This window comes from Vibrio sp. 03_296 (genome assembly GCF_002265885.1).
Genome location: NZ_NPKW01000157.1, coordinates 1 through 57,671 on the forward strand (window position 1 = coordinate 1; position 57,671 = coordinate 57,671).

Sequence of the window (57,671 nt, forward strand, 5' to 3'; positions counted from 1 at the left end):
TCCAACAATAAGCCAAAGAACCATATCACTAGGTAAACGACGTCGACGAATTGTCGCTTTATCGGAAAGTGTTGCCGCTTTAGCAACCCACTCATCAGGAATATGCTCGGAGAAGGTGGTTAGCTGAGCGACATCAACAGGACTCTCTTCAAGAAAGTCAGCAAAATAGTTTTGGATAGACATAAAAAATCGGAAACCTATAAACAGGTTTCCGATTGTCTCTCATCAGAAGGATCGGTCAACCGATCCTTATCTGATCTACATTGCGGGTATTACGGTGTTTGAGCAAGTGCAAACCTATGGTGAAAACAAAGGTTGGCAGGTGGAAAGCATCGATATGGTCAAACACATGAATGCCGATCAAGCCACCTGTGGTTATGGTTGCTCTGGTAATCCTTACGATGCCTATTGGGCATTTAGCCCAGTGGGGCACGGCGATTTGCATGAGCTTGGCCATGGGTTAGAAAAAGGCCGTTTTCGTTTTGCTGGTTGGGAAGGGCATTCCACCACCAACTATTACTCTTATTACAGCAAGTCTCAGTATTTTATAGACACAGGCAAGGAGTCTCAGTGTCAATCTCTAGACTTCAAAGAACAATATGAGTTGTTGCAGCAGAGCCGTCAGCAGGCGGATCCCAATGCGTTTATGGCTGCTCAGAATAAAACCGGCTGGAGTTGGGGGGCGCGCATTTATATTCAGATGATGATGGCAGCGCAGCAACAAGGTATCTTGCAAGATGGCTGGCATCTATTGGGTCGCTTGCACTTGATAGAGCGTGAGTTCAATCGCTTGAAAGGAAGTGCCGAGTTATGGGGCACGAGAAATGAGTCGATTGGCTTTGGGCAATATTCGTTGGAGGAGGCGAATAGTATGACCAATAACGATTGGCTACTGGTCGCGCTGAGTTACATTACCGAGCGAGACATGCGGGCGTATCTTGATATGTGGGGGTTTACCTTCAGTGATAAAGCGAAGCAGCAAGTGATTACTCACAATCATCCCGCGATGCCACTGAACTATTTCGTTTCATCCAAGACGGGTTACTGCACGACGGACTTTGCTAAGCAATTTGTGCCAGTCGATGGCGTAACCGGTTGGCCGTCGAATTAGCCAGTAGTGAAACTCAGAGAGGAGCCTAGGCTCCTCTCTGGTTTTAAATCGATGAACGAATACGGGCTACTCAAAAGTTGCCCAAATAGGCGCGTGATCTGAGGGTTTTTCAATGCCGCGCAGCTCGTAATCGATGTCGGATTCTCGGCACTTGGCGGCCAAAGATGGCGTAGCAAGAATCACGTCAATGCGCAGGCCACGATTATCGTCAAAGCCTTTTGAGCGGTAATCAAACCACGAAAACTTATCATCCACACTTGGATGCAATTTGCGGAACGTATCTTCTAAACCCCAGTTCAGCAACGTTTGTAACCACTCACGTTCTTCGGGCTGGAAAGAACATTTGCCCGTTTTCAACCAGCGTTTACGATTCACTTCTCCAATGCCGATGTCGGCATCGATCGGGCTGATATTGATGTCACCCATCACAACCACTTGCTCACCATTGTCTCTGTGAGTGGTTAGGTACCCCATCAGATCTTGGTAAAACTGGCGTTTATAAGGGAACTTGGTTTCGTGCGCTAAGTTGTCCCCTTGCGGGAAATAGCCGTTCAACACCGTCACTTTTTCACCCTTCTCATCAAGAAAGGTTCCGATGATCATGCGCTTTTGATGTTCTTCATTATCGGTTGGGAATCCTTTTTGGATTTCGATAGGCTCTTGTTTGCACAGCAGAGCAACACCGTAATGTGCCTTCTGACCGTGGAAATAGACTTTATAGCCCATTGCTTCGACGTCTTCGACGGGGAAGGCTTCGTCGTGGACTTTGATTTCTTGCAGACCAATAACATCAGGTTGATGTTTGTCGATCAATGCTTGAAGTTGATGAAGGCGAGCTCGTAACCCATTGATGTTGAAGCTGACTATTTTCATTCTTGATCCTGATTCGTGTTGTTTGACTTGATGTTACCACTCAACTCAATGACTTCAAGAAGAGATAAGTAATCACAGCGATTGATCACATTGATGACTCGATAGTGCGCTACAACTTTGTAACATTTCTAATTGATATCGAGGTGAATTATGCTTTAATGGAAAGCAAATAAAACGAAAGTTTAGCTCTATTTGTTTGCGAATAAGGATGTACTATGCGAACTCTTTCTGTTCAGTGGAAGATTACCCTGCTGTCGGGTTTTTGCTTGCTAATCACTTCTCTCTCTTTAATTGGCTTTTCTGTCTATAACGCGATTGCAAATCAACAGACGTTGAAGCAACAAAGCACTGCGTCTGTCACCTCCAAATCAGAGCAATTAGTGAAAACTCGTGCATTACTCAATGCTACTGAGGTCTCTGAGTTTCTGAATGAGTCGCTATATCGTGCTGAAATGTTAGCGGCGAGTGCTTTGTTTTATAAGACCAATAGTGAAGAGAATTTTGGTGAGAGCGAAGTATTGCGCACAGCACTGGATGAAATGGTTCGTAAATCGGTCGTGAATTTCAAAACCATGCAAGGGGCTTATTTGGTTTTTAAACCCAATATGCTCGATGGTGAAGACGCCAATTATGTGAATGCAGAATATGTGGGGTCTAATGAACGTGGCCAGTTTGCTCCTTACTGGACCACGGCCAATAATGGCGAGAATGTCGTTGCCAGTGTCCTTTCGGAAGCGACTTTGAAATCGGATGAAAACGGCGAGCGTTTTTTGTGTCCTCTGAACTCAGGGCAAGCGTGTATTACTTCCCCTCGCAAAATGACACAAGATGGTGGCAGCTTTTTGACCACCTCTTTGTCGGTTCCTATCCTCGTTGATGGTGACCCAATCGGTTTTATGGGAATTGATGTGCGACTCGATTCTTTACTGCAAATCGCAAACGATTCCGATAGCAGCCTTTTTAATGGGCAGGGACACATTAGCATTGTGAGTTTAGACGGCACTTTGATCGCCAGTGACGATCGCTCCAAAAGTATTGGTAGTGCTTTTGCCAGCTCCTACGTTTCCGCGAACACATTAACGGATTGGCTTTACAGTGGGGGAGAGCAAGTTTCATGGAGTGACGATGGAGAATGGCTACTTGTCTTTGCACCGGTCGTCGTTGCCAACCAAACTTGGGGCGTGATCTTCGAAATGCCAAAATCGGCCGTACTCAAAGATGTCGAGACATTGGATCAAATCATCAGTGACAAGGTTTCATCGGGCATTCAATTTGAGTTGCTGGTGGGGCTTGTCTTGGTGGTGCTAGGGCTATTTACCATCGCCTTTTCCGCCGCCAAGCTAGTGAAGCCAATCAAGGTCGTGGTGGACAGTTTACGCGACATAGAATCTGGCGAAGGGGATCTCACTCAGCGTCTAGTGGTGGGCAGCAAAGATGAGATTGGCCAACTGGCAGAAAGTTTTAATGCTTTTTTAGATAAACTTCAGCGAACCATTGGCAATGTGGCAAAAACGTCTCAACAGCTTGCCGAACAAACAGTGGGGGCCAAACGAGCAGCAGTGGAAACCCGAACTAGCAGTGAATCGCAATTTAAAGAAGTCGATATGGTGGCTACGGCGGCTGAAGAGATGACACAAACCGCAAGTTTGGTTGTGCAAAATGCGGAAGTGGCGGTTGAGGCAGCGAATCGAGCCAGTCAATTCGCGAATAGTGGCCGTGAAGTCATTGAGCGCTCTGAACACGAGATGCTGAAGCTGGTGGAACAAATGACCCAAGCCGTCCCTGTTGTGGAAGAATTGGCCCGTAATAATGGCAATATTACAGAGATCCTGACGGTCATTGAGGGCATTTCAGAGCAAACCAATCTTTTGGCGCTTAATGCGGCGATAGAAGCGGCGCGCGCTGGCGAACAAGGCCGTGGCTTTGCAGTGGTTGCAGATGAAGTTAGAAAATTGGCGAGCAGCACTCAGGATTCTGTAGCAGAAATTCGTACTGTGATTGCTCAAGTACAAAATGGCACCACAGCAGTGGTGGATGCCATCAAGCAAGGTAACGTGTTCGCTCAGCATACCGCGACAGAAGTACAAAATGCAGTTGAGCAATTGCAAAGTGTCTTTGAGTCTATCTCGGCAATCAATGATATGAACAGCCAGATTGTAAAAGCGGCTGAAGAACAGATGGCGGTGTCTGCGGAAGTGAATCAGAGCGTGGTCAACATTCGCGATCTCAGCGGCCAGATTTTATCGCAAGCGCAAGAGTCACAATCGGCTGGCGAAACGATAGAAGCACTCTCAGCAGAGCAGCAACAATTGATGGGGCAGTTTAAAGTTTGATGAAGGGAAGAAGGCTTCTAATTCGCCAGTGCCAGTCATCTCGTGACTGGCACTGGCGTGGTTTAAGCTTGACGATTGAGCTTCGACTCCAAATCTTGCTGGACAATCTTCAGTGCCGCTAGGGCCGTTGCAGCATCAACGTCATTGCTTTCCAATAGATAGATCAAATCGACCGCCAGTTTAATTTCATCCGGTGCTTGTTCCAGTGGTGGAGGGGAAAGGTCATTCATTACTGATTTTTCTCTCTGTATGTGATCTGATTTTCTATCTTTAGCATTGCAGCTTGGCAACGCTCTAATCGCTGTTCTGTTGCTAATAACGCCTGTTGAGCTTGCGTACGAAGAAATGCAGGTGCGGTATCGAGTTCTTTCTGCTTTTCCAACACCATCTCTTTTAGTCTACGCGTCCACTCTTGATGCTGTGCCAACTCTTGATACAACACATTGATTGGTTTGCGATAATGACTAGCATGTTTGATTTCATTCTTGCGAATGGTGGTTGTGGAGAGCTCACGTTGAATCGCAGAGAACTGAGCAACCAACTGTTCTGTGAGATATTCAGCACGTTGGGTTGTGAGTCTCTGATCTTTTTGTTCTCTTAGCAACGCATCCAAAGTCGCTTTGGTCTCTTTAACGCAGGGCACTAAGAGGCGCGCTCGGCAAGCAAACAATCGCTCATCAAACAAAGGGGTGTGATGTTCGCCTCTTTGTCTGTCTAACTGCGCGGCCTGAATAGCAAGCTCATCAAGCCGCAGCGCAATATCTTGTAGTTTCATAGCGTGACAAACCAAGCTTCATAGGCCAGTTTCATGGCAAGAATACTGACGACAGTAACAAAAACCGGACGAATAAACTTTGCGCCAAATCGAATCGCAGAGTGAGCACCCACAAATGCCCCCGCCATCAGGCAAACGCCCATGATTAATCCTAGCCCCCAGTTGATGTGCCCTAAGAAGGCGAACATGACCAACGACGTTATGTTACTGGTAAAGTTCATGGCTTTTGCGAGGCCAGAAGCCAGCAGGATATTGAGTTTATAGAGTGCCATTGAGCTTACGGTCCAGAAAGCACCAGTGCCTGGTCCCGCGACACCATCATAAAATCCTAGTGTGGCACCTTGCACAAATTGCTTTTTGTTCAGCATTGGGCACGGTTCGGGAGTAGTGCTGTCGTGCTCTGTTTCGGGCGTTTTATGCCAAATGGTATAGATGGCAGCGGCTAAAATGATCAGTGGCAGTATTTTCTCTAACCATTCGGTACTGATGGCATCGACAAAGAGTGTGCCCAATGTGGCACCTACCAAAGTGGCTGCAAATGCGCGGAGCCAGCACTGAGGCTTAAACAGGCGTTTGCGATAGTAAGTAAATGCGGCAGTAGAAGAAGCAAACGTCGCGGCAAGTTTGTTTGTTCCTAGTGCAATATGTGGCGGTAAGCCCAGTGAAAGAAGGGCTGGAACGGTGAGCATTCCCCCTCCGCCTGCAACGGCATCGATAAATCCAGCGATGAAAGCAACCAAAGCAAGGACAACAAGCATGGTTGGTTCTAATAATTCCATAGGGTTAACGTTCTTCTAGTTATTAATTGTGTAATGCAGCAAGTTCTATTTTTCAATGATTCGTTTAAAAGGAGGCAGGGAGTCCAGAATCGCTTTGCCATACCGCTTCGAAATCAACCTCTTGTCGAGGATGGTGACTGTACCAGAATCTCGCTCTTTGCGCAGTAATCGTCCTACCGATTGAATCATCTTCTTACTCGCTTCTGGGACAGTGATCTGCATAAATGGATTACCTCCACGAGACTCAATATATTCTGAATGCGCTTGTTCAACTGGTGAGGTTGGGACAGCAAAAGGTATTTTTGTGATCACCAAGTTTTCCAGAAGCTCTCCAGGTAAATCCAGCCCCTCTGAAAAGCTACCTGTACCAAAAAGAATGCTCGTTTTGCCTTTTTCTACTAGTTCTTTATGTTTTTTTAGAATTTCAGTGCGTGATGTTTCGCCTTGCTTTTGCAAAGCCCATCCTCTTTTTACCAATTCTGTTGCTAAACCTTCCGCAACTTGGTTCATTTGCCAATAAGAAGAGAATAAAACCAAGTTTGCCTGTTTGTCTTTTAAATACTTAGGCAAAATCTCGATAAGATATTCCGTAAACTGCGGTGCTTGTGGTTCGTATTTGAGGGCAGGCAGATGCAACTCTGCTTGGTTTTGATAATCGAAAGGTGAGGCCAAAGCAAGAAATTGGACTCCCGATTCCTCACGCATATCAATGCCTGCTTGATGACAGAAATATTGAAATGAGTTCAGTGCTCTCATGGTTGCAGAAACCAACAATGCGCCGACGCAGCGACTCCAGATTTGTTGGTCCAGCTGCCAGCCTACCTCTAAAGGAGAGACACTGACGATAACGTCACCTTCGCGATCCGGATGTTTTTCAAGCCAGCGAGCAAGAGGCGCACCTTTCTCACGGGTCGGCTCTGCCATCAATCGCCACACTTGTGAAAGATTTTCAGTTCGTTGAATATAGAAACCCAGTTCCGCCAAAGCGGGCTCGGCAGTTTTTGCTGAAAGTTCACCATCTTTAACACGTTCGGCGACGAGATCGGCAATTTTAGCGACCGCCTGATGGGCTTTCTGGCTGAAAATTTTGAGCTCTTTTGCCTGCTCTTCTAGCCAAGAAGGGAGTTGGCCATGCTCAAATCGATAGGTGCCTTCCTCAAAACTCGCTGGGTCGAACTGTTTTGCGAGCTGTAGTAAAGAGGGAATCACCACTTGCACGGATTCTTGAAGTTCATTGCGAAAGCGACTAACGCGTTTTTTATCCGCCAAGGCTGCAAACTTGCTGCTGTTTTGGTTTAAGCGTTCGAGCCATGCAGCTGCACCTTTTAGGCTTGAAGCAGCAGAGGCATGATCTCGTGCAACGTGGGGAAGATGATGCGCTTCATCAAAAACGTAAATGGTGTTTTCCGGTTCAGACAGAATAACACCGCCGCCTAAGTCTGCATCAGCCATGACCAAACTGTGATTGGCAATAATGACATCGTGCTTGTCGAGCTCTGAGCGTGCTTTTTGAAAAGGGCAGTGGCGATGGATAGGTAAATTGTTATTGCAGCTATGTTTGTCGCTGACAATCAATTGCCAGAGGCTGTCGTCAATAGGCTTAGGCCAACTGTCTCTATCACCATCCCATTTCCCCTTGGCTAAGCTTTGATACATCGTGGTTAACAGCTCAATGTCTTTCTTTTTGGGTTTTGTTTCAAACATCGCTAGCTGTCCACCGTCGACGCCACTGGCGCTAGCGAGTTTTTCGGCACAGCAATAGCGTTGTCTGCCTTTAGCTAAAACAAAAGAAAAGTTTAAGTCTGAAATTCTTCTGTACAAAGGCAGGTCTTTATTCAGCAATTGCTCTTGTAGAGTAACTGTTGCAGTTGAAATCACCACTTTACGGTTGTTAAGTACTGCCACTGGAATTGCGGCCATAAGGTAGGAAAGTGATTTCCCGATTCCCGTCCCTGCTTCTGCAACAAGAATGCGATTTTTTTTGTGATAGGAACCGCAAAGTGTTTTTGCCATCTCCGCAACGAGATAGTTTTGCGCTCGGCGAGGAATAAAGTTTTCAAGCAGGTTTTGCAGGTTTTGATAGCTGGTGCGAATAGAACTTTGAATTTTACTGGTTATCATACTGTGACCCATGTTCAGACCCACGGATTCTAGCACACATCTCTAAGCGAGGCGTATCTCACGAAATTGGATCCTTTTAATTTAAACCTAGATCTCCTTCACAAAAAAAAACTGAACCTTCATAAGGTTAGATTTAATTCATCAAATAAAAAATATAAACCGCCACTCTAGGGTGTTGTTAAGAGTTTTATTCTTAAATGGCTATTTTTTTGTTCCTTTTTAGGTGTTTTATTCCGAATATTTGCTTGTAACGATTTGTGTAATTTAGGCCTGTTTTGCTTAGAAGTTACTCGAAAAAAAAGCATGCAAACAATGCAAGTTATTGTTTTTGATGAAATTTATGTTTTTTTATATTTGTTTTTTAGGAAATTTGACAGTCAGAATAATCTTTTGCAATCTAACAATCGAAATTTACAGGTGCTGGTTAGCTTTCTCAGGATAGGTAAATCAGTATCAAAAAAACAAAAGGGAACCGGGCAAGGAACTCCCAAACTAAGAAAAGGCAGTGGATTATTATGAAAAAGACTCTAGTAGCTCTTTCTGTATTGATGGCAGCAACATCTGTACAGGCAATCGAACTATACAACAATGCAGGCGTTACGGTTGACCTGAAAGGTGACGTAGAAGTTCGTTACAAAAAAAGCACGGAAAAAGACGCTGAATTGAAGCAAGAGATCGATGATGCTGACTTTGGCTTTGACACTCGTTACGCTATCAACGACGACCTACAAATCGGTGCTTACCTAGAATTCTCTGGTGATAACAATGACCGCGCTACAGATAAAACTAGCGTTGGTAATGTTTACATGGGTTTCTACTCTAAAGAGCTAGGTTCAATCAAGTTTGGTAAACTTGATACACAAATGGATGACGCTGGCGTTGGTTCTGACTTCCTATTTGGCATTCGCTCTTTCGTCGACGATGCTGATTTTGGTGGTGAAGAAGCTATCCGTTACGATCTAGACAAAGGCAATTTCTACGGTGGTCTAGGTCTAATCCAAGACAAACACAACGCACAAAGCTTCGGCGAGAATGGTAACTACTTTGACCTTAAACTAGGTTACCGCGTAGCAGATTTTGATTTTACTCTTTTCTACGCACAAGCAGAGCTTCGCAAAGCGATGGATAAAGATGTAAGTCTTCTAGGTCTAGAAGGCCGTTACACTGGTGTTGAAAACCTAAAACTTGAGCTAGGTTACTACGACAACACAGCAGACGATAACACTGCAAAAACGTCTAACGAAGAAGACACAATCGCTCTAGCAGCAGATTACACTATGGACAAAACAACATTTGCTGCTGGTTACAGCATGACAAATGTTAAAGGCGGTACTGACTTCAACAACTGGTTCTTGAACGCAGGTTACGCTATTGCTCCTAACACAACTGCTTATGTTGAAATTGGTGGAACAGATAAAGACAACACCGAGCTTGGTTACGGCTTCGGTCTAAAAGCATCTTTCTAATCAGTTAGATAATCGTATAATAAAGCCACCGTTTGGTGGCTTTATTTTTTCTTTGGGGATGGAGTTGAATTATGTACATTAGAATGGCCAGTGTGGCTTTTGGTTTGATGCTTAGCTTTACCAGTAATGCAGCTGTGTTAACTTCTGAGCAAGGTGTTTCAGTTCTATTTATCAATGGACAACAAGCAGAGTCTAAAATCGGTGAAAATCAAATAGCACCTGGAAAAAATCAAATTCTAGTTCGCATGGACAAAAAAGTAGGTCGAGGAAGTAGTGCTGAAGTTTTTACTTCCGATCCATATGTTCTCGAGTTCAGTATTGAGTCTGAAGCCAACGTAAAGTTATATCACCCTAAAGCGAGAAGTCATCAAGAAGCCGAAGCTGCTTTCTCTAAGCGCGAGCCTGAGTGGCTGATAAAGCAAAGCGGCGAGTCAATTCCTTATACAATCGAAAAACTACAAGGTCGAGAAGGTTTCCTCCCCTATGGCGACTTGGAAGGATTACTAGCAAAGCATAATGAACAGGCTGGAATGACCGTCATTGATAAAACTCAACAAAGCGAAGTTGCCTCTAATACTAATACGTCAGCCAACGTAAAACATGGTTCAGCACTAACACAACTCCAACACTGGTACAAACAAGCATCGACTGAAGAGCGCAAAGCTTTCCGTAAGTGGATGGTCGATCAAGAGTAATTGTGTTTACGTTACGGCTTAAGTTAGGGCATTAGCCCTAACTTGGTAAGGAAATTTCCTTCCACTCGCCGGGTTGAAGATTTTGCAATGTCATTCCTCCCATTGAGTAACGTACTAGCCTCAACGTCGGGAAGCCAATATGGGCTGTCATGCGTCGCACTTGACGATTTCTTCCTTCAATAATCGTAATGGCTAGCCAAGTGGTGGGGATTGCAGCACGAAATCGGACTGGGGGGGTTCTTTCCCATAGCTGAGGATCTTGGATGATCTCTACTTTAGCGGGCAACGTCAGCCCATCTTTCAGCTCAACACCACGGCGAAGATGTTCGAGCTGTTCCTCGGTTGGAGCGCCTTCTACTTGTACCCAGTAGGTTTTAGGCGATTTGGATTTTGGCTGAGTGAGTTTGGCTTGCAGTATGCCATCATTGGTTAACACCATCAGGCCTTCACTGTCACGATCTAATCTTCCCGCTGCGTATACTCCTTTGACAGGAATAAAGTCTGCTAACGTTTTTCTACCTTCACCATCGGTAAATTGGCTGAGCGTGTCATATGGCTTATTGAAGATAATGATTTTACGTTCTGCCAACGACAAAGATTTTTTGCTCTGTTCATTGTTCTTCCGTTTTACACCATGTCTTTTGGGCGAGCCAACAGATTGAGCTTGTCCGCTTTGTTTAAATCGCTTGGTCGCTGTTTGCTTGTTCGAGCGTGGAGAAGTGCTGCTAGAACGGAATGACATGTTAAGTACCTTGCAAAAATGTAAATGAAGTGTGTGTATAAGTTTTAACTTTCGACGGAATCGGATATGATCTGCGCGCCTTATACTAACAATAGCGCACAGAATAATAGACTATTTTGCGTAATTTGTTTAATTATAAACGTGCACTCATGGATTTAGAGAAACTAACTCAAAGAGTAACAACAAAGAGTGCCAAACGGCGGTTTGCACTAGGGGAGATACTGATACTCAGTGAAAGTGCAAAGCGCGTCAATTCCACTCATCTCAGCTTGCTGAGGTGTTCAAAAATAGGGAAATTTCATGCCTACAGAAAAACCTACAATTATTTACACCATTACTGATGAAGCACCAGCGCTAGCAACTTACTCATTGCTGCCAATTATTCAATCTTTCACTGCTTCTTCAGGCATTAACGTTGAAACTCGCGACATTTCTCTAGCAGGGCGTATTATCGCCAACTTCCCAGAGCACCTAAAAGAAGAACAACGTATTGGCGACGCGCTTGCAGAACTTGGTGAGCTGGCTCAGACGCCAGAAGCGAACATCATCAAGCTGCCAAATATTTCAGCCTCAGTTCCTCAGTTGAAAGCCGCGATTAAAGAGCTTCAAGACAAGGGCTATGATCTGCCAAACTACCCAGAAGAGCCGAGCACTTATGAAGAAGAAGCTATCAAGGCGACTTACGATAAGATTAAAGGCAGTGCGGTAAACCCTGTACTTCGTGAAGGTAACTCGGATCGTCGAGCACCACTGTCAGTGAAGAACTATGCAAAGAAAAACCCGCATTCAATGGGGGCTTGGAGCTCAGATTCGAAGTCTCACGTCTCGAGCATGACGGAAAAAGATTTCTTTGGCAGTGAAAAGTCCGTGATAGTAAACGGTGCAACAAATGTGCAAATTGAATTTGTTGCTGAAGATGGTTCTAAGAAAGTCCTAAAGAAAGCATTTGCGCTGCAAGATAAAGAGATCATCGACTCTGCCGTTCTAAACAAAAATGCACTTGTTGCGTTTTTCGAGAAAGAAATTGCAGAAGCTAAGCAACAAGATGTTTTGCTTTCGCTTCATATGAAGGCAACCATGATGAAGGTGTCAGATCCTGTCATTTTTGGTCATGCGGTCAAAGTTTACTATAAAGACGTTTTTGCCAAATACGGCGATCTTTTCGCTAAGTTGGGTGTTGACGTCAACAACGGACTTGGTGATGTATACGCGAAAATTTCAGCCTTGCCACAAGCACAAAAAGAAGAGATTGAAGCTGCAATTGCTGCGGTTTACGAGTCTCAACCAGCGTTAGCAATGGTCGATTCTGACCGTGGTATTACCAACTTGCATGTACCGAGTGATGTCATCGTTGATGCATCTATGCCTGCAATGCTGCGCGCATCGGGCCAAATGTGGGGTCCTGATGGCAAGCAGAAAGACACCAAAGCATTGATTCCAGATCGTTGCTATGCAGGCGTCTATCAAGCCGTTATCGATTTCTGTAAAGAGCATGGTGCATTTGATCCGACAACAATGGGCAGTGTACCAAACGTTGGTTTGATGGCACAAAAAGCGGAAGAGTACGGCTCACACGACAAGACCTTTATCCTCGATGCGGCAGGCACTGTTAAAGTCGTTACAACAGACGGCGCTGTACTGCTTGAACAAGCAGTTGAAGAAGGTGATATCTTCCGTATGTGCCAAGTTAAAGACGCTCCAATTCAAGATTGGGTCAAACTGGCTGTCACGCGCGCAAGAGCAAGTGGTGCTCCTGCGGTATTCTGGTTGGACGAAAACCGAGCTCACGACGCCGAGCTTATTAAGAAAGTGAATGCCTACTTACCGAATTATGATACAGCAGGTTTAGAAATTAAGATCTTAGCACCGGTAGATGCGTGTAAGTTCTCACTCGAGCGCATCAAAGCGGGTCAAGACACCATTTCTGTGACTGGTAACGTACTACGTGACTACTTAACCGATTTGTTCCCAATTCTAGAATTAGGTACATCGGCAAAAATGCTCTCTATCGTTCCACTGATGAACGGTGGCGGCCTATTTGAAACCGGAGCTGGTGGTTCTGCACCTAAGCACGTACAGCAAGTTCAAAAAGAAAATCATCTTCGTTGGGATTCTCTCGGTGAATTTTTGGCGCTAGCGGCTTCACTGGAACATTTGAGCGTGGTGTCTGGAAACGCTAAAGCAAAAGTATTGGCTGATGCATTAGACGCTGCGACAGGCGAGTTTTTGGATACAAACAAGTCTCCGTCTCGTAAAGTGGGTGAGTTAGACAACCGTGGTAGCCATTACTACTTGGCGGCTTACTGGGCGAAAGCGTTGGCAGAGCAAACCGCAGACGCTGAATTGGCGGCTGAATTTGCTCCAATTGCAAAAGCACTTGCAGAGCAAGAGGCAGTTATTGTCGCTGAGTTAAATGGTGCGCAAGGTGCACCAGGTGATCTTGGCGGTTATTACCTATTTGACGATGCTAAAACCTCGGCTCTGATGCGACCAAGTCAATCCTTAAACCAAGTGATTGAAGCTTAATGCAAAAAACAAAACCCGCCGAAAGGCGGGTTTTTCAATAAGAGCTAAAGCGTTGCTTAAAAGTGAATTTTGTCGCAATACCAGTCTTACTTCGTTGCTTGTACTTCGAGTGGAACGACGCTGCTAGCGTGACACCCTTTCGGACCTTTCTCAATCTCATACGTGACTTGTTGGCCCGCTTTCAGTGTACGATAACCGTCCATCTGAATCGTTGAGTAGTGGGCGAAGATGTCGCCTTCCTCTTGATCTGAACAGATAAAACCAAATCCTTTGGCGTTATTGAACCACTTTACTGTACCTGTAGCCATGCTATACATCCCTCATGCATTTTGTTACTGATGTTGTTAGCCAATCTTTAGCCTGTGTAACAGACTGATGGCAAATTTGCTTTTAAGCTAAATTTAAGAATTTCGTGTGATGGATTTTTGGCAGTTAAACTTTTTTGCAAGTTTCGCGTTTTGCGAAGCGAAGCACTAAGTGAAGAAAAATTCATCAACACCAACCAATGTAGTCAATGATTTTGGCTAGTCAATAGTAAAAATGTATTAATAACAACATAATCGCAAACAGATCACTTTTGGGTTTAACATTTTTGCAAAAGTTTCTTTGTTGAGTGATTGAGCTTTTCCCTAAAATGAGTTGACGTCTGATGGCAAAAGCATCAAACAGTTGCAGATAAATAGCCTAGTCTCATCTTTTTATTTGCAGCCTGCTGTGGCGTGAATTAGTCTCTAAGTAAGGGAAATTACACGCGAAGGCTAACTGACTACACCGAGCTTGGTGCTTATGGTAAAGTGTTTGCAGGTATCTGACTCTTTGTTGAAAGTCCCAAGTGTTTAATAGAAGCCATGAGTAAAAATTTTGAATGGATCACTCCAGATTCAGATTTACTGGAGAAAGAAATAACCCAGATTCAACCGCCCAAGAAGTACAACGTGGTGCTAAACAACGATGATTACACCCCGATGGATTTCGTGATTGATGTTCTTGAGCGTTTTTTTTCGCATGATTTAGATAAAGCTACGCAGATCATGCTGAAAGTTCACTACGAAGGAAAAGCAATTTGTGGCACGTATAGTGCAGAGATTGCTGAAACGAAAGTAGCGCAGGTAACGATGTATTCAAGGGAAAATGAACATCCGTTGCTGTGTACGATGGAGCAAGCGTAAAGATAAGACTTGCTCGAGCAACCAAGTTGTTCTCACAGGAGGTACTTATGCTTAATAAAGAATTAGAGTCGAGCCTGAATGGCGCTTTCGCTCGTGCTCGTGACAAACGACATGAGTTCATGACTGTTGAACACCTCCTACTCGCGTTGTTGGAAAACAATGCTGCGAAGGAAGCTCTTTTGGCGTGCAAAGCCGATCTCAATGCTCTGCGATATGAACTGGATGTGTTCATTGATCAGACAACTCCTCTTATTCCAGACAATGATGAAACTCGGGAAACTCAGCCTACGTTGAGCTTTCAGCGAGTGCTTCAACGAGCTGTGTTTCATGTTCAGTCTTCCGGTCGCAGTGAAGTCACTGGTGCAAATGTGCTGGTTGCTATCTTTAGTGAACAAGAATCGCACGCGGCTTATCTATTGAAGAAAAATGATATTTCACGATTGGATATCGTGAATTACATTTCTCACGGTATCACGAAAGCATCTGGCGCGAGTGATGACTCTTCTTCGTCAGACTCCTTCGGCAGCGATTCGAGTAGTGAAGAGAGTAGCTCAGAAGAACGCTTAGAAAGTTTTGCTACCAACCTCAATCAAGTTGCGAAAGATGGCCATATTGATCCTCTAATTGGCCGAGATAAAGAGTTGGAACGTACGATACAAGTACTTTGTCGTCGCCGTAAAAACAACCCACTTCTCGTTGGTGAAGCGGGGGTTGGTAAGACAGCCATTGCAGAAGGATTGGCGTGGCGAATTGTCGAGGGCTCGGTACCAGACGTTATTAAAGACAGCGTCATCTATTCGCTAGATATTGGCTCATTGCTGGCGGGAACCAAATACCGTGGCGATTTCGAGAAGCGTTTTAAGACCATTCTTAAGCAGCTAGAGAAAGAAAAAGACGCCATCTTATTTATTGATGAAATTCACACCATCATTGGTGCTGGTGCGGCTTCTGGTGGCCAGGTTGATGCCGCAAACTTGATTAAACCGTTATTAAGTGGCGGAAAGCTACGCTGTATCGGCTCTACTACCTATCAAGAATACAGCAACATTTTTGAGAAAGAGCGTGCTTTGTCTCGCCGTTTCCAAAAAATCGACGTTGTCGAGCCTTCGTTAGATGACACAACGAAGATTTTGATGGGGTTGAAATCTAAATACGAAGCGCACCATGATGTCCGCTATACCAACAAAGCGCTGAGAGCTGCGGTTGAACTATCTGCGAAGTACATTAATGAACGTCATTTGCCTGACAAGGCGATAGACGTGATTGATGAAGCGGGTGCACGTAGTCGCCTGACGCCAGCGAGTCGTCGTAAGAAAACGGTTGGAGTGGCAGATATTGAAGCCATGGTGGCTAAAATGGCTCGTATCCCAGAAAAATCGGTATCCTCTTCGGATAAAGATATTCTCAAGAGCCTTGATGACAAGATGAAAATGTTGGTGTTTGGGCAAGATGCGGCGATTGACGTACTTTGTGAAGCCATCAAGCTCAGCCGTGCGGGATTAGGCGCAGAAAACAAACCTGTGGGCTCTTTCTTGTTTGCTGGCCCTACTGGTGTTGGTAAAACTGAGGTCACCGTTCAGCTGTCGAAGCTACTTGGGATCGAGTTATTACGCTTTGATATGTCCGAGTATGGTGAGAGACATTCAGTGAGCCGTTTGATTGGTGCGCCTCCAGGTTATGTTGGCTACGATCAAGGTGGTTTGCTCACGGATGCGGTGATCAAACATCCTCATGCCGTTGTGCTGCTGGATGAAATTGAAAAAGCGCACCCAGATATCTTCAACCTATTATTGCAGGTGATGGATAACGGCACGCTTACCGATAACAATGGTCGTAAAGCGGATTTCCGTAATGTCATCTTAGTCATGACCACCAATGCTGGTGTCGCAGAGACTGAGAAGAAATCGATTGGTTTGATTCAGCAGGATCATAGCCATGATGCGATGGCGGAAATTAAGAAAGTCTTCACTCCAGAGTTTCGCAATCGTCTCGATAACATCATTTGGTTTAATAGCCTTGATGAAGCGATTATTCATCAGGTGGTGGACAAGTTTATCGTCGAGCTACAAGTGCAGTTGGATGCGCGTGGTGTTTCTTTGGAAGTGTCTGAAGATGCTCGTCACTGGTTGGCAAACAAAGGTTACGATAAAGCCATGGGTGCCCGACCAATGAGCCGAGTTATTCAAGATAAACTGAAAAAACCGTTGGCAAATGAGCTGCTGTTTGGTTCGTTAATCGATGGTGGTACGGTGAAAGTCACGTTAGAGAAAGATGATTTGAAGTTTGAGTATCTGACAACGCGTGAAGAAGCGGTTCATTAAAAGTAAATAATAAAGCGAGCTAAGGCTTGCTTTATTATTGATAGCGTACACAAACGCGCGACGCAGGCGTTTCTGTACGCGACATGATTCTAGTCAAACAAAAAGCGGAGCATAGCGCTCCGCTTTTTGTTTGACTGCGATAATCAGAGATTAACGAGCACGGAAGACGATGCGGCCTTTCGATAGGTCGTATGGAGTCATCTCTACAGTTACTTTGTCACCCGTTAGAATACGGATGTAGTTTTTACGCATTTTGCCTGAAATGTGCGCAGTTACAACGTGGCCGTTTTCAAGCTCAACGCGGAACATAGTGTTTGGTAGAGTATCAAGAACAGTGCCTTGCATCTCAATTACGTCTTCTTTAGCCATTTAATCCTCTTAGAAACTTGGCGAATCTTGACGGTTACATAAGCCGTCAAAATGTAAAAAAGTAAAGTTGGGGCGTATTCTACCCTTGCCAACGCTGATTTACTAGTTTTTGGTGGCGATGAAAGCGAACTTTATAGTTCATCGCTGGGCACTCGTCAATCTGATAACCCAAATAGAGCCATTGTTTATTCTCTTCTTGGCAGTATTCCAATTGAAATAACACGGCCAGAGTCCCCAGAGATAGCTCATGTTCTGGTTCGAAAAAGGTGTAAAAAGCACTGGCGCAATGTTCCATGATGTCTGTCACTGCGACAGCGATTAAGCGCTGTCCTTCATAGATGTGGAGAAACTGCGTGGTTAGCCATTGATTACGAGAAAAATGAGCAAAGTCGTCTTTTTTCGGGGGGTACATGGTTCCGTTACGATGTCGAGCAACAATGTATCGACTATAGAGATCGAACCAGTTTTCATCCATATTTCGCTTCATCGACCAGCTAAGGGGGCGTGCTTTGGCCAGCAAACGCTTTTGGCTGCGTGAAAGTTCAATGTCGGGTACTGATATGCGAATGGGTTGGCATGAGTGGCAGCTATCACAATGAGGCTTGTAGATGGTATTGCCACTGCGACGAAATCCATTGGCCAACAGAACTTCATAATTGTCAGCTGTGTGCATATCCGCCTCAAGTGCCACGGCGACTCGTTCTTTTCTCTCGGGCAAATAACTGCAAGGATGATTGTCTGTGAGCCCTATTTTAATTTGGTGGATATCTGAACTCATGCATTGTGCCTCTTCAACCATTGGGGTGAGAAACAACCCGACGTTACTCTCTGTTGTTTTAAGCATAGCAGCCGTTGGAGAAATTCCTCTCTCGGCAACGTAAAAGCCCCCAATGAGTGCAAATGAGAATTCATCACCTGGCAATCGATCAGTTTGCCACCATGCTCGCTGAAATGACGGCAAAAATACCATAACGCAATTTTAGATGCGTTGGTTTCGAGGCTAAACATCGATTCGCCACAAAACAGTTCTCCTATGCTAAGACCATAGAAACCACCAATGAGTTTTTGATCTTGCCAAACCTCAACCGAGTGACAGATTCCTTGCAACGCTAATGAGGTGTAGGCCGCTTGCATCTCATCATTCAACCAAGTTTCTTCCGCGGGGCGTGTGTTGCCACACAGCTTAATGACTTCTGGCGTCGCATGATTAATGCTGACTTGGTATTGAGCCTTTCTCTGGAACTTTTTAAGGCTTTTAGAGGGTGAGAAGGTGTTTGGATCAAAAACAGCTCGCGTTGATGGACTCCACCACAAAATCGGTTCTCCCGGCCCGTACCACGGAAAAATACCATGGTGATATGCCGCGATCAGTCTTTCTGGTGTGAGGTCACCACCAAAGGCCAACAAGCCATTGGGATCGGCCAATGCCTTTTCTGCAGGAGGAAAGTCTAAACTTTTACTATCAAGTTCTGTCAGATAGATCGCCATGTGAGAATATCTATAGTCCGGTTTGAGGAGATGTTTATGAAAAAATGGTTGTATTGCCTGCTGTTTATGCCGTTTCTAGTGCACGCAAACTATGAGAGGAATGTAGCAAAGCCAGTGAATAAAGTCATTTATGGCGAAGTGGAATCAGTTCGATACATTTCTCAACAGGAGATTATGCGCTCTCAAGCCGAAGGATGGAAAACATTGCTCGGTGCCACGATGGGTGGTTTAGTTGGCAATCAGTTTGGAGGAGGGACAGGAAAAGAGGTTGCAACAGCCATTGGCGCAGTAGCGGGAGCGGTGATAGTACAAAACCAAGGTCAAAGTGAATACCGCATTGAATATCAACTGGTTGAATTGTTGATTAAGACGGAAAAGGGGCAGTTGATTAATGTTATTCAGGATGTGGATAAGAACATGTTATTCAACCGAGCGGATAAGGTTCGGATGCTTTATTTTGATGATGGGGTTAGGGTTGATTTAGCACTGTAGATTTGAGTAATTATTCACTCATTTTCACTGGTTTTATCGGTTTTTTTTCGTTAGTCTGAAGTCACGAAGAATAAGTTGAAGTCCTCACTTTAAGGAAAACGGGACTCAAGGATTAACTCAATTAATGGAAAGCCTTACGTTACAACCGATTAAAAAAGTCAATGGTGAAGTGAACCTGCCTGGTTCAAAAAGTGTTTCTAACCGCGCCTTGTTATTGGCTGCCCTTGCTAAAGGCACAACGCGACTCACTAACTTGTTAGATAGTGATGATATCCGTCATATGCTTAATGCGCTAACGAAGCTTGGCGTGCATTATGAGCTCTCTGCCGACAAAACTGTTTGTGTTGTGGAAGGCTTAGGCCGACCGTTTACAGCGGCTGAAGCTCAGGAGTTGTTTTTAGGCAACGCCGGTACAGCGATGCGCCCACTTGCCGCAGCGCTTTGTTTGGGCAAAGGGGAATTTGTACTGACGGGTGAACCACGAATGAAAGAGCGCCCTATTGGGCACTTAGTGGACGCCTTAAGAGAAGCGGGTGCCCAAATCGAGTATCTTGAAAACGAAAACTACCCACCGTTGAAAATCAACGCAACAGGCTTACAGGCGGGAACTGTTAATATTGACGGTTCTATTTCTAGCCAATTCTTAACTGCATTTTTAATGGCGGCACCGTTAGCACAAGGTGAAGTGAAAATTCATATTGTCGGTGAACTCGTTTCAAAACCTTACATCGATATTACACTGCACATCATGAAGCAATTTGGTGTGGATGTGGTCAATAATGCCTACCAAGAATTTATTATTCCAGCTGGTCAAAGCTATGTTTCCCCTGGCCAATTCTTGGTGGAAGGGGATGCCTCGTCGGCGTCTTATTTTCTCGCTGCTGCCGCCATTAAAGGTGGCGAGATCAAGGTAACGGGAATCGGCAAAAATAGCATTCAGGGAGACATCCATTTTGCTGATGCTCTTGAGAAAATGGGTGCCGAAATTGAGTGGGGAGAAGACTACGTCATCTCTCGCGTTGGTCGCCTAAAAGGCATCGACATGGATTACAATCATATCCCTGACGCGGCAATGACCATTGCTACCACGGCTCTTTTCGCCCAAGGCACAACAGCCATTCGCAACGTGTACAACTGGCGAGTAAAAGAAACCGATCGATTATCCGCTATGGCAACGGAGTTACGTAAAGTGGGCGCGGAAGTGGAAGAGGGGGAGGATTACCTCATCGTTAATCCGCCACAACAACTCACGCATGCCGCCATTGATACTTATGATGATCACCGTATCGCGATGTGTTTTTCCTTGGTAGCGCTGAGCGACACTCCTGTGACCATTAACGATCCGAAGTGCACGTCAAAAACATTTCCAGATTACTTTGACAAGCTGGCTTCACTGAGTGAGTTAGCGTAAGAATAAAAGCCTTGGTGAAATGCCAAGGCTTTCTTTTCTCCGTTCAGCGTGAAGTTGTCGCGGTGTTGGTTGCGCACGCTTGTAGAAATGTAAGTCCGAGAAGGTACATAGTAAATCTATGCTGATGGAGATTTACTCGCTTACCGGCTAACATCAACGTCAACTCGTTTATGGGAATATTGGCGTATCAGTGGGGAGATTATTTGTTGAGAGTAAACTCTTTCGACAAATGGTGCGCGAGATACTTAAACATGTTGAAAACCGACGTGGTATTGGCTGTTGGTAGTCCGTTATGGTCTAAGAAATATTCGCCTTTAAACACCAGTACGCCATCTTTTTCGTCGACGCTGGTTGCTCTCATTCCCTCTATGTAATCGTCATGCTCTTGGATGATGTGGTTGGCAATTAATAGCAGTTCAAATTCAGAAATGGATTTCTTGTCACTCATTTTCTTAGCGCCTTTACTATGATTTATGAGCGATAGTCTAGAGTCTTGACGGGCGAATTCAATCGCTATTAAAGAATCCGAGGCAAAAAGCAGACGGTTGCTTGATGCTGATCAGTAAACGTTTTGTGACATGCAACAGAAAAATTAGGTTTTTATTAGCAACAAAATTCATCCGTTGCTTAGTATACGGCGGTCTACAGTTTCCGCATTTTGTCGACATGAGCAAAAATCGTTGTCTATTGTTTAGCGATGAATTGTCGAGCAAACAAATTCGAAATGTAAAAAAGCAGTTGATCTTCTTTTCATCTCGCACAATAGTAAAAAAAGAAGCAATGAAATAGTACAACGTACCGATTACTTTTCTCGTGAAAACGAAAAGTAATGTGATCATTTTTTAAGGACGTTAGAGTCAATATGGGTAAATCGCTCGTTATAGTGGAGTCGCCAGCTAAGGCTAAAACGATCAATAAGTATCTTGGAAAAGACTTTGTGGTTAAGTCGAGTGTTGGTCATGTACGCGACTTGCCTACAGCAGGTCAGAGTACAGGCGAAAAAGCGGCTGCCATTTCTACTAAGGGTATGAGCGTAGAAGAAAAGGCTCGTATCAAGCAAGAGAAAGATCGTAATGCACTGATCAAGAAAATGGGTATCGACCCATATCATGATTGGGCTGCAAATTATCAAATTCTGCCAGGCAAAGAAAAAGTTGTCAGCGAATTACAAAAGCTAGCTAAAGACGCTGATTTTGTTTATCTCGCAACCGATTTGGACCGCGAGGGGGAAGCTATTGCGTGGCACCTTCGTGAGATCATCGGTGGCGATGAAGTACGCTATAAACGAGTCGTTTTTAACGAAATTACTAAGAATGCAATTCAGCAAGCATTCCAAAAACCTGGCCATCTCAATATGGATGGGGTTAACGCACAACAAGCGCGTCGATTCATGGACCGCGTTGTGGGCTTTATGGTGTCCCCATTACTGTGGAAGAAAGTGGCTCGCGGTTTGTCTGCAGGTCGTGTGCAATCGGTCGCTGTGAAGCTTTTGGTGGAACGTGAACGAGAGATCAAAGCGTTTGTACCGGAAGAATTTTGGGACATTCACGCCAACACACTGACGCAAGAAACGATGCCATTTAAGCTTTTGGTTGCTCAAAAGTCTGGTGACGCGTTCCGCCCAGTCAATGAAGCGGAAACCAACGCCGCTCTGGCGGTTCTGCAAAAAGCACAGTTTGAAGTTTGTAAGCGTGAAGATCGTCCAACAAAGAGCAAGCCTTCAGCGCCGTTTATTACGTCAACGCTCCAACAAGCGGCAAGTACTCGCTTAGGCTATGGCGTTAAGAAAACGATGATGTTGGCTCAGCGTTTGTACGAAGCAGGTTACATCACCTATATGCGTACTGACTCGACCAATTTAAGCCAAGAAGCGGTAGAAGCAGTTCGTGGGTACATCAGTGATGAATTTGGCTCTCGCTACTTGCCAAAAGCACCATTGGTTTATGGTAGCAAGCAAGGGGCACAAGAAGCGCACGAAGCGATTCGTCCTTCAGATGTCAACGTCCAAGCAGATGCTCTAGAGGGTGTTGACGCTGACGCACATAAACTTTATGCCTTGATTTGGAATCAGTTTGTCGCCTGTCAAATGACTGAAGCTGAGTACGACTCAACGACGGTGAGCGTTAAAGCTGCAGAATATACCTTGAAAGCAAAAGGCCGTATTCTGAAATTTGATGGTTGGACTCGCGTGCAGCGCCCATTGGGCAAAAATGAAGATACGATCCTTCCAGCGGTTCAAGTGGGCGATAAGCTAAACCTTGAGTCCTTAGAGCCGAAACAGCACTTTACTAAGCCGCCGGCTCGTTTTACCGAAGCTGCTTTGGTTAAAGAGCTAGAGAAGCGCGGCATTGGTCGTCCTTCAACTTATGCCTCCATCATCTCGACTATTCAAGACCGTGGTTACGTAAAAGTGGACCAGCGTCGTTTCTACGCCGAGAAAATGGGTGAAATCGTGACTGACCGTCTTGATGACAGTTTCAACGATCTGATGAACTACGACTTTACTGCTCGTATGGAAGAGAAGCTGGATAAAATCGCCGAAGGCGATGTGAACTGGAAAGACGTTCTGAATCAGTTCTTTGCAGACTTCACCACGGATCTTGGCCGCGCCGAAGAAGACGAAGCGCATGGCGGTATGAAACCAAATCATATTGTTATGACCGATATTCAATGTCCGACCTGTTCGCGTCCAATGGGCATTCGTACTGCTTCTACTGGGGTTTTCCTTGGCTGTTCTGGCTACGCATTGCCAGTGAAAGAACGCTGTAAGACGACCATTAATCTTGGGGATGAAGAAGGCATCATCAACGTTCTCGAAGAAGACGTTGAAACTGCTGCGCTTCGAGCAAAGAAACGTTGTCCTATCTGTGAAACCGCGATGGATGCATACCTGATTGATGATAAACGTAAGATGCACGTATGTGGTAACAATCCAAACTGTGAGGGTTACTTAGTCGAGCATGGTGAGTTTAAAGTAAAAGGTTATGATGGCCCTGTGGTTGAGTGCGACAAGTGTGGCAGTGACATGGTGCTCAAAAACGGCCGCTTTGGTAAATACATGGATTGCACGAGTGAGACTTGCAAGAACACGCGTAAGATCCTGAAAAACGGTGAAGTAGCGCCACCAAAAGAAGATCCTGTGCATTTTCCTGAGTTGCCATGCAGCAATTCAGATGCGTACTTTGTTCTTCGTGATGGTGCTGCTGGTTTATTCCTCGCCGCGAGTAATTTTCCGAAATCTAGAGAAACGCGTGTGCCGTTGGTTTCTGAGTTGGCTCGATTTGCTGAGCGTTTGCCAGAGAAATACAAACACCTTGCAGAAGCGCCAACACAAGATCCTGATGGGGTCGAGGCGGTTGTTCGTTTTAGCCGTAAAACCAAAGAAAACTATGTACGCACTGAAGTTGATGGAAAACCGACAGGTTGGACAGCACTCTATGTTGATGGTAAATGGGAAGTAGCGGATAAACGCAAAAACGCGAAATAACCGAGTTTGATGAAGCAGCCAACATTGGCTGCTTTTTTTATCTCTATCGCTCACCAATTAGCTCTATTCTCCCTCATGACGAGCGCTGATGACACAGTCGATATCTATGGGATCTCTTTGTCATCGCTCTTTCATATGCCTGACTTATTCTGTTCACATGTGCTTAAGAATGTGTGTGTCGGAAATGTGTAACGTAGCTGTTCGGGATATGTAAATAAACACCTGTTTGAGTGTGACCCAGGTAACGACTTCCCAACGCAACAAATGCATGCAGCACACAATACCCTATTTGAAATTGTAATTTGTTGGAAGTGCGATAACTTATACGAAACTTGTGCAATATTAATGTAATGCCTTGATCAACAATGATTCGGCTTAAAGAATTCAAGGTTTGCGCAAGGGATAACAATTTGAGCTCAGTGTCCCCCCACATAGTGAACTCACTGAGTCTTCTAGCTATAACGAAATGGAGAACAACGAATGGCTGGTGTTTTGGGAATGATTCTTGCTGGCGGTGAAGGTTCAAGGCTACGTCCTTTGACGGAATCTCGTAGTAAACCTGCGGTGCCTTTTGGCGGTAGTTACCGCCTAATCGACTTCGCGTTAAACAACTTTGTGAACGCAGACTTGATGCGTATTTACGTGTTAACGCAGTTTAAATCTCAATCTCTGTTCCATCATATGAAAAAAGGGTGGAACATCAACGGTATTACTGATCGTTTTATTGATCCCATTCCCGCACAGATGCGCACTGGCAAACGTTGGTATGAAGGCACGGCTGACGCTATCTACCAAAACCTGCGTTTTATGGAGCTATCTGAACCAGAACAAGTGTGTATCTTTGGTTCGGATCATATTTACAAGATGGATATTAAGCAGATGCTTAGTTTCCACAAAGAGAAACAAGCCGCATTAACCGTTTCTGCTTTAAGAATGCCACTAGCAGAAGCGTCGCAGTTTGGTGTTATCGAAGTCGATGCAGAAGGGCGTATGGTGGGCTTTGAAGAGAAGCCTAAAGCGCCTAAATCGATTCCGGGTGACCCAGACTTTGCGTTGGTTTCAATGGGTAACTATGTGTTTGAAGCGGATGTGTTGTTCGCTGAGTTGATTGAAGATGCGGACAACGAAAACTCATCCCACGATTTTGGGAAAGATATTATCCCTAAAATGTTCCCACGTGGTGACGTATTCGTGTATGACTTTAGCCAGAATCGCATTTCCGGAGAAAAAGCTGAAGTGTATTGGCGTGATGTCGGTACCATTGATGCTTACTGGCAAGCGCACATGGATCTGTTGAAAAAAGACGCGCCATTCTCTCTATACAACCGAAAATGGCCGCTGCACACCTATCAGCCACCATTGCCTCCTGCGACGTTTACCGACTCAGACAACGGGCGTGTACAAATTATTGATAGCCTAGTCTGCAATGGCAGTTACGTACGTGGTTCACGTATCGAAAAGTCTGTGCTAGGTTTCCGTAGTAATATTGCTTCAGCCTGCGATATTAGTGAGTCTATTTTATTGGGTGATGTCAAAGTTGGGGAAGGCTGTGTGTTACGTCGTGTCATTGTTGATAAGGACGTAGATATCGCGCCAGGAACGCAAATTGGTGTGAATTTGCAGGAAGACAAAAAAATCTTCCATGTCTCCGATGAAGGTATCGTTGTTATTCCAAAAGGAGCAAGAGTTGGCTACTAACCCTTTGTCGATTCTGTTTGTAGCATCGGAAGTAGAAGGTTTGATCAAAAGTGGTGGCTTGGCGGATGTTGCCAAGGCACTGCCTGAAGCTTTGGTTAATCTTCAGCATGATGCGAGAATTGCCATTCCGGCTTATACCGCAATTCCAGATGTGTGTGATGATGAAATCATCCTCGATACACACTTAGAATCTTGGCCTCATACTCATTATCAAGTTAAAAAACGTTTCTTGGGCGATACGCCAGTCTATCTCATTGCGTGTGCGCACTATTTTGATCGTCCTTCGATGTACGCTGAGAATAATCAGGCGTATACGGATAACGGTGAGCGCTTTGCTTTTTTTAGTGCTGCTTGTTTGGATATGTTACCAAAGATTGGTTTCCAGCCTGAGATCGTGCATGCCAATGATTGGCATACAGGCTTAGTCCCATTCTTGCTTAAGCACCGTTACGGTCAAGATCCATTTTTTGCTCAAACAAAGAGTATTTTGTCGATCCATAATGCGGTCTTTAAAGGTGTCTTTCACTATGATGAGATGCAGTGTTTACCTGAATTTCATTGCCGAAATGTACCCGATGCCGCCGTCAGCTCTACGCATATGACGATGCTGAAAGCGGGCGTGATGAGCGCGGATAAAATCAACGCTGTGAGCCCAACCTATGCAGAGGAGCTGAAAACTGAACTTGGCAGTCATGGCATGGCGTGGGAATTTCAAACGCGATCTGATGATCTTGTCGGGATTCTGAATGGCTGCGATTATTCTGCATGGCATCCAGATACTGACAGCTATTTACCCATCAACTACAAAGCAACTAAGCAGAGTATGGTGAGAGGGAAAAATGGCTGTAAACGTGCGCTTCAAGAGCAAGTCGGCTTACCTGTAAAGGACGTCGCTATGTTTGGTATGGTGTGTCGTTTGACGCATCAGAAAGGGGTGCATTATCTATTGCCAGTATTGACTGATTTCCTGAAGTTGGATGTTCAACTGGTTTTGGTTGGGACCGGTGACCCGTTGCTTGCTGCGCAATTACGTGATGTTGCAGCACAGTTTGGTGAAAAGTTTGTCTTTGTTGAAGCTTATAACAATCAACTCGCACACTTAGTTGAAGCCGCATCCGACTTCTTTTTAATGCCTTCAGAGTTTGAGCCTTGTGGCTTAAATCAAATCTATAGCATGGCGTATGGCTCCTTGCCGATCGTGAGAGGTGTTGGGGGTCTAAAAGACAGTGTATGTGATTACGATGTGAATCCAGAGACTGCGACAGGATTTGTGTTCTATGAGCCCACAGCGCAAGCGTTGTTGATTACCATGCAAAGAGCGTTGTTACTGTATGCACAGAATCTAACAGAGCTTCGACGAGTTCAGCTGTACGCGATGGAACGAGATTTTTGCTGGAACAAGGCAGCAGAGCAATATGTTGAGTTGTATCGTTCTGCGCTAAAATAGAGTAAAAGTTCTGAAATATGAATGGAAAGGCACTGATTATGGTGCCTTTTTACGTTTTTTAACCGAACTCAAATAGAATTTGAATTGATATGTGGTAGGATTCTTGCCTCCCATTCTTACTATGGTGATTCATTGACTATCCTTGTGGCGGAAGTCCCCATTTCGATTGGATTGCTATTTGATACATCACCATTGCAAGTGGGTTAGCTATACTGTTTAAACCTTTTAGTTTTCTCTTTTTTTGGCGTTGTTTTATGGCTCAAGCGTTACTATTTCACAAAACTTATCTCCATCCTACCAGCCAAGAGTGGGTGGTTTTTGTGCATGGTGCGGGTGGCAGTTCGTCCATCTGGTTTAAGCAAATTAAAGCGTACAAGCAGCATTTCAATCTGTTATTGGTTGACTTACGTGGGCACGGTAAATCCAATCAACTATTAAAAGAATTGATCAGTAACCGCTATACCTTTGGGGCGGTGACGCAAGATATCCTCAAGGTGCTTGATCATCTTAAAATTCACTCCGCGCATTTCGTTGGGATGTCTCTAGGGACGATCATTGTCCGAAATCTAGCGGAACTGGCGGGGGAAAGGGTTAAATCCATGGTGCTTGGTGGTGCGGTAACGCGTCTCGATGCGCGTTCTCGTATCTTGGTCTCTCTAGGTAACTTTGGCAAGCATGTGCTGCCCTATATGTGGTTGTACAAGCTGTTTGCCTACATTGTGATGCCGCAAAAAAATCAGCAGGAATCACGTCATCTCTTTATCCGTGAAGCGAAGAAGCTGTGTCAAAAAGAGTTTAAGCGCTGGTTTATACTCGCGGCAGAGGTCAATCCACTGATGCGTTATTTCAAAGAGCGTGAATTGCCGATCCCAACGCTATATTTGATGGGAGAGCGTGATTATATGTTTATTAAACCCGTCAAAGAGATGGTTGCTGCTCACACCCAGAGTGAGTTGCTAGAGATAAAAAACTGTGGCCATGTGTGCAATGTGGAAAAGCCCGACGAGTTTAACCAGCATTCGATCGATTTTATCCAACGCCAAATCTAATAAAACATGAGGAAGGCTAGTGCCTTCCTCTGTCAATTGCGCTCATTACTCAAGTACTTGCCCACAATGCCAGCAAGCTCCAAATTGACCTTCTATTTCTTCTCCGCACTGTGGGCATAGCCAATTTTGATGCGCTACTTGCTGCTCACGATAGCTGGCTAATATCGCTTTAGCAAAATCGACTTTCTCAGGTTCCAATAGCCAAATGTATGGATTGGTATCCTCAGTTGCTGGTAACTCACCTCTCAAGCCAAATAAACCCTCACCTCGAACCTCACATTGTACCGCTTCATTCATCAGTAATTGGCACACGATATGCGCTTCTATAGGCGTGTTGGCGGTGAATATCTTCATAAGTGAATTCCTTTTATGAAGAGAGTTGAGGTCTAAATTTACTCATGATCCATTTTACAGCGATAGGAAAGACACCCAATAACGCAAATGAGGCTAATACTGTCGGTGAAAGTATCCCCGACAACGAGTTGATGTCGGCCAATTGTGTCCCCGCATTTAGGTAGACAGCCGTACCAGGTAGCATGCCTATCTGGCTAGTAAGATAGTAACGACCAATGGAAATTGGTGTTAAACCCATTAGCAAATTAATCAGGAAAAATGGGAAGACAGGGATCAAGCGTAATGAAAATAGATAAAAGGCGCCATCCTTTTCAACGCCTTGGTTGATCGCGCTAAGTTTGTCTCCAAAACGTGCCTGCACCCAATCTTTTAGCAGGTAGCGACTACTCAAAAATGCGATGGTTGCCCCAATGGTGCTGGCAAACGAGACAAGAAGTAGGCTATACCAAAAACCAAACAGAGCAGCGCCTAATAGCGTGACGACGGTAGCTCCAGGAACTGAAAAGGCGGTAAGACCAACGTAAATGACAAAATAGCTTATTGAAGCAAACAGAAATTTTTCTTCAATAAAACTGTTCAGGGCAAGTTGTTGTGCTTTAGCGTTGTCGAGTGTGAGGTATTGACTAAAATTAACCGCCAATAAAATAATGGTCGCGATAAGCAAGATTCCGAATACGAGTTTTTTGTTCATTCAATTTTTCTCCAGATAGCTTGGTTATCAGACCTGATTGAGACAGAAAATCTTTCAAACGATATAAAAAAACCACATCATTTTGATGTGGTTTTAATCTATAAGAAATAATAAACGTGCTTGCCTACAAAGACAATTTATTCACTAATTCGTCTCGACGTTGCTGAGGAATCACACTCCAGTGCGTACCATTGATGGCTCCCTCTAACGCCCAAAGCAGCTCTAAGCTCACGGCACCACTGTGGGTGTTTTTAATCGCTTCGTACGCACGAACCGCGCCTTGAGACTCCAACTGCTCGACTGTTTCAATTCCCGCCTTTTTAAGCATTCGTTCGGTGGCTAAACGCAGGTTAGGTAGGTCTTTTAATCGTTCAGGTTTTGCTGTTGCTTGCAGTTGTTTATCATTATTAGCACTGGCCAATGCACGTTTGGCTAAAGCGAGTAGTGCATTTTGGTCTTGCCATAGCGCGTCTGAAATCGCGTAGTACTTAGTGACAACAGGAAACCCACGCTTAGTATAAACGTATGGTTTGAGCCCTTGCTTTTCAAAAAGTAATGTTGATTTTTGATCTGCGCGAATATGAAGCTGGTCTTTCACCACAAGTGCGAACATGGTCTCATCTGCAAAAAGGCCGAATCCGCCAAACATTGAGCGAGATTTTATCGCACCAAGTTGCTCAAAAAGCTTCATTGAATCTTTGAGTATCGGTTTATCCATGATGTGTTATCTCGGTGTAATTACTATTACGCCACCAAATCAGGTCCGAGAGATTAGCAAACCAATGCAAATACAATGTCATTAATGGGTAAACTTGTTGTTATGCATTTTTGCCATCGGTAACCCCGCTACCTACCAAAAAACGTCTGGTTTAGGCCGGAGGCTTTGCGTCCCACTTTTTCAAATGGTTTGCCCTGTGCGTGACACTAGAAGGATACGATTTCTATTGGAGTAACATCACATTTTCAAATAAAAAATGTGACATTGGTTCAGATAATAGTTGCAGTTAAGTGAATGAATGCTCGTTTTTAAGAACTTAACAGAATTTGACTTAACAAATCACTTACTAAGAATGAAAAAAAAAGCATCCAGATTTGGATGCTTTAGAATATTAGTCTTAACTAATTGATTTTTTTAACGGTATCACGAACCACTAACTCGGGATGCATTTCAAACACGCGTTTGTCATGCTCTTTGTCCTTAATACGTTCGAGAAGGATCTCAAATGCATTTTTACCAACACGGCGTTTTGGCTGGTGGATGGTTGTTAGCGGTGGTGAGAAGTATTCCGCCAACTCAATATTATCGTAGCCGATCACAGAGATGTCTTCAGGAATGCGAAGGCCTGACTGTTGAAGGCGGCTCATCAAACCCAGTGCCATGGTGTCGTTGAAGCAGAAGACCGCCGTTGGGCGATCTTGCCACGACGCGATCTTGTCAGCAGCCATCACAGCCGTATCACATTCAAAGTTTCCTTCAAGGATCCACTCGTTGTTAACGGCAATATTAGCTTCCTTCATCGCGCGTTTAAAGCCTTGGATGCGCTCTTGGCACGCGGCTTTTTCAAAGTGACCACTTAAACACGCAATTTTTGTATGACCATTTTCAATCAAGTACTTAGTGGCCAAGTAGCCACCTTCCTCTGAGTTATCGATAATTTTATCGGCTTGTGAGCTGATTGGACCCCAGTCCATAATCACTTTAGGAATATCTGCATGCTTATCAAGCATTTCGCGTAGTTCTTCAGTGAGGTCTGAACACATCACCAAAATGCCATCTACGCGTTTTTCCGCAAGCATACGAATGTAATCACGTTGCTTCTCGTAGATACCGCCCGTATTACAAAGAATTAGCGTATAACCTTGGCGGTAACAGTAGCTTTCTACGCCATCAATCACTTCAGAAAAGAACAAATTGGTAGATTGAGTGACCAGCATACCAATAGTACGAGTGGTGTTGCACTTTAGGCTACGCGCTACTGCGCTAGGCGCGTAGTTGAGCTCGTCAACCGCTTTCATGACTTTTTCTTGAGTGGCTTCTGCAACAAAACGCGTTTTGTTGATTACGTGCGACACTGTGGTCGTGGATACTCCAGCGAGACGCGCGACATCTTTAATTGTGGCCATAGGTATTGTCCTGTCTAAGGTTGCATTTTGAATCTACGATTCTTTGTTGCAACACAGTTTGCTACCTTTCTCCGAATTCGCTTTGTAAGGAAGACACACTAGAAAAGCAGCAGCTTAGCTTTAAATAAACACAAAAACCGCTGTATTTCAGCGGTTTGCATTAAAATCATATTTTATCGATTGCGGTCTCAATTTTAGACTGAGACGGCAAGAGTGGCAACCTACTCAAACAGCGAAATGTGTATCCGTGTTCACACTTTAGTGGTTAAAGTGTAACCGAGTGTTTGCTCTATTGATAAGGGCGTAATTATTATCCAACTAAATAGTCGCTGTCCAGCATACAAAACGCAACAAGTAGTTTTATTGCGCTGTTATAGAAGCCAAACTCATCATATTGTGCTGCTCGTTGAGAGAAGGTAGGTAACCAAGAGAGCAACATTTCTTGAATAAATGTGTTTTGCTCGATGAAAGCATCTTCCATGTGGCGATCTTGTTCAAACTCATTTGAGCGAATGATGAGGTTGCCAAGAAAGTCGAGCATGATCGCTAAGTGATCGGCCGGTTCATTTAGTTGTTGATTGACCTGCACACCATGTTTTTTTAGCCAAGCATCCATTTTTTGTGCCGGCTCGCCATTGAGTAGGCCATCTTTTGTAAGGTAAATTGATGCGTATGGCAGCGCGCCATGTTTTGCGGTTTTCAAAAATAGGTCACAAAAATCTGCCGCTAATTCCAATTGCGCATCTTGACGGTCAACAAGACGATTGAGTGCGTCGACAAAGGCGTTAACGGATGGTCGCAGAGCATCGTTTTCAGCCAATCCCGTTAAAAACGCTCTAATTTCCATGCTTTGATATTTATCGAGTTCTTCCTGAGTCAGTTCTTTGGCAAATAAGCTGGAAAGCCACCAATATATTTCCGCACGTTTTTCATTAAAGGCTTTTATCTCTTGCATCATTTATCGCTCCTAAATCAATCTCCTATAAGTGTAACCAAAAAAAATGAATAACAATAACGCCTATTGTTAAGAAAAATATAAATATATTTGAGCTTGTTAATGGTCTGATATTAAGCTTGTTTTGAATCAATAAAAATCAAGATACTTGCATTTCAAACGAAGTATGACTAGAAATGTTACTAGTTATGAATAGAATGTCTGCCCGTGTAGACAGAAATGACATGAAGTGGTGTAAATGAGCTATCACGTATTAGTCGTAGAAGATGATGTAGTGACTCGCAGTAAACTTGCGGGTTATTTTCAAAAAGAAGGTTACACAGTAAGTGAAGCGGAAAGTGGTGCCGAGATGCGTCATATTTTGCAAAATAGCTGCGTTGATTTGGTGATGTTAGACATTAACTTACCAGGTGAAGACGGCTTGATGCTGACCCGTGAACTACGCAGCCAATCGGACATTGGCATTATTTTGGTAACCGGACGCACGGATAGCATAGATAGAATTGTTGGTTTGGAGATGGGGGCAGACGACTACGTCACCAAACCATTTGAGTTACGTGAACTGCTGGTTCGAGTGAAAAACTTGTTGTGGCGGATTTCGCTTGCGCGCAGTGGTGGTTCAAAACATCAAGATGCGGAAAACGAAGACCATATTGTCCGTTTTGGCGACTGGACCTTCGATATTCATCGTCGAGCGTTGAGCCACAATGGTGAGCCAGTGAAGTTGACCAAGGCAGAATATGAGCTGCTGGTGGCGCTTTCGTCTTATCCAAATCAGGTATTAAGCCGTGAACGCATTCTCAACATGATTAGCCATCGTGTTGACGCGCCAAACGACAGAACGATTGATGTTTTGATTCGTCGCATGAGAGCAAAAATGGAGTTTGATCCTAAAAACCCACAAATTTTTGTGACCGTACACGGTGAAGGCTACATGTTTGCAGGCGACTAGGCGTGGCTTAGAAAGCCAAAATTAACAAACAAAAAAAGAGCGGATTAAGCTCTTTTTTTGTTTCTGCAGATCATGATTCATCATTTTGATGCGCGATTCTCTGCCATGATTTGTTCGTCAGTAAGGAGCAAATCTCGCATGCCTTGCCATAGCTGGCCGAGGGTTTCATACCAGTAGCGCTCTGTTTGCTCAAGGTAGATGGCTTTAGGGGCATATCTGTCCCAAGCTTGAGAGATGTTCTTTTGCGCAAGGTAGTTTGTTGGCGCGGGTAACGGCGTTATGCCAGCGTCATGAAACTCTTTCATTGCACGTGCCATGTGACTGGCTGAAGTGACCAAAACCAGCTGTTTTTGACGCACAAATGCCGCTGCTTGTCGCGCTTCTTCCCAAGTATCTTTGGCATCTTCAAGAAGAATAATGTCTGATTTCGCGACACCCAGAGCCAAAGCCACGTTTGCCATCATGCGAGCATGGCTGGTTTCTGAGCCGCCCGCATAGCCAGACAGAATCAACTTTGAGCCCGGATACATCTTTAAAATACGAATTCCTTCCGTCAAACGCATCAACGAAGCACGGCTTAACTCAGACGTAGGGGGGATTTGATCATCCACCACATGGCCATTGCCCAATACCATGACGTAATCGACGGTTTGTACTTCGGGTAGAAATACAGAGTATTGCCTTTCTAATGGCATTAATAACTTGCTGGCAACGGGTTGGAAAGAAACCAAGAATATCCCCAAAAAGGAGAATAATATGATGAAACACCCCGTTTTTTGTCTGGTACTAAACATAATCAGCATCAGACCAGCTAAGCCTATTAAAAGTAGTGCTGGCAAAGGCATTAACAGTGCCGAGAGCACTTTTTTCAGCTCAAACATACAGAAATAGTCCGAAAAAACATCACTTGATAATAAAAATAAGAGAATGCCTCTTTATATCTGCTTTCCTTATGACAGAATAGCAGCACGATTAGATATGATAACTCAAGCTGCTGTGAACCAAGACCGTAATTTCGACGATATTGCCCACAAATTTGCAAAAAATATTTACGGGTCAGACAAAGGCGAGATTCGCCAAGTGATTGTTTGGGAAGATCTTCAACAATTGTTAGCCACCTTTGACGAGGCCAAACAGTCGCTAACCGTATTAGATGCGGGGGGCGGGTTGGCACAAATGTCACAAAAGCTTGCCAAACTCGGACATCACATTGCCTTATGTGATCTATCTTCTGAAATGCTGCAATTAGCAGAGCAGGATATTGCAAAAAATGGCTTGCTTGAGCAGTATCGGCTGATCCATTCTCCGGTGCAGAAGATTGGTGAGCACCTAGCAGAGCCAGTTGATGTGGTGATGTTTCATGCCGTGATGGAATGGTTGGCGGATCCAAAATCCGCTTTGGAAACGGTATTGGAACAAGTCGCACCGGGTGGCGCCGCGTCGATTATGTTCTACAACCACCATGGCTTGGTTTATAAGAATGTGGTTTGTGGCAATATCCCACATATTCTTGAGGGTATGCCTCATCGCAAACGCTTTAAGCTGCAACCGCAAAAAGGCCTAGAACCTCAATCTGTTTATCAGTGGATTGAAGACGCAGGCTTTGACATTTATGGAAAATCCGGTATTCGCTGTTTCAGTGACTATATAGGGAACAGACAGAATATGGGTGATTACCAGTACGAGGATGTGCTCGAGTTAGAACGACGTCTGTGTCGCCAAGAGCCTTACCTCTCGCTGGGCCGATACATTCATGTGTGGGCTAAGAAGAAAGATAAACAGGAATAACAATGAGTGAGACAACTCTCAATGCTGCAGAGCAACCAATCGATGAATTGGTTAGTTGGGTTAAGCAGCACGATTTCTCATTGAACCTGACCACCGAGCGATTGGCGTTTCTCATCGCCATCGCTGTATTAAGTAACGAAAGGTTTGATGAAGAGTTGGGTGAAGGTGAGCTGCATGATGCGTTTACTATCGTCACTCGACTGTTTGAAGAAACGGGTGAAGCCTCAGCGTTTCGCGCCAACAACGCCATCAATGAGTTGGTTAAGCAGCGCCTGATCAGCCGCTTTACCAGCGAAATGACGGAAGGTGCCAGCATCTACCGTCTTTCGCCGCTGGCGATCGGCATTACCGACTACTATGTCCGTCATCGAGAATTCTCCAAGCTTAGATTATCGATTCAGCTCTCCATGGTGGCTGGCGAAATGGCGAAAGCCATTGAAGCTGCCAAGCAAGGCGGGACGGCAGGGCATTGGAAGAAAAATGTGTATGCGGTGCTGAAATATTCAGTGGGTGAGATTTTTGATCAAATCGATCTCAACCAACGCGTGATGGATGAGCAACAACAATCGGTTAAGCAGCAAATTGCCGATCTGCTGAACAAAGATTGGCGTGAAGCGATCAACAACTGTGAGTCACTGCTTTCAGAAACCTCGAACACGCTCAAAGAGCTACAAGATACGCTGCAAGCGGCCGGGGATGAGCTGCAAACTCAGATCTTGGATATTCAAGAGTTGGTCTATGGGGATGAAGAGCTCGAATTTATCGAAGAAACGCTGTTTGGGTTGCAGATGAAGCTCGATCGCATCACCAGTTGGGGTCAACAAGCCATCGATCTGTGGATCGGTTACGACCGCCATGTTCACAAATTTATCCGTACCGCGATTGATATGGATAAAAACCGAATCTTCAGTACTCGTCTACGCCAATCGGTCAAAGATTACTTCGACATGCCATGGTATCTCACTTACGCAGATGCGGAGCGTTTGAGCGATTTGCGTGATGAAGCCTTAGTGCTTCGTGACGACGAAGTGACCGGGCAAGTGCCACTTGAAGTGGAGTATGAAGAGTTTCAACAAGTCAATGATGAGCTTGCCGAGCGTATCGGTGAGATGTTGCGTCTCCATAAAGACAACGGCAAGCCGATCGATCTCGGCATTGTGCTGAAAGATTATCTCGCGCAGCACCCTCGCACTCATCATTTCGATTTAGCTCGTATCGTTATCGACCAAGCGGTGCGCATGGGTTATTCCGAATCGGATTACCAAGCGATTCAGCCAGATTGGCAGGCAATTAACGACTACGGCGCAAAGGTACAAGCAAATGTCATCGACCGATATTAATGAATACATGCCAGAAAATCTGGCCAAAGCGATTTGCAACCCGCTGTTTCCAGCATTGGATAGCATGCTGCGCGCAGGTCGTCACATCTCGAGTGAAGATTTAGATAACCACGCACTGCTGTCGGATTACGAAGTAGAGCTGTCGGCTTTTTACCAACGTTACAACACAGAGTTGGTGAAAGCGCCAGAAGGTTTCTTTTACCTTCGTCCGCGTTCAACCTCATTGATTGCCCGTAGTGTGCTCTCTGAGCTGGACATGTTGGTGGGTAAGGTGCTCTGTTTCCTTTACTTGAGCCCAGAGCGTTTGGCACATGAAGGTATCTTTACCAATCAAGAGTTGTATGAAGAGCTGATCGCACTGACCGATGAAAAGAAACTGATGAAGTTGGTGACCAACCGTGCATCGGGGTCGGATCTCGATCGTGAAAAGTTGTTCGAAAAAGTACGAACCTCATTAAGACGTTTACGCCGTTTAGGCATGATCATCAATGTGGGAGACAGCGGCAAATTCAGCATCAGTGAAGCGGTGTTCCGTTTTGGTGCGGATGTGCGCGCTGGAGATGATATTCGCGAAGCACAATTGCGTTTGATCCGCGATGGTGAAGCGGTGGTTCACATTCAAGAGCCGACTCAGGCAAGCCTACTGGCTGACGAAGAAGAACAGAATTATAACGAGCAAGCTGAATTAGAAGGTGAAGCATGATTGAAAGAGGTAAATATCAATCGCTGACCATGGTCAACTGGAACGGCTTTTTCGCTCGTACCTTTGATATTGATGGATTGGTCACCACCCTGTCAGGTGGTAATGGTGCAGGTAAATCAACCACGATGGCGGCGTTCATTACCGCGTTGATTCCAGACCAAAGTTTGCTGCATTTCCGTAACACAACCGAAGCGGGCAGCAGCCAAGCCTCTCGCGATAAGGGTTTGTACGGTAAGTTACAACCGGGTGCCTGTTACGCGGCATTGGATGTCGTGAACTCACGCAATCAACGCCTACTGTTTGCGGTGAAGCTACAGCAAGTAGCGGGCCGTGACAAAAAAGTGGACATCAAGCCGTTTGTGATTCAAGGCTTGCCAAGTCATGTGAAGCCAACGGATGTGCTGATTGAATCGGTCTCGGCCACTCAGGCGCGCGTTCGTCAAATCAACGAAGTGAAAGAGAGCGTTGCTCAGTACGAGGGCGTTCAGTTTAAGAGCTTCGCTTCGATTGTTGATTACCATGCACAGATGTTTGAGTTTGGCGTTATTCCGAAAAAATTACGCAACTCAAGCGACCGTTCGAAGTTCTACCGTCTGATTGAGGCTTCATTGTATGGCGGGATCTCGAGTGCGATTACTCGCTCGCTGCGTGATTACTTGTTGCCGCAAAATGGTGGGGTGAAGAAAGCGTTCCAAGATATGGAATCGGCACTGCGTGAAAACCGTATGACGCTAGAAGCGATCAAAACGACGCAAGCCGACCGCGATCTTTTCAAGCATTTGATCACGGAATCCACCAACTATGTGGCGGCAGACTATATGCGTCACGCCAATGAACGTCACAAGAAATTAGAGCAAAGTTTGTCACTACGCTCTGAACTCTTTAGCTCGCGCGAGACACTGATCGAGCAAAACCGCTTACTGAACCAAGTTCAGCAAGAATTGGAAATGCTGGTTGAATCAGAATCGGCATTGGAGCAAGACTATCAAGGTGCTTCTGACCACTTGCAGTTGGTGCAAAATGCTTTGCGTCAGCAAGAGAAAATCGAGCGTTACCAAGAAGATCTTGAAGAGCTGAATGAGCGTCTTGAAGAGCAATCCATGGTCGTGGAAGAAGCGCAAGAGCGCGTCTTAATGGCCGAAGAGCAGTCTACGGTTGCAGAAAACGAAGTAGATAGCCTGAAAACGCAGTTGGCCGATTACCAACAAGCGTTGGATGTGCAGCAAACTCGCGCGCTGCAATATCAACAGGCAGTTCAAGCGCTAGAAAAAGCCAAAGTGCTTTTGTCTGACAGCACGTTGACCGCTGAATCAGCGCAAGCTTTGGTGGCGCAGTTAACCCAAAGCGAAGCGGAACAGACTCAATCCTTGTTGGCGCTTAAGCACAAACTGGACATGTCCTCCGCGGCTGCGCAGCAGTTTGAAAATGCGCTGAAATTGGTACACAGCATTGCCGGTCAAGTGGAACGTGCCGAAGCCTCTCGCCATGCCAAAGCGGCCATTCAACAAGCGCGCTCCGCTCAGCAAGTGGTGCAAAACGAAAACCAATGGCGTGCGCAACATCGTGATTTAGAACGTAGCTTGAATCAGCAAAACCAAGCGCAAGCTTTGGTCGTGGAATACCAAAAAGCACACCAAGTCATGCTTGATGATGAAGTGATATTCGAGCAAGAGCGTGAACGTCATCATGCTCAACTGGACTCTCTTGAGATTGCGTTGGAAGAGAATCGCGAGTTGCGTAGCGAGCAGCGTCGTCAGGAGCAAGATTTACAAAGTGACATCACGCAGCTTCAGGCAATCGCACCAAAATGGATTGCGGCCAATGATGCACTGGAAAAACTGCGTGAGCAAAGTGGCGCTGAGCTGGCGGATAGCCAATCAGTGATGTCACAAATGCAGCAAGTTCTTGAGCAAGAGAAACAGCTTTCTCAAGCCAAAGACAAGCTGGCAGAGCGTCGCAGCCAACTGGAAAGTGAAATTGAACGTCTGGCCTCTCCTGGTGGTTCTAATGACCCACGTTTGAAAGGCTTAGCGGATACGCTAGGCGGTGTCTTACTTTCTGAGATCTATGACGACATCACCATTGACGATGCGCCTTACTTCAGTGCGATGTACGGCCCTGCACGTCACGCGATTGTGGTGTCTGATTTGTCGGGCATCGAAGAAAAGCTGGTGGAACTCGACGACTGTCCTGAGGATCTTTACATCATTGAAGGCGATGTGGATGCCTTTGATGACAGCTCAATCAAAGCGGAAGAGCTAGAGGGCGCAGTGTGCGTGCGTTTGAACGATCGTCAAATGCGTTACTCTCGCTTCCCAGTGATCCCGCTGTTTGGTCGCGCAGCACGTGAACAACGTCTAGAGCTGCTGCGTAGCGAGCGAGAAGAAGTCGTTGAAAAGCACGCGAAAGCGGCATTTGACGCGCAGAAAATGCAGCGTCTATTCCAAGCGTTTAACCAGTTTGTCGCGGAGCACATCCAAGTGGCCTTTGCCGCGGATCCTGAGCAAGCCTTGGTGATTGCGCGCGATAAGCGTAACCAATTGACGCGCACTCTGGCTGAGTTGGAAGCGAAAGAGCAGCAGATGCGCAGCCAAATCCAAAACAGTAAGCAAGCGCTTACCATGTTGGATAAATTGGCACCGATGATGGCGGTGATCAGCGATGACACCATCGCAGAGCGTTTCGCGGAACTGGAAGAGAAAATCGCTCAATTGGCCGATGCGAAGCAGTTCTTGAACGCACACGCCAAAGCGGTTGAGCAGTTAGAAAGCCAATTAGCGGTACTTGAGGCGGATCCTGAGCAATTCGATGCACTGGAAGCGCAATATCAAAGCGCAGATAGCCAACTGCAAACGTTGAAGAAGCAAATCTTCGCCTTGTCGGATTTGGTTGAACGCCGCCACTATTTTGCTTATGCCGATTCGGTTGATCTGCTTAGCAAGAGCAGCGAGCTGAGTGAACAGCTCAAAGCGAAATTGGTGGAAGCAGAACGTGCACGTAGCCGTTACCGTGATGAGCTCAAGCAGCAGCAAGAGCAGATGAACCAATACAACCAAGTGTTGGCCTCTCTAAAGAGTTCATATCAAGCGAAACTGGAAACGGTTCAAGAATTTAAGCAAGAGCTGGCAGAGTTTGGTGTCAGTGCTGATGAAGGGGCGTTGGAGCGCGCGATTCGCCGTCGTGATGAACTTCACGAGCGTTTGCACACCTCACGCAGCCGTAAGAGCGAGTACGAACGTACCCTCACTTCCACAGAGCTGGGCATGAAAGAACTCGCCAAGCGCTTGAAGAAGGTGCAAAAAGAGTACGTAGAACTGCGTACGTTTGTCGTTGCTGCGAAAGCAGGCTGGTGCTCAGTACTGCGTTTAGCACGTGAAAACGACGTAGAGCGCCGTCTACATAAACGTGAGCTGGCTTACTTGTCGGCGGGCGAACTGCGTTCCATGTCGGATAAATCACTGGGTGCGCTGCGTCTTGCAGTTGCCAACAATGATGATCTGCGTGATGCACTGCGACTCTCTGAAGATAATGCGCGTCCTGAACGTAAAGTATTGTTCTACATTGCGGTTTACCAGCACTTACGAGAGCGAATTCGCCAAGACATCATCCATACCGATGATCCGGTCGAAGCGATTGAAGAGATGGAAGTGGAGCTGGCTCGTTTGACCGAAGAGTTGACCATGCGTGAAAACCGTTTGGCCATCAGTTCTGAGTCGGTGGCGAGCATCATTAAGAAAACCATCCAACGTGAACAGAACCGTATTCGTATGTTGAACCAAGGCTTGTCCAACATCTCGTTTGGTCAGGTGAAGGGCGTTCGACTCAATGTGAAAGTGCGCGAAAGCCATGAAGTGTTATTGAATGGTCTCGCCACGCAGCAAGAACAACACAAAGATCTGTTTGAAACAGCACGTTATACCTTCTCTGAAGCGATGGCAAAATTGTTCCAGCGCGTTAACCCGCACATTGATATGGGGCAACGTTCACCACAAGTCTTGGGTGAAGAACTGCTGGATTACCGCAACTACCTTGAGCTGAGCATTGAAGTAAACCGTGGCTCTGATGGTTGGCTACAAGCGGAATCGGGTGCACTGTCTACTGGTGAAGCGATTGGTACTGGCCAATCTATTCTCTTGATGGTGGTGCAAAGTTGGGAAGAAGAGTCACGTCGTCTGCGCAGCAAAGACATCGTACCGTGTCGTTTGCTGTTCCTTGATGAGGCGGCGCGTCTGGATGCGAAATCGATCTCAACACTGTTTGAGCTTTGTGATCGCCTCGATATGCAACTTCTTATCGCGGCGCCAGAGAACATCAGCCCAGAGAAAGGCACCACTTATAAACTGGTGCGTAAAGTGTTTAAAGATCACGAACACGTGCATGTCGTCGGTTTGCGTGGCTTTGGCCAAGAGCAGAAACCGAAGAGTGAAGCGCAACAGATGATCGAAGAGTTTGAAGCGTAAACTCAATAGCGATAAAACCAAACGCCCGCGATGATCATCGCGGGCGTTTTTTTATGGTTGATGAAGCTCAGGGCGAGTCAGCGCTTGCTGGCGGAATTGCTTCGGTGACGCGCCGCTCCATTTGCGAAATGCGTGACGGAAATTGGCGCTATCGGAAAAACCGACACGCTCTGCAATCTCTTCAATGCTCATTTTCGTGGAAGCAAGGTAGTGGCGGGCAAAGTGGAAGCGCACATGGTCTAAGATTTTTTGGTAACTACTCTCTTCTGTTTTCAAGCGACGGCGAAGGGTTCTTGAGGACATGCCAAGTTCGGCGGACAAAGTTTCAATAGACGGATAATACCCTGGTCTTTCCACAAACATTTGGGTGATTTTTTCCTTTAGGCTCGCTTTGCCGCTTACTTTCTCCAACATTTCGTCACACGACTTAAGGCACAGTTGCAGTGTGGCAGTATTGGCCGCGGGAAGGGGCTCTTGCAAACTCTTGGCATCAAACTGCCACTCTAAACGTGGGCTGTTAAACTCGATTTGGCAGTGGAATATTTGCCGATACAGTTCACTGTATTCCGGTTCGGGATAGGGGAAACGGATAATCGTGGAAGGGAAGGGCTTTTGCATCACTTCTTCGCATAAGCTGTGTATTGCAGCAAACCAATATTCACAACAAAACGGCAAAAGAGATTGCAAATCAATCAATTGTTCGGCGCGAAAATAGCCGGTATGGCCTTCGATACCCATGGTCTTTTTGAGCACAGGGCCGGCCAATCGCAAATACTTAAAACCAATCATCATCGCATCGAAAAGCGTATTGCTGCTAAATATCGCGTAACCCAGCACGCCAAAATCACTAAAGCGGGCTTGCTGACCGACACGTAGACCTAATCCGCCCTCTTCTGAATGGGCTAAGGCATTGCTAAAAATCACCAATTTTTGTGCGAGTGTGATGTGCGTGTCCGGAGTATAGAGTTGCGAAACACTGAGACTACTGCCGAGCAGCAGTGAGTCAATGCTGACTTTTGATTCCAAATAGCGGTTGAGTAACTGCAGATCTAAAATGCCACAAGCTTGAGCATCCGGTTCATAAACGGCAACGTATTTCATTGTCCCTCTCCATTTCAACGTCATCCTAGCGCGGACTGAGGTACGATTCAGTCACCTTAAGAGAATTTTGTCCGAATATCACCGTTTTTTGTCTTTTTGTAACCTGTGCATCATGTTATCAAAATGTTGTAATCATTTAAATTGCACCGTGGGAGAGAAACATGAATGTACTGGCTAGGCAAGATAGGGACGTACATCGCGATCAAGGAATGATAGCAACCCATGACGCCACAGCAAGCGAACTTGCAACGTGGTTTTCCGAATTACAAATGGCTTATCAAGCGGAGCCTAGCGCAAGCTATGTGGAGAGAAAACATCGATTACTGGCGCTAAAAAAACAACTTTCTCGCTATCAAGACGTACTGGCAGAAGCTATGAGTCAAGATTTTGGAGGTCGAAGCCATACCGAGTCCATCATGGCGGATGTGCTTGCGCCAATTCTTGATATCAACCATGTGCTCAAACATTTAAAGGGGTGGATGAAGCCCAGCCGAAGAGCGACAGAGTGGCTGTTTAAAGGCAACCAACTGGAGGTTCGTTATCAGCCGAAAGGCGTGGTAGGCATTATCTGCCCTTGGAACTTCCCTTTGTACCTCTCGATAGGCCCCATGATCACGGCGCTAGCCGCGGGCAACCGCTGCATGATTAAGATGCCACCCAATTGCCCGCAAACCACGCGACAGCTCCGTCGTATGCTTGCCGAAATCTACCCAACAAATCTAGTTCGTATCGTTGAAGGCACGCATCCAGAAGCGATGGACATTTCACATTTGCCTTTTGATCATTTGGTGTTTACTGGGTCTCCTGCGAGCGGAAAGATCATCATGGCAAATGCCGCCGCCAATCTCACACCGGTGACGTTAGAGCTGGGGGGCAAGTCGCCAGTGGTGGTGTTTGATGATTATGAGATAGCGAAAGCAGCGCAGCGAATTGCTCATGGAAAAGGGTTCAACTCTGGGCAAATCTGTATCGCTCCGGATTACGCGTTTGTGCCTGAAGGTAAGCAGGAAGCCTTTGTTGATGCGTTGAAATCCGCCCATCAAAGCATGTACGGCGATCTCAAAGCCAACCAAGATTACACCGCGCTAGTCGACGACGCGCAGTACCAGCGATTCCATAGTTTGCTTGAGGATGCGCGAAGCAAAGGAGCGACGATTACCCAATGTCTTGAAGCTGGGGAAGGGAGAAAAACGCCGCTGTATATTGCGACCAACCTGACGCCAGATATGCGTATCTGCCAAGAAGAGATCTTTGGGCCTCTGCTACCTGTTCACACCTTTCAGGCCATCGAAGAGGTCATCAACTATATCAACCAACGACCAAGGCCTCTGGCGTGTTACTTGTTTAGCCATCATCCAAAACAACGTGAAACCTTGCTCACTCAAACCCACAGTGGCGGTGTTACTATCAATGGCTGGGGCTGGCATGTGCTCAACCATTCTGTGCCGTTTGGCGGTATCGGTAATTCTGGCATCGGCAACTACCATGGCGAAGAGGGCTTTCGCGAACTTAGCCACGCGCGAACTGTCTTGAAAATGCGCGATTGGTTTCCGATTCAGTTGTTTGCGCCACCATATGGCAATTGGGTGCAAAAACTGGTGGTAAGAGTGTTTGCTGGCAAACCAGATCTCACGCTCAAAGAGTGATTTTTAAACAGCTTCAACCGTGCTGATGGCATTGAAAAATGTCTTAAACAGAAAATACCCAGTCGAGGTAGAGGAGAGAGCATGAAGGAATATGATTTTATTGTTGTCGGTGGCGGCTCTGCCGGTTGTGTGTTGGCGTCTCGATTGACGGAAGATCCTGACGTCACCGTTTGTTTGCTGGAAGCGGGGGGCAAAGATAGCAGTCCTCTTATTCATACGCCTGTTGGGATGGTGGCGATGATGCCCACCAAAATAAACAATTGGGGGTTTGAAACCATCCCGCAAGCTGGTTTGAATGGCAGAAAAGGGTATCAACCACGGGGCAAAACGTTAGGCGGTTCCAGTTCTATCAATGCCATGATGTACGCCAGAGGGCATCGATACGACTACGACTCATGGGCCAGTTTGGGAAACGTCGGTTGGAGTTACGACGACTGCTTGCCCTATTTCAAAAAAGCGGAGAACAACGAAATCCATCGTGATGAGTTTCATGGCCAAGGTGGCCCTTTGAATGTCACCAATTTACGCTCGCCGAGTGACGTGCTGGAACGTTATTTGGCCGCTTGCGAGTCGATCGGCGTCCCACGCAATCCCGATATCAATGGCGCGCAACAGTTGGGAGCGATGGCCACTCAAGTGACACAAATGAATGGTGAAAGGTGCAGTGCCGCCAAAGCGTATCTTACTCCTCATTTGGGCAGGCCAAATTTAACGGTGTTAACTCAAGCGACCACCCATAAAATTCTCTTTGAAGGCAAGAGAGCGGTTGGCGTCGAATATGGTCAAAAAGGCCACACGTTTCAGATCCGCTGCAAGCGAGAAGTGATTTTATCTGCTGGCGCGTTTGGCTCTCCACAACTGCTTTTGCTTTCGGGCGTCGGGGCGAAGAAGGATTTACAGCCATATGGTATTCAGCAAGTTCACTCATTGCCCGGGGTGGGGGAGAACTTGCAAGACCACATTGACTTAGTTCATACCTATCGTTGCAGTGCCAAGCGCGATACTTTTGGTGTCTCACTTCGTATGGCGTCGGAATTAACCAAAGCGGTGCCACAATGGATTACGCAACGGACAGGCAAAATGAGCAGCAATTTTGCTGAGGGGATCGGCTTCTTATGCTCTGATGACAGTGTAGAGATCCCCGATCTGGAGTTTGTTTTTGTCGTGGCGGTAGTGGACGATCATGCGCGTAAAATTCATGCAAGCCACGGCTTTAGTAGCCATGTGACCTTATTACGACCCAAAAGTGTTGGCCGCGTCAAACTGAACAGTGCAAACCCTTACGATGTGCCCCACATTGACCCTGCGTTTTTTACGCATCCAGAAGATATGGAAATCATGATCAAAGGTTGGAAAAAACAGCAGCAAATGTTGGAGAGCTCGGCGTTTGATGACATTCGAGGGGAGAGCTTTTATCCCGTTGATGCCTCGGATGACAAAGCGATAGAGCAGGACATTCGCAACCGTGCTGATACACAATATCATCCGGTTGGCACGTGCAAAATGGGCGTGGCCAGTGATCCGTTAGCCGTGGTTGATCATCAGCTTAGAGTCCATGGCTTGGCGGGGCTAAGAGTGGTGGATGCCTCCATTATGCCGACCTTGATTGGTGCAAACACCAACGCGCCGACCATCATGATTGCAGAGAAAATCGCCGATGCGATTAAAGCCAACTATGCGGGTTTGGGTTGTGCGATAAAGGAAACGACGCCAGTGGCTTAAATGTTGTTAGGAGTGTCGTGGTCGACGTTTTAGAATAAAAAACCGCAGCTGCGCTCAAGTGGCCAACAAGAAAACGCCCGCAATCATAGCGGGCGTTTGTCGCATAAGTTACGCATGGATTGAGTTAGCTTGCGCTGCTATCAAAATCTTGTTTTGCGCCAAATTGACGCATTGAATACGCCACACGCTCTTCTGCTGAGGGATAGACCAGTGGTGCGCCCAAGTTCTCAATATGGTGTAAGCGTGGTAAAAGCCCCGCACCGTTGGCAATTTGAATCGCCAGACCAGGGCGTGCGTTGAGTTCCAATACCATTGGTCCTTCTTCTTTATCCAACACCATATCGGTGCCGAGATAACCCAGCCCGGTCATTTCCCACGCGCTGGCTGCCAAGGTCAACAAACGTTGCCAATGAGGCACTTGCAAGGTAGCAAGATCTTTTCCTGTATCTGGATGGTGAGTAACAGGTTGGTTGAACTGCACCGCGCGAATCGCTTTCCCCGTCGCAATATCAATACCAACCCCAACCGCACCTTGGTGCAAGTTGGCTTTTCCATCCGACGCGGCTGTTGAGCAGCGCATCATTGCCATCACAGGGTAGCCTTTGAACACGATGATCCGCACATCGGGCACCCCTTCGAAACTGAATCCATCAAAGCAATCATCAAACTTAATTAAGTTCTCGACTACGGCCACATCGTTCTTACCACCAAGAGAGAACAAGCCTGCTAGCGCGTTTGAGATATGGCGTTCAATCTCTTCTTTGTTGATGGTGGAACCCGAAGGCTTGGTGTAAACGCCCTCTTTGTGCGAGGTCACAACAAGAATGCCTTTACCGCCACTACCACGAGCGGGTTTAATCACAAACCCGGGCCAATCTTTGACCATTTCGTGAATGCGTCTTACATCTGCTTGATTGCTGATCACGCCAATCAACTGTGGCACTGTACAGCCCGCTCGTTGCGCGATGATTTTAGTTTTAAGCTTATCATCCACCAAAGGGTATTTGGAACGGTCATTATAGCGACCAATATAAGCGTGATTACGCTTATTCATTCCCATGATCCCTTTGCGTCGCAGCTTCATCGGCGATGTGTACTTAGACAAAAAGGAGAACATAGATTAATCCTCCACCAATGGCTTAAAGCGGCGCAACTCGGTAATGCGGTATCCAGTGTAAGTACCCAATAGCAAGATTGCCGCCAGTACAACAAGCTGCAGACCAATGAAGTTAAAGGTCAGATGCTGGATGTATGGGTTAGTCATGCCAAGGTAAACCAATACTGCGGTAAACAGTGAACCACCGCCTTGCAGTACCACCTCTTTTGCGCCTTCCTCTTCCCACAGAATCGACATACGTTCGATGGTCCATGACAAGATGATCATCGGGAAGAAGGTAATCGAAAGGCCTTCGGTTAGACCAATCTTGAATGCCACGACGGTGAACACGGAAATAATCAGAATAACGGTAATAATGACCGCAGATATCCGCGCAACCAACAGCAAGTTCAGCTTGGAGAGGTAGCTACGAATGATCAAACCCGTACCCACAATCAATAAGAAACCGACGATACCTGTCACCAGTTGCGTCTGTACAAACGCCACGGCAATCAGTACTGGCATAAAGGTGCCGGATGTTTTCAAACCAATGATGACACGCAAGAACACCACAATGAGTGCGCCAATCGGCACTAACATGATGGTCTTAAACATCGCTTGCTCTTCGAGAGGCAAGCTGTGAATCGAGAGATTGAGTAGTCCATCGGCTTCCACTTTATTATCGGTGGCGGCTTGTGGCGTAATGTCTTGTGCAATCATTGAGAAATGCACTTGGCTGTTTTGTCCGCCGACTAAATCCAGTAGTGAAACGTTTGAGTCATCCCACACCAGTAAGTTACCTTGGTCGGCATGTTGCTCTGAATTTGGCGAGAACAGCACCCAGTTACTGCCATCCCACACTTGGATCATGGATTCAATCGTTTGGCGACGACGACCATCTTCCAGTGAAATGACCCCAACGATTTTGCTTTGAACCTCAGCCGTTGAAAGCAACTTGTAGAGGGTAGTGGCGCGATCGGTGTTGTTAAGCAACAACGCCGCGTTTTGGCTATCGGGGTCGTTTAGCGTTTTAATGAGTTCACGGGTAAACGTAATGTTGTCTGAGGAACGTCTCATCGCGCGATCAATGAGCGCTTGTGCCGCAGTTTGCTCCGGATTCGAGTAAGTTGGCTTGCTGATAGGCTCTGTAGGCGGTTGAACGGTCACTTTTGCTTGTGGGTCGACTAAAAACTGCGTTTTGTAGTAAATGGTTTGCGGGCCACTTGCTTGTCGAATAGACCACTCAGCGCGACGACCCGATGCGGTATTAACATAAGAGACGCCATAGCCTGGAGAGGATGCTGTCTCATTGATCAAGGTGAAGCCATTTTGAGTATGAGGTGCTGCAAGTGAGGCTTTTACCTCTTGACCGCTGGCGTTAAATTCAATGCGCGCTTCAATATCCCAGATCTGACGGCTTTCGCCGGGCGTCCATGGCACGCCATAGGTTTGATGGCGAAACACACTGAGTGTTATCCCTGCGACAATCAGCAGGATGATAGAAAGATAAAAGGGAACTCGGGAAGTCATAGCCTACCTTACTTATTCTTTTGTCCGGTTTGAATGTAACTGCGACTGACGTCTACAAGAGCAATATCGCGAATAAATTCACGTCCTAGAAGAACGGGATGGCTCATTTGTGAGCGATCTGCCAATGTAAATTGTGCTTTCTCTTTGATTGCACCCACTTTGACCCACAGTTCGACGACGGCGCGGCGTTCGGTATCATCGTTTGTTGATTGACGAATTTTCACATAACGAATAACGGGGGCTTCAATCCAGTTTTGGTCAGTACCAGGTTGTTCGGGATCAGAGAGGTGGAAGCGAACCCAATCTTTACCATTTCGCTCGAACATTTCGATATCAACGGCATTCAGTGATGAGGTGGTAGCACCAGTGTCGACACGGGCATCAAATGACTGATTAATAGAGTCGATAGTCACTTTCTCTATCGCACCAAGAATGATTTGATTTTTGGCGGGGGCAGGCGGTGCTGCTAATACTTTTGGCTCAGGTTTTTTTCTGTCGTTGTTCTCAAGCGATTGCTGTTGAGCGACTTGCAACTGATCGACTTTGCTCTGCAGCTCGGTAATCTGTGTCTCAAGGCTCTCGATATAGTCAACTTGGTTAGAAGATTGCAGAGTGAGATTCTCTATCTTATTCGTAATGCGAGCCTCAGAGTCTTGGAGGGCGGTCAGGGTTTTCTGATGATATTGCTCACCATTGGTTAAAGTACAGCCAGATAACAAAACGAGAGCGAGTACTGGCGTCAATCTTATAAACATTGAATGCCTTAAAAAGTGAATTAGGGGAATAAGTTATTGTAAAGAGGAGTGTAGCGTATAAAAAAGGATGCGTGAAGCATCCTCTTGTTAGGGTTTAGTGATACTCAAATTATTGAGTCAAAACTGTGTCAATTATGGCTTTTTCGCCACCAAAATAGCACGGCGAGGCGCGGGGTAGCCTTCCACGGTTTTGCTTGGGTCATTCTGGTCGAGATAATCCGGCAGTGAATTGTGAGTCATCCAATTGGTGGTGCGTTGCTCGTCGACGGAAGTGACGTTTTCGTCCACGATGCGCACGTCTTCAAAGCCAACCAATTCTAACCACACTTTTAAAGCGCGAGCCGAAGGGAAGAAATACACATTGCGCATTTGAGCGTAGCGTTCCTTGGGAACCAAAACGGCGGTTTCATCCCCTTCTATCACCAAAGTTTCCAGAATTAATTCACCGCCAGAGACAAGCTGATCTTTCAGTTGAATCAAGTGGTCAAGCGGAGAGCGACGGTGATACAACACCCCCATGCTGAAAACGGTATCAAACGCCTCAAGTTTTGGTAGCTGTTCAATGCCCAATGGCAGTAGGTGTGCACGCTGATCGCCACCCATTAATTTACGGATCGCTTCAAACTGGATTAAAAACAGGTGTGATGGGTCAATACCCACGCACAGACGTGCACCTTCACCCAACATGCGCCACATGTGATAACCGTTACCACAACCGACATCCAGCACGCTACGATTTTTTAATGGTGATATATGAGGCAGAACACGGTCCCATTTCCAGTCACTGCGCCATTCGGTGTCAATATGAATGCCGTGAACGGTATAAGGGCCTTTACGCCAAGGATGGAAAGTGCGCAGCAAGCTTTCGAGCTTCTTCAACTCTCCGTGATGGAACGGCGTGTCGTTGCTAATGGTGACAGAGTGCTTAATGTCTATCTGATCGGGTGCGCCTTCTGGGATCTTATTGAGTGCTTTTAACCAGCGAGGGAAATCACCATGCTCAGCATTTTGCCAATCTGTTAGCTGTTGAGGTAGAATGTTTAGCCATGGCTGAAGACGAGTGTCTTGAGCGATTAACTGGTAAAAATTAGCAAAATTAAACATCGTTTTTCACTGAGTAATAAATTAAAAATTGACACTAAATGCGAAACGTTAAGACTTTCTCGCTTCTCGCTTCTCGCTTCTCGCTTCTCGCTTCTCGCTACTTAATCGCAAACATCGAACCAAAGTTAAAGCATTGGAACCAAACATCGTAGCTGCTGAATCCAATTTGTGCGAAGCGCTCTTTGTGTTGTTTCTTCGAATCTGGACGCATCACGTTTTCAATGGCACTGCGTTTTTGGCTGATTTCTAGCTCACTGTAACCATTTGCTCGTTTGAAGTCATGGTGAAGGTCAATCAACAGTTCATTAGAAACTTGATCTTCAAAAACGTACTTTTCGGAAAGGATCAAAATGCCGCCAGGACGTAAACCTGCGTAGATTTTTTCCAGCAACACGTAACGATCTTCCGGTGATAAAAACTGCAAAGTAAAGTTCAGAACCACCACGGAAGCATTTTCGATATCTATGTTGCGAATATCGGCTTCAATCACGTTTACGGGGGTATCACTGCGATAAGCATTGACGTGAAGCTTGCAGCGCTCAACCATCGCTTTAGAATTATCGACCGCAATGATCTGACAGCCTTCTTGTTTGATGTGGCGACGCATCGAGAGTGTGGCTGCGCCCAGTGAGCAACCCAAGTCATACACATTACTGTGTGGTTTGACAAAACGTTCGGCCAACATACCAATGGCAGAAATGATGTTGCTGTAACCCGGAACCGAACGTTGAATCATGTCTGGAAAGACTTCCGCCACGCGTTCATCGAAGGTGAAATCCCCAATTTTATCGATTGGAGCCGAAAAAATAGTGTCTGGATTGCTTTTTGGGTTCATAACCATTCTCTGCTAACAAACTGCCTGTCTTCACATAGGCGGTAAAAAGGCGCGTATTTTAGGGGAATTTCCTCTAGCTGTCATGCATTGCAAGACGCAGCTTAGAACATCTGTATTTGGCTATTGCCACTATTGGCAGGAAAATCAGACAGATTGGGCAGTTTCACTTGTTGCTGTAATTGTTGGTAAAGTCGTTTGGCTAACTGGGGGCCTTCTACGTTATCCGGTGTGTGGATCATCAAATAAGGCTGCTTACCCTCGGCAATCCAAAGTGGTAATTTGCTCAGCCAAGGGGCAAAGAAGGGGAGGTTGCTCTCTAAATCGGGATGACCAATAAAGCGAATCATTGGATGCTCTGCCGTCGCGATGGCGTGAACGGGCACTTTTGGTTTTTTTTGGTGGGCATCGATCACGGCCTCCGTTGTTGCTGGGGCAGCGAAAACCGGACGGCTATCCATGATGATGCGATCAATCTTTGTTTCCATTAACCATTGGTTAAAGCGTTTCTCATCCTCTCCTTTCGCAAAAAAAGCCAAATGACGTACTTCGATTCCCAGCGGAAACCCTTCGGGAAAGTAAGAGCAGAAACGTTGTAGCAGCGGTAAATGCTCTGGTGAAAAAGCCGCGGGAAGTTGGATTGTCCATTGGCCAATACGCGGGTGCAGCGGTTCCATGACACTCAAAAACTCGCGCAACAAACCCTGAGAGCCTTTAAGCATCTGCTGGTGGGTAATCAGCTTTGGCAACTTAAAGGTGAAACGAAAATCGTCATGCGTGGCCGCGCGCCAGTTAAGTACGGTTGGTGTATTTGGCGTCGCGTAGAAGGTCGTATTGCCTTCGACAGTGTGAAAGACCTGTGCGTACTTTTCCAGTCGCTCTGCGGGTTTGGTCCCCGAGCCATAAAAGTCTTGTTGCCACTGATTGTGCGACCACATAGTCAGACCCAATCGAAGAGGAAGCGTGTTCATGGTTTCTCGCTGCATTTATTCCTAGCCTCACTGTACGAGAGTTTTGCTGAAATCGGTAGTTTCGCGTTATAATCCCGACCAATTTTTCACATTTGATGTGCTTTTGAGCAGTTGCTGTATCAAAAAGCATCAATGCATGATAAAACGCAATAAATTGTATTCTGACTAGTCGATTTTCACCGACATTCAGCGTATAAATGGACCTTTGCTCTGTTGAGAAAATGACCGACAGAGAGTAGTTAACAATTTTAGAGAGATTGGGAATTTCATTATGCGTACCCATTACTGTGGTCACCTGAACAAGTCCCTTGCAGGACAAACTGTAGAACTTTGCGGCTGGGTTAACCGTCGTCGTGATTTAGGCGGTCTTATTTTTATTGATATGCGAGATCGTGAAGGTATCGTTCAGGTAGTTGTTGATCCAGATATGGCTGATGCGTATGCAGTGGCAAGCCAACTGCGTAATGAATTCTGTATCAAGCTAACGGGTGAAGTTCGCACTCGTCCTGAAAGCCAAGTGAATAAAGAGATGGCAACGGGTGAAGTAGAGATCCTTGCGAAAGGTCTTGAAATCATCAACCGTTCTGACGTGCTGCCTCTCGACTTCAACCAGAAGAACTCGGAAGAGCAACGTCTGAAGTACCGCTACCTAGACCTACGTCGTCCAGAAATGAGCGACCGCATCAAGCTACGTGCAAAAGCGTCTAGCTTTGTTCGTCGTTTCCTAGATGACAACGGTTTCCTAGACATTGAAACACCAGTACTCACCAAAGCGACACCAGAAGGTGCGCGTGACTACCTAGTACCAAGCCGTGTTCACAAAGGCAGCTTCTACGCACTTCCTCAATCTCCACAGTTGTTCAAACAGCTGCTTATGATGTCTGGCTTTGATCGTTACTACCAAATCGTTAAGTGTTTCCGTGACGAAGACTTACGTGCTGACCGTCAGCCAGAATTCACCCAGATCGATATTGAAACGTCATTCATGACGTCTGATCAAGTACGTGCAGTGACGGAAAAAATGGTTCGCGAAATGTGGCAAGAGCTACTGAACGTTGACCTAGGTGAGTTCCCAGTTATGCCGTTTAGCGAAGCGATTCGTCGTTTCGGCTCTGACAAACCAGATCTTCGTAACCCACTAGAGCTAGTAGACGTTGCTGACCTAGTAAAAGACGTGGATTTCAAAGTGTTCTCTGGCCCTGCTAACGATGAGAAAGGCCGTGTAGCAGTCATCCGTGTTCCTGGTGGTGCTGAGCTTACTCGTAAGCAAATCGATGAGTACACTGCCTTTGTAAGCATCTACGGTGCGAAAGGTCTAGCATGGATGAAGGTTAACGACCGTGCAGCTGGCATGGAAGGTATCCAATCTCCAGTAGCGAAATTCCTAAGCGAAGAGGTGATCAACGGTATTCTAGAGCGCACTCAAGCAGAATCGGGTGACATCATCCTATTTGGTGCAGACAAAGCAAACATCGTTGCTGAAGCGCTAGGTGCACTTCGTCTAAAACTTGGCAAAGACCTGGGTCTAACCAAAGAAGGCTCTTGGGCTCCACTATGGGTTGTTGACTTCCCAATGTTTGAAGAAGACGACGAAGGCAACCTACACGCGATGCACCACCCATTCACATCGCCTCTAGGTCTTACTGCTGAAGAGCTCAAAGCAAACCCAGCACCAGCAATTTCAAATGCGTACGACATGGTTCTCAACGGCTACGAAGTGGGCGGTGGTTCTGTCCGTATTCACAACGCAGAAATGCAGGCAGCGGTGTTCGATATTCTTGGTATCGACGCTGACGAGCAAAAACTGAAATTTGGTTTCCTACTGGACGCTCTGAAATTCGGTACGCCTCCACACGCAGGTCTTGCATTCGGTCTAGACCGTCTAGTCATGCTACTGTGTGGTACTGAGAACATTCGTGATGTTATCGCGTTCCCGAAAACAACGGCAGCCGCGTGTCTGATGACAGATGCACCAAGTGTGGCTAACCCAGCAGCACTTGAAGAGCTTGCGATTGCCGTGACGATTGCAAAAGAAAAAAGCGCAGAATAAGCAATAAGCGTTAAAAAACTCCCGCAAACGCGGGAGTTTTTGTTTAAGGAACAGATAGGAAGTGTCATGTCGATTATTCTAGGAATTGACCCAGGCTCTCGCGTTACTGGCTATGGTGTGATTCGCCAAAATGGCCGACACCTGCAATATCTTGGTAGTGGTTGCATTCGTACATCAGAAAAAGATTTGCCCGGCCGTTTAAAGCAAATTTACGCGGGCGTAACGGAGATCATTACTCAGTTTCAGCCGGATGCGTTTGCCATAGAACAGGTCTTCATGGCGAAAAATGCCGACTCAGCACTCAAACTTGGTCAAGCGCGTGGCGCGGCGATCGTTTCTGCCGTGAATCACGATTTGCCGGTTTACGAATACGCCGCTCGTTTGATTAAGCAAGCCGTGGTAGGCACGGGCGGGGCTGATAAAGCACAAGTGCAACATATGGTGCAACATATGCTCAAGTTACCCGCTAAACCTCAGGCGGACGCGGCCGATGCGTTAGGTGTTGCCATTTGTCACGCCAATACCAACAAAACCCTCATTGCCTTAGCCGGGCAGGCGACCAGTGCTAAACGAGGCCGTTATCGTTAGCCTTGTATTCGTTTTATGAGATAAAGAACTGGATGTCTATCCAGTTCTTTATTATCCTGTCGCAAATTCATTTCTAAAGAGTATTGAACGTGATCGGACGTCTTCGCGGCATTCTGCTGGAAAAGCAACCCCCTGAATTGTTGATTGAAGTTAATGGCATTGGCTATGAAGTTCAGATGCCAATGAGTTGTTTCTATGAGCTTCCTAATATTGGGGAAGAAGCCATTATCTATACTCATTTTGTGGTGCGTGAAGATGCTCAGTTGCTGTATGGATTCAATACCGTGAAAGAACGAGCGCTGTTTAGAGAAGTCATCAAAGCCAATGGGGTTGGACCAAAACTGGGTTTGGCCATTTTATCGGGCATGACGGCAAGCCAGTTTGTGGCGTCGGTAGAAAGAGAAGACATTTCCACGCTGGTGAAATTACCGGGCGTTGGCAAGAAAACAGCAGAACGTCTTGTGGTTGAGATGAAAGATCGTTTGAAAGGTTGGAGTGCTGGCGATCTGTTCACGCCGTTTACCGATGCGGCGCCAGTCGATTCAGGCAGCGCAAGCAGTAACAGCGCAGAAGAAGAAGCGGTCAGTGCGCTCTTGGCGTTGGGATATAAGCCTGTACAGGCATCAAAAGTCGTATCACAGATTGCTAAACCGGATATGACCAGTGAACAACTGATCCGCGAAGCGCTTAAGTCCATGGTCTAATCGCGCAAAATAGGTATTGATATGATTGAAGCAGATCGCTTAATTGCTCCGGAAAATCCCGCCTTTCGTGATGAAGATGTGATTGACCGTGCGATACGACCAAAGAAACTGGCTGATTACCAAGGCCAAGATCACGTACGTGATCAAATGGAAATTTTTATTAAAGCCGCGCAATTGCGTAACGAAGCGCTCGACCATTTATTGATTTTTGGCCCTCCAGGTTTGGGTAAAACCACCTTAGCGAACATTGTTGCAAACGAGATGGGCGTAAATATTCGCACCACGTCAGGCCCGGTGTTAGAAAAAGCGGGGGATTTAGCGGCCTTGCTGACCAATCTAGAAGAAAACGACGTGCTCTTCATTGATGAGATACACCGACTCAGTCCGATGGTGGAAGAAGTGCTGTATCCAGCCATGGAAGATTACCAGTTGGATATTATGATTGGTGAAGGCCCTGCTGCACGTTCAATCAAAATCGACTTGCCGCCCTTTACGCTAATTGGTGCAACCACTCGCGCCGGCTCACTGACGTCCCCTCTGCGTGATCGTTTTGGTATTACCCAGCGTTTGGAGTATTACAAAATTCCTGATCTGCAGAATATCGTGCAACGCAGTGCTGACTGCTTGGGGCTTTCCATGGAAGCGGAAGGGGCATTAGAGGTGGCGCGTCGTGCGCGTGGTACACCACGTATTGCCAATCGCTTGTTGCGCCGCGTGCGCGATTTTGCCGAAGTCAAAGGCAATGGTCACATCTGTGCAGATACTGCAGACAAAGCGCTCAACATGCTTGATGTGGACTCGAAAGGTTTTGATTACATGGACCGCAAGTTACTGTTGGCCATCATGGAGAAATTTGGTGGTGGTCCGGTTGGCTTGGATAACATGGCAGCTGCAATCGGTGAAGAGAAAGATACGATTGAAGATGTGTTAGAGCCATATTTGATTCAGCAAGGTTATTTACAACGCACGCCTCGAGGGCGAATCGCAACCGATCGGGCGTATCTTCATTTCGGAATTGAAAAGTAAGTTTGCAAGGCTAGGTATTAAATTTCCTAGCCTTTTCTTTAATGTGAGAAAGGTCACAATAAAGAAAATCTAACTACCTCTAAATAGGTAATGCAAAATCGCGCATTGTAAACGTCTCGTAGCCATAATGAGGCGTGCATTTTCTTCTAGTTACCTGGCGTTAACAAAACATCTTGCATTTGCTTGATTTAGATCAAGTTGATTGTTTTTTAGACAGAAATGCCACGTGTTTCTTGATTCAAATCAAAGCGCTTTGCGTTTATAAAACTTTTGAAACCCTCAGTTTTTAGCAGTAGTATTAGCCGCAGCTATATTAGCTGACGCTTAACAATTAACTAACCAATGCGGTACATTTTTGCAACAATTTGTTGGTTTAATTCAACACTATTCAAGAAAGTTCAACTCTTGATGATGATTTGTAAAATGTAGAGAGTGTCATTCAGCCGACACATAGGAGTTACCATGATTGACGTAGTTGATCTGTCGCGGTTGCAGTTTGCACTGACAGCGATGTATCACTTCCTATTCGTACCTTTGACTCTAGGCATGGCTTTCCTTTTAGCCATCATGGAATCGCTGTACGTAATGACCGATAAGCAAATCTACAAGGACATGACTAAGTTCTGGGGTAAGCTTTTTGGTATTAACTTTGCCCTAGGTGTGGCCACAGGCCTTACCATGGAATTCCAGTTTGGTACGAACTGGTCTTACTATTCCCATTATGTTGGTGACATTTTCGGTGCCCCTCTTGCTATTGAGGCACTCGTCGCATTCTTCTTAGAGTCCACCTTCGTCGGTCTATTCTTCTTCGGATGGGAGAGATTATC

General features: G+C 45.9%; 49 protein-coding genes, 1 pseudogene and 1 riboswitch (1 of these 51 running past the window's edge). Of the genes and pseudogenes, 25 read left to right on the forward strand and 25 right to left on the reverse strand.

Annotation, left to right across the window (positions count from 1 at the left end; translation table 11 throughout):
- Positions 1 to 183: transposase domain-containing protein (locus CIK04_RS21475; RefSeq protein ID WP_176463270.1), on the reverse strand; the 183-nt coding region annotated here is incomplete at its 3' end.
- Between the two features lie 85 nt (positions 184 to 268).
- Here CIK04_RS21475 and CIK04_RS21480 point away from each other — a divergent pair.
- Positions 269 to 1,111, forward strand: a pseudogene (locus tag CIK04_RS21480) (ImpA family metalloprotease); the annotation flags it as partial.
- A 66-nt stretch (positions 1,112 to 1,177) separates the two neighbouring features.
- Here the strand turns inward: CIK04_RS21480 and xthA are convergent.
- A complete protein-coding gene (gene xthA, locus CIK04_RS21485; protein WP_097352933.1) occupies positions 1,178 to 1,984 on the reverse strand; it encodes an exodeoxyribonuclease III in 807 nt (268 codons plus the stop codon).
- A gap of 215 nt (positions 1,985 to 2,199) precedes the next feature.
- Between xthA and CIK04_RS21490 the strand changes: the two genes are divergently transcribed.
- On the forward strand, positions 2,200 to 4,317 hold the full coding sequence (locus CIK04_RS21490; protein ID WP_097352934.1) for a methyl-accepting chemotaxis protein: 2,118 nt from the start codon (positions 2,200 to 2,202) through the stop codon (positions 4,315 to 4,317).
- Between the two features lie 62 nt (positions 4,318 to 4,379).
- Here the strand turns inward: CIK04_RS21490 and rsmS are convergent, their stop codons facing one another.
- From rsmS to dinG, 4 genes are read right to left on the reverse strand one after another with little or no spacing between them, the layout of a single operon-like run.
- Entirely contained in the window at positions 4,380 to 4,547 is a 168-nt protein-coding gene (gene rsmS / locus CIK04_RS21495; protein ID WP_011079994.1) for a pleiotropic regulatory protein RsmS, read from the reverse strand.
- A complete protein-coding gene (locus CIK04_RS21500; protein WP_017422003.1) occupies positions 4,547 to 5,092 on the reverse strand; it encodes a primosomal replication protein in 546 nt (181 codons plus the stop codon). The genes rsmS and CIK04_RS21500 overlap by 1 nt, the downstream gene beginning before the upstream one ends.
- Entirely contained in the window at positions 5,089 to 5,871 is a 783-nt protein-coding gene (locus CIK04_RS21505; RefSeq protein ID WP_017422002.1) for a TSUP family transporter, read from the reverse strand. Before CIK04_RS21505 ends, CIK04_RS21500 begins: the two co-directional genes overlap by 4 nt.
- Before the next feature lie 45 nt (positions 5,872 to 5,916).
- Positions 5,917 to 7,992 carry an ATP-dependent DNA helicase DinG gene (dinG, locus tag CIK04_RS21510; RefSeq protein WP_097352984.1) on the reverse strand — a complete coding sequence of 692 codons (2,076 nt, stop codon included), beginning with the start codon at positions 7,990 to 7,992 and terminating at the stop codon, positions 5,917 to 5,919.
- A 515-nt stretch (positions 7,993 to 8,507) separates the two neighbouring features.
- Between dinG and CIK04_RS21515 the strand changes: the two genes are divergently transcribed.
- Both CIK04_RS21515 and CIK04_RS21520 read left to right on the forward strand, forming a co-directional pair.
- Positions 8,508 to 9,458 (forward strand): porin, encoded by a 951-nt coding sequence (locus CIK04_RS21515; protein WP_097352936.1) that lies wholly within the window; start codon positions 8,508 to 8,510, stop codon positions 9,456 to 9,458.
- Between the two features lie 71 nt (positions 9,459 to 9,529).
- Entirely contained in the window at positions 9,530 to 10,153 is a 624-nt protein-coding gene (locus tag CIK04_RS21520) for a DUF2057 domain-containing protein (RefSeq protein WP_097352937.1), read from the forward strand.
- Between the two features lie 37 nt (positions 10,154 to 10,190).
- Here CIK04_RS21520 and CIK04_RS21525 read toward each other — a convergent pair whose 3' ends face one another.
- Entirely contained in the window at positions 10,191 to 10,895 is a 705-nt protein-coding gene (locus CIK04_RS21525; protein WP_097352938.1) for an rRNA large subunit pseudouridine synthase E, read from the reverse strand.
- Between the two features lie 300 nt (positions 10,896 to 11,195).
- On the opposite strand from CIK04_RS21525, the gene CIK04_RS21530 reads away from it, so the two are divergent.
- Positions 11,196 to 13,421 (forward strand): NADP-dependent isocitrate dehydrogenase, encoded by a 2,226-nt coding sequence (locus tag CIK04_RS21530; RefSeq protein ID WP_097352939.1) that lies wholly within the window; start codon positions 11,196 to 11,198, stop codon positions 13,419 to 13,421.
- A gap of 86 nt (positions 13,422 to 13,507) precedes the next feature.
- Here the strand turns inward: CIK04_RS21530 and cspD are convergent, their stop codons facing one another.
- Entirely contained in the window at positions 13,508 to 13,729 is a 222-nt protein-coding gene (cspD, locus tag CIK04_RS21535) for a cold shock domain-containing protein CspD (protein ID WP_013571399.1), read from the reverse strand.
- Positions 13,730 to 14,269: 540 nt separating this feature from the next.
- On the opposite strand from cspD, the gene clpS reads away from it, so the two are divergent.
- Both clpS and clpA read left to right on the forward strand, forming a co-directional pair.
- Positions 14,270 to 14,590 (forward strand): ATP-dependent Clp protease adapter ClpS, encoded by a 321-nt coding sequence (gene clpS / locus CIK04_RS21540; RefSeq protein ID WP_011080003.1) that lies wholly within the window; start codon positions 14,270 to 14,272, stop codon positions 14,588 to 14,590.
- A gap of 47 nt (positions 14,591 to 14,637) precedes the next feature.
- Entirely contained in the window at positions 14,638 to 16,911 is a 2,274-nt protein-coding gene (gene clpA / locus CIK04_RS21545) for an ATP-dependent Clp protease ATP-binding subunit ClpA (RefSeq protein WP_045609362.1), read from the forward strand.
- 150 nt (positions 16,912 to 17,061) lie between these two features.
- Here clpA and infA read toward each other — a convergent pair whose 3' ends face one another.
- The 3 genes from infA to aat all read right to left on the reverse strand — a co-directional run bounded on the left by infA (position 17,062) and on the right by aat (position 18,768).
- Positions 17,062 to 17,280 (reverse strand): translation initiation factor IF-1, encoded by a 219-nt coding sequence (infA, locus tag CIK04_RS21550; protein ID WP_001040192.1) that lies wholly within the window; start codon positions 17,278 to 17,280, stop codon positions 17,062 to 17,064.
- Between the two features lie 79 nt (positions 17,281 to 17,359).
- A complete protein-coding gene (locus CIK04_RS21555) occupies positions 17,360 to 18,058 on the reverse strand; it encodes an arginyltransferase (protein ID WP_026050616.1) in 699 nt (232 codons plus the stop codon).
- The gene (aat, locus tag CIK04_RS21560) at positions 18,055 to 18,768 is read right to left on the reverse strand and encodes a leucyl/phenylalanyl-tRNA--protein transferase (RefSeq protein ID WP_097352940.1); all 714 of its coding nucleotides are present in this window, start codon (positions 18,766 to 18,768) and stop codon (positions 18,055 to 18,057) included. The genes CIK04_RS21555 and aat overlap by 4 nt, the downstream gene beginning before the upstream one ends.
- Positions 18,769 to 18,798: 30 nt before the next feature.
- On the opposite strand from aat, the gene CIK04_RS21565 reads away from it, so the two are divergent.
- Both CIK04_RS21565 and aroA read left to right on the forward strand, forming a co-directional pair.
- Positions 18,799 to 19,260: a glycine zipper 2TM domain-containing protein gene (locus tag CIK04_RS21565; protein WP_038939847.1), complete on the forward strand. Its 462-nt coding sequence runs from the start codon at positions 18,799 to 18,801 to the stop codon at positions 19,258 to 19,260.
- Positions 19,261 to 19,384: 124 nt separating this feature from the next.
- The gene (gene aroA / locus CIK04_RS21570) at positions 19,385 to 20,671 is read left to right on the forward strand and encodes a 3-phosphoshikimate 1-carboxyvinyltransferase (protein ID WP_017421993.1); all 1,287 of its coding nucleotides are present in this window, start codon (positions 19,385 to 19,387) and stop codon (positions 20,669 to 20,671) included.
- A 199-nt stretch (positions 20,672 to 20,870) separates the two neighbouring features.
- Here aroA and CIK04_RS21575 read toward each other — a convergent pair whose 3' ends face one another.
- Positions 20,871 to 21,119: a YciN family protein gene (locus CIK04_RS21575; RefSeq protein ID WP_017421992.1), complete on the reverse strand. Its 249-nt coding sequence runs from the start codon at positions 21,117 to 21,119 to the stop codon at positions 20,871 to 20,873.
- Between the two features lie 414 nt (positions 21,120 to 21,533).
- On the opposite strand from CIK04_RS21575, the gene topA reads away from it, so the two are divergent.
- The 4 genes from topA to CIK04_RS21600 all read left to right on the forward strand — a co-directional run bounded on the left by topA (position 21,534) and on the right by CIK04_RS21600 (position 28,352).
- A complete protein-coding gene (gene topA / locus CIK04_RS21580) occupies positions 21,534 to 24,158 on the forward strand; it encodes a type I DNA topoisomerase (protein WP_128824647.1) in 2,625 nt (874 codons plus the stop codon).
- A 480-nt stretch (positions 24,159 to 24,638) separates the two neighbouring features.
- Positions 24,639 to 25,856, forward strand: coding sequence for a glucose-1-phosphate adenylyltransferase (glgC, locus tag CIK04_RS21590; RefSeq protein WP_039446511.1), 1,218 nt, complete (start codon positions 24,639 to 24,641; stop codon positions 25,854 to 25,856).
- Positions 25,846 to 27,303: a glycogen synthase GlgA gene (glgA, locus tag CIK04_RS21595; protein ID WP_026050618.1), complete on the forward strand. Its 1,458-nt coding sequence runs from the start codon at positions 25,846 to 25,848 to the stop codon at positions 27,301 to 27,303. Before glgC ends, glgA begins: the two co-directional genes overlap by 11 nt.
- Before the next feature lie 254 nt (positions 27,304 to 27,557).
- Positions 27,558 to 28,352, forward strand: coding sequence for an alpha/beta fold hydrolase (locus tag CIK04_RS21600; protein ID WP_017421987.1), 795 nt, complete (start codon positions 27,558 to 27,560; stop codon positions 28,350 to 28,352).
- Positions 28,353 to 28,397: 45 nt separating this feature from the next.
- On the opposite strand, the gene CIK04_RS21605 is transcribed toward CIK04_RS21600, so the two are convergent.
- The 5 genes from CIK04_RS21605 to torD all read right to left on the reverse strand — a co-directional run bounded on the left by CIK04_RS21605 (position 28,398) and on the right by torD (position 32,479).
- Positions 28,398 to 28,706, reverse strand: coding sequence for a DUF2007 domain-containing protein (locus tag CIK04_RS21605; protein ID WP_017421986.1), 309 nt, complete (start codon positions 28,704 to 28,706; stop codon positions 28,398 to 28,400).
- Positions 28,707 to 28,719: 13 nt separating this feature from the next.
- Positions 28,720 to 29,397, reverse strand: coding sequence for a TVP38/TMEM64 family protein (locus CIK04_RS21610; RefSeq protein ID WP_097352942.1), 678 nt, complete (start codon positions 29,395 to 29,397; stop codon positions 28,720 to 28,722).
- Positions 29,398 to 29,521: 124 nt separating this feature from the next.
- On the reverse strand, positions 29,522 to 30,115 hold the full coding sequence (locus CIK04_RS21615) for a TfoX/Sxy family DNA transformation protein (protein ID WP_097352943.1): 594 nt from the start codon (positions 30,113 to 30,115) through the stop codon (positions 29,522 to 29,524).
- 115 nt (positions 30,116 to 30,230) lie between these two features.
- Positions 30,231 to 30,319: riboswitch (cyclic di-GMP riboswitch) on the reverse strand.
- Positions 30,320 to 30,516: 197 nt separating this feature from the next.
- A complete protein-coding gene (purR, locus tag CIK04_RS21620) occupies positions 30,517 to 31,521 on the reverse strand; it encodes an HTH-type transcriptional repressor PurR (protein ID WP_097352944.1) in 1,005 nt (334 codons plus the stop codon).
- Between the two features lie 310 nt (positions 31,522 to 31,831).
- Positions 31,832 to 32,479 carry a molecular chaperone TorD gene (gene torD, locus CIK04_RS21625; RefSeq protein ID WP_017421983.1) on the reverse strand — a complete coding sequence of 216 codons (648 nt, stop codon included), beginning with the start codon at positions 32,477 to 32,479 and terminating at the stop codon, positions 31,832 to 31,834.
- Between the two features lie 235 nt (positions 32,480 to 32,714).
- On the opposite strand from torD, the gene torR reads away from it, so the two are divergent.
- Positions 32,715 to 33,428 carry a two-component system response regulator TorR gene (gene torR, locus CIK04_RS21630; RefSeq protein WP_039469184.1) on the forward strand — a complete coding sequence of 238 codons (714 nt, stop codon included), beginning with the start codon at positions 32,715 to 32,717 and terminating at the stop codon, positions 33,426 to 33,428.
- 80 nt (positions 33,429 to 33,508) lie between these two features.
- Here the strand turns inward: torR and elyC are convergent, their stop codons facing one another.
- Entirely contained in the window at positions 33,509 to 34,309 is an 801-nt protein-coding gene (gene elyC, locus CIK04_RS21635) for an envelope biogenesis factor ElyC (RefSeq protein ID WP_011080020.1), read from the reverse strand.
- Positions 34,310 to 34,406: 97 nt separating this feature from the next.
- Between elyC and cmoM the strand changes: the two genes are divergently transcribed.
- From cmoM to mukB, 4 genes are read left to right on the forward strand one after another with little or no spacing between them, the layout of a single operon-like run.
- Positions 34,407 to 35,216, forward strand: coding sequence for a tRNA uridine 5-oxyacetic acid(34) methyltransferase CmoM (gene cmoM, locus CIK04_RS21640; RefSeq protein ID WP_172840600.1), 810 nt, complete (start codon positions 34,407 to 34,409; stop codon positions 35,214 to 35,216).
- Between the two features lie 2 nt (positions 35,217 to 35,218).
- Complete coding sequence (gene mukF / locus CIK04_RS21645) at positions 35,219 to 36,556, forward strand: chromosome partition protein MukF (protein WP_011150799.1); 1,338 nt, start codon at positions 35,219 to 35,221, stop codon at positions 36,554 to 36,556.
- Positions 36,537 to 37,259 carry a chromosome partition protein MukE gene (gene mukE, locus CIK04_RS21650; RefSeq protein WP_017421981.1) on the forward strand — a complete coding sequence of 241 codons (723 nt, stop codon included), beginning with the start codon at positions 36,537 to 36,539 and terminating at the stop codon, positions 37,257 to 37,259. Before mukF ends, mukE begins: the two co-directional genes overlap by 20 nt.
- Positions 37,256 to 41,719, forward strand: coding sequence for a chromosome partition protein MukB (gene mukB / locus CIK04_RS21655; protein WP_097352945.1), 4,464 nt, complete (start codon positions 37,256 to 37,258; stop codon positions 41,717 to 41,719). Before mukE ends, mukB begins: the two co-directional genes overlap by 4 nt.
- A 51-nt stretch (positions 41,720 to 41,770) precedes the next feature.
- Here the strand turns inward: mukB and CIK04_RS21660 are convergent, their stop codons facing one another.
- Positions 41,771 to 42,820, reverse strand: coding sequence for an AraC family transcriptional regulator (locus CIK04_RS21660; RefSeq protein WP_045595174.1), 1,050 nt, complete (start codon positions 42,818 to 42,820; stop codon positions 41,771 to 41,773).
- Positions 42,821 to 42,981: 161 nt separating this feature from the next.
- Here CIK04_RS21660 and CIK04_RS21665 point away from each other — a divergent pair, with 161 nt between their 5' ends.
- Positions 42,982 to 44,466 (forward strand): coniferyl aldehyde dehydrogenase, encoded by a 1,485-nt coding sequence (locus CIK04_RS21665; protein WP_097352946.1) that lies wholly within the window; start codon positions 42,982 to 42,984, stop codon positions 44,464 to 44,466.
- A gap of 81 nt (positions 44,467 to 44,547) precedes the next feature.
- Positions 44,548 to 46,188 (forward strand): GMC family oxidoreductase, encoded by a 1,641-nt coding sequence (locus tag CIK04_RS21670; protein WP_097352947.1) that lies wholly within the window; start codon positions 44,548 to 44,550, stop codon positions 46,186 to 46,188.
- 124 nt (positions 46,189 to 46,312) lie between these two features.
- Here CIK04_RS21670 and CIK04_RS21675 read toward each other — a convergent pair whose 3' ends face one another.
- From CIK04_RS21675 to CIK04_RS21700, 6 genes are all read right to left on the reverse strand, one after another.
- Positions 46,313 to 47,305: an alpha-L-glutamate ligase-like protein gene (locus CIK04_RS21675; protein WP_038939781.1), complete on the reverse strand. Its 993-nt coding sequence runs from the start codon at positions 47,303 to 47,305 to the stop codon at positions 46,313 to 46,315.
- A 3-nt stretch (positions 47,306 to 47,308) separates the two neighbouring features.
- Complete coding sequence (locus CIK04_RS21680) at positions 47,309 to 48,814, reverse strand: inactive transglutaminase family protein (RefSeq protein WP_017421978.1); 1,506 nt, start codon at positions 48,812 to 48,814, stop codon at positions 47,309 to 47,311.
- An 8-nt stretch (positions 48,815 to 48,822) separates the two neighbouring features.
- Complete coding sequence (locus CIK04_RS21685; RefSeq protein ID WP_039539291.1) at positions 48,823 to 49,569, reverse strand: ATP-dependent zinc protease; 747 nt, start codon at positions 49,567 to 49,569, stop codon at positions 48,823 to 48,825.
- Between the two features lie 132 nt (positions 49,570 to 49,701).
- Positions 49,702 to 50,673 carry a tRNA 5-methoxyuridine(34)/uridine 5-oxyacetic acid(34) synthase CmoB gene (gene cmoB / locus CIK04_RS21690; protein WP_097352948.1) on the reverse strand — a complete coding sequence of 324 codons (972 nt, stop codon included), beginning with the start codon at positions 50,671 to 50,673 and terminating at the stop codon, positions 49,702 to 49,704.
- 97 nt (positions 50,674 to 50,770) lie between these two features.
- Positions 50,771 to 51,508: a carboxy-S-adenosyl-L-methionine synthase CmoA gene (cmoA, locus tag CIK04_RS21695; protein ID WP_013571414.1), complete on the reverse strand. Its 738-nt coding sequence runs from the start codon at positions 51,506 to 51,508 to the stop codon at positions 50,771 to 50,773.
- A gap of 101 nt (positions 51,509 to 51,609) precedes the next feature.
- Entirely contained in the window at positions 51,610 to 52,476 is an 867-nt protein-coding gene (locus CIK04_RS21700) for a DUF72 domain-containing protein (protein WP_026050622.1), read from the reverse strand.
- 271 nt (positions 52,477 to 52,747) lie between these two features.
- Here CIK04_RS21700 and aspS point away from each other — a divergent pair, with 271 nt between their 5' ends.
- From aspS to cydA, 5 genes are all read left to right on the forward strand, one after another.
- Positions 52,748 to 54,526 (forward strand): aspartate--tRNA ligase, encoded by a 1,779-nt coding sequence (aspS, locus tag CIK04_RS21705; RefSeq protein WP_097352949.1) that lies wholly within the window; start codon positions 52,748 to 52,750, stop codon positions 54,524 to 54,526.
- 66 nt (positions 54,527 to 54,592) lie between these two features.
- Complete coding sequence (gene ruvC, locus CIK04_RS21710) at positions 54,593 to 55,114, forward strand: crossover junction endodeoxyribonuclease RuvC (RefSeq protein ID WP_011080036.1); 522 nt, start codon at positions 54,593 to 54,595, stop codon at positions 55,112 to 55,114.
- Positions 55,115 to 55,203: 89 nt separating this feature from the next.
- A complete protein-coding gene (gene ruvA, locus CIK04_RS21715; RefSeq protein WP_017421973.1) occupies positions 55,204 to 55,818 on the forward strand; it encodes a Holliday junction branch migration protein RuvA in 615 nt (204 codons plus the stop codon).
- Between the two features lie 21 nt (positions 55,819 to 55,839).
- Complete coding sequence (ruvB, locus tag CIK04_RS21720) at positions 55,840 to 56,844, forward strand: Holliday junction branch migration DNA helicase RuvB (protein WP_011150787.1); 1,005 nt, start codon at positions 55,840 to 55,842, stop codon at positions 56,842 to 56,844.
- A 462-nt stretch (positions 56,845 to 57,306) separates the two neighbouring features.
- Positions 57,307 to 57,671: the 5' end (the start) of a cytochrome ubiquinol oxidase subunit I gene (gene cydA / locus CIK04_RS21725; RefSeq protein WP_097352950.1), read on the forward strand. It continues 1,222 nt past the right edge of the window; the window shows 365 of its 1,587 coding nt (coding positions 1-365); its start codon is at positions 57,307 to 57,309; the stop codon falls past the right edge of the window.

Excerpts from the sequence above, each read along its gene's own strand:
- CIK04_RS21665 (WP_097352946.1), top strand. The coding sequence starts at position 42,982 with ATGAATGTACTGGCTAGGCAAGATAGGGACGTACATCGCGATCAAGGA.
- clpA (WP_045609362.1), top strand. The coding sequence starts at position 14,638 with ATGCTTAATAAAGAATTAGAGTCGAGCCTGAATGGCGCTTTCGCTCGT.
- mukB (WP_097352945.1), top strand. The coding sequence starts at position 37,256 with ATGATTGAAAGAGGTAAATATCAATCGCTGACCATGGTCAACTGGAAC.
- rsmS (WP_011079994.1), bottom strand. The coding sequence starts at position 4,547 with ATGAATGACCTTTCCCCTCCACCACTGGAACAAGCACCGGATGAAATT.
- CIK04_RS21575 (WP_017421992.1), bottom strand. The coding sequence starts at position 21,119 with ATGAGTGACAAGAAATCCATTTCTGAATTTGAACTGCTATTAATTGCC.
- CIK04_RS21685 (WP_039539291.1), bottom strand. The coding sequence starts at position 49,569 with ATGTTTATAAGATTGACGCCAGTACTCGCTCTCGTTTTGTTATCTGGC.
- CIK04_RS21615 (WP_097352943.1), bottom strand. The coding sequence starts at position 30,115 with ATGGATAAACCGATACTCAAAGATTCAATGAAGCTTTTTGAGCAACTT.
- aspS (WP_097352949.1), top strand. The coding sequence starts at position 52,748 with ATGCGTACCCATTACTGTGGTCACCTGAACAAGTCCCTTGCAGGACAA.
- CIK04_RS21530 (WP_097352939.1), top strand. The coding sequence starts at position 11,196 with ATGCCTACAGAAAAACCTACAATTATTTACACCATTACTGATGAAGCA.
- xthA (WP_097352933.1), bottom strand. The coding sequence starts at position 1,984 with ATGAAAATAGTCAGCTTCAACATCAATGGGTTACGAGCTCGCCTTCAT.
- torR (WP_039469184.1), top strand. The coding sequence starts at position 32,715 with ATGAGCTATCACGTATTAGTCGTAGAAGATGATGTAGTGACTCGCAGT.
- CIK04_RS21660 (WP_045595174.1), bottom strand. The coding sequence starts at position 42,820 with ATGAAATACGTTGCCGTTTATGAACCGGATGCTCAAGCTTGTGGCATT.
- CIK04_RS21555 (WP_026050616.1), bottom strand. The coding sequence starts at position 18,058 with ATGAGTTCAGATATCCACCAAATTAAAATAGGGCTCACAGACAATCAT.
- cmoA (WP_013571414.1), bottom strand. The coding sequence starts at position 51,508 with ATGAACCCAAAAAGCAATCCAGACACTATTTTTTCGGCTCCAATCGAT.
- CIK04_RS21490 (WP_097352934.1), top strand. The coding sequence starts at position 2,200 with ATGCGAACTCTTTCTGTTCAGTGGAAGATTACCCTGCTGTCGGGTTTT.
- dinG (WP_097352984.1), bottom strand. The coding sequence starts at position 7,992 with ATGATAACCAGTAAAATTCAAAGTTCTATTCGCACCAGCTATCAAAAC.
- CIK04_RS21605 (WP_017421986.1), bottom strand. The coding sequence starts at position 28,706 with ATGAAGATATTCACCGCCAACACGCCTATAGAAGCGCATATCGTGTGC.
- CIK04_RS21500 (WP_017422003.1), bottom strand. The coding sequence starts at position 5,092 with ATGAAACTACAAGATATTGCGCTGCGGCTTGATGAGCTTGCTATTCAG.
- CIK04_RS21670 (WP_097352947.1), top strand. The coding sequence starts at position 44,548 with ATGAAGGAATATGATTTTATTGTTGTCGGTGGCGGCTCTGCCGGTTGT.
- CIK04_RS21525 (WP_097352938.1), bottom strand. The coding sequence starts at position 10,895 with ATGTCATTCCGTTCTAGCAGCACTTCTCCACGCTCGAACAAGCAAACA.
- CIK04_RS21520 (WP_097352937.1), top strand. The coding sequence starts at position 9,530 with ATGTACATTAGAATGGCCAGTGTGGCTTTTGGTTTGATGCTTAGCTTT.
- mukF (WP_011150799.1), top strand. The coding sequence starts at position 35,219 with ATGAGTGAGACAACTCTCAATGCTGCAGAGCAACCAATCGATGAATTG.
- CIK04_RS21675 (WP_038939781.1), bottom strand. The coding sequence starts at position 47,305 with ATGTTCTCCTTTTTGTCTAAGTACACATCGCCGATGAAGCTGCGACGC.
- glgC (WP_039446511.1), top strand. The coding sequence starts at position 24,639 with ATGGCTGGTGTTTTGGGAATGATTCTTGCTGGCGGTGAAGGTTCAAGG.
- ruvB (WP_011150787.1), top strand. The coding sequence starts at position 55,840 with ATGATTGAAGCAGATCGCTTAATTGCTCCGGAAAATCCCGCCTTTCGT.
- mukE (WP_017421981.1), top strand. The coding sequence starts at position 36,537 with ATGTCATCGACCGATATTAATGAATACATGCCAGAAAATCTGGCCAAA.
- ruvC (WP_011080036.1), top strand. The coding sequence starts at position 54,593 with ATGTCGATTATTCTAGGAATTGACCCAGGCTCTCGCGTTACTGGCTAT.
- clpS (WP_011080003.1), top strand. The coding sequence starts at position 14,270 with ATGAGTAAAAATTTTGAATGGATCACTCCAGATTCAGATTTACTGGAG.
- topA (WP_128824647.1), top strand. The coding sequence starts at position 21,534 with ATGGGTAAATCGCTCGTTATAGTGGAGTCGCCAGCTAAGGCTAAAACG.
- infA (WP_001040192.1), bottom strand. The coding sequence starts at position 17,280 with ATGGCTAAAGAAGACGTAATTGAGATGCAAGGCACTGTTCTTGATACT.
- cmoB (WP_097352948.1), bottom strand. The coding sequence starts at position 50,673 with ATGTTTAATTTTGCTAATTTTTACCAGTTAATCGCTCAAGACACTCGT.
- purR (WP_097352944.1), bottom strand. The coding sequence starts at position 31,521 with ATGGCCACAATTAAAGATGTCGCGCGTCTCGCTGGAGTATCCACGACC.
- cspD (WP_013571399.1), bottom strand. The coding sequence starts at position 13,729 with ATGGCTACAGGTACAGTAAAGTGGTTCAATAACGCCAAAGGATTTGGT.
- CIK04_RS21680 (WP_017421978.1), bottom strand. The coding sequence starts at position 48,814 with ATGACTTCCCGAGTTCCCTTTTATCTTTCTATCATCCTGCTGATTGTC.
- CIK04_RS21505 (WP_017422002.1), bottom strand. The coding sequence starts at position 5,871 with ATGGAATTATTAGAACCAACCATGCTTGTTGTCCTTGCTTTGGTTGCT.
- CIK04_RS21565 (WP_038939847.1), top strand. The coding sequence starts at position 18,799 with ATGTTTATGAAAAAATGGTTGTATTGCCTGCTGTTTATGCCGTTTCTA.
- CIK04_RS21700 (WP_026050622.1), bottom strand. The coding sequence starts at position 52,476 with ATGAACACGCTTCCTCTTCGATTGGGTCTGACTATGTGGTCGCACAAT.
- cmoM (WP_172840600.1), top strand. The coding sequence starts at position 34,407 with ATGATAACTCAAGCTGCTGTGAACCAAGACCGTAATTTCGACGATATT.
- CIK04_RS21610 (WP_097352942.1), bottom strand. The coding sequence starts at position 29,397 with ATGAACAAAAAACTCGTATTCGGAATCTTGCTTATCGCGACCATTATT.
- CIK04_RS21515 (WP_097352936.1), top strand. The coding sequence starts at position 8,508 with ATGAAAAAGACTCTAGTAGCTCTTTCTGTATTGATGGCAGCAACATCT.
- CIK04_RS21600 (WP_017421987.1), top strand. The coding sequence starts at position 27,558 with ATGGCTCAAGCGTTACTATTTCACAAAACTTATCTCCATCCTACCAGC.
- elyC (WP_011080020.1), bottom strand. The coding sequence starts at position 34,309 with ATGTTTGAGCTGAAAAAAGTGCTCTCGGCACTGTTAATGCCTTTGCCA.
- aroA (WP_017421993.1), top strand. The coding sequence starts at position 19,385 with ATGGAAAGCCTTACGTTACAACCGATTAAAAAAGTCAATGGTGAAGTG.
- aat (WP_097352940.1), bottom strand. The coding sequence starts at position 18,768 with ATGGCGATCTATCTGACAGAACTTGATAGTAAAAGTTTAGACTTTCCT.
- torD (WP_017421983.1), bottom strand. The coding sequence starts at position 32,479 with ATGATGCAAGAGATAAAAGCCTTTAATGAAAAACGTGCGGAAATATAT.